Source organism: Myroides albus (assembly GCF_009711045.1).
Taxonomy (GTDB): domain Bacteria; phylum Bacteroidota; class Bacteroidia; order Flavobacteriales; family Flavobacteriaceae; genus Flavobacterium; species Flavobacterium album_A.
In genome coordinates, this window is record NZ_WMJX01000011.1 from 1 (window position 1) to 57,671 (window position 57,671).

Genomic DNA, 57,671 nt, shown 5'->3' on the forward strand with positions numbered 1-57,671 from the left:
TGTTTTTTCTTCATGTTTTTTCTTCATGTTTTTTCTTTACGTTTTTTCCTGCTGGTGTATTCACTTTGTAATTGACTTTCTTTTCAATTTAAATCTGTTTTTCTTTCAGAAATTGGATAGGAGATTTCAGTTGTTTTATATCTTTGTTTTAATAACTTTTAAATAGTTGATAGTAGTGAAGAATGTTTTTCTATCAGTAAAAGATTTTACTGTATCAGGAGAGGAGTTTGATTTAATTGTGGATGAACGTTTAAATATTTTGCGTACTACCCCTGTTCCTTCTAATGAAGTTATTGGTGATTATTATTTGAGTAATGATTATATTTCTCATACGGATAGAAAGCAAACTTTTTTTGAGAAAGTATATCATCTAATTAAACTGTATAGTTTAAATAAAAAAGTTAGTCTTATCAATTCTTATCATCATAAGAAGGGGGTACTTTTAGATATAGGATGTGGTACTGGTGATTTTTTAACTTGTGCAGCAAAGTTAGATTGGAATGTATTAGGATTTGAACCTAATTCTAAAGCGAAGACTTTAGCTGTTAGTAAAGGAGTTGAAATCTGTGATGATCTGGATACTATAGAAAATGGAAGTGTTGATGTATTAACTCTATGGCATGTATTAGAGCATATACCAGATTTGGATGCCCAGGTACAAGAGTTTGTTCGTTTATTGAATAAACAAGGCGTTTTAGTTATTGCTGTTCCTAATTATGAATCTTATGATGCTACATATTATAAAGAGTATTGGGCTGCTTATGATGTTCCACGACATTTATGGCATTTTTCCAAAGAGTCATTAACTAAGCTTTTAGAGAATTATGGTTTTCAGTTAGAATCTATCAAACCTATGTACTTCGATAGTTTTTATGTTTCATTGTTATCAGAAAAGTATAAGAGTGGAAGATTGAATTGGTTGAAAGCTTTTCGCATTGGTTGTCTGTCTAATTTTAAAGCCAGAAAAACAATGAATTTTTCATCTCTTATTTATGTATTCAAATTGAAGGAGTAGTTCTTTTGATTTTGTGTGCTCCATTGCTATTTTGTCATCTTTTATTAGATTTCTAACATTTTTAGAGTGTGATTCTTGTTTTAAAGCTTTTTAAAGCGATTAATTACAGTTATGTATATAAATGTATGGTTTATTTGTAATAATGTCTTAAAACAGCTTTATTAAAGCTTGTTTTTATAGATAGTATTTATGATTTATAAGATAGCTATAAGTATTATCTATATTTATTTTTTTTATTATATAGCAAAAACTTTTGTTACATTTACATCAGTTTAAAAAAATAAGAAATGAAAAAAAGTTTATTAGTCTTAGGCTTAGCAACAATGTTGTTTTCTTGTAATAATTCTACTTCAAATGAATTTAAAACTGGATATGTAGATTCAGCTAAATTGTTTAAAGAATATGAAGAGGTTAAAGATGTAGAGTCTAAATTGAAAATTAAAGCTGACGAAAAAGGTAAAGCTTTTGATGGAGAGGTAGCAAGTTTCCAAAAGGAGGCTGAAGGTTTCCAGAGAACAGCTGCTCAAAAAGGGCAAGCTTGGGCAGAGCAAAAAGCTAAAGAACTTCAAAGAAGAGAACAAGAGTTACAGTTTAAGCAAAATACTTTGATTCAAGAGCTTCAAAAAGAACAAGGAGAACAAATGGATCTTGTTGTTAAGAAAGTTAAGGAGTATATTGCTGAGTACGCAAAGAAGAATAATTTTGAGTATGTTTTTAATACAGATGACGCTTCTACTATTATCTATAGTAAAGACGGTAATGATATTACAGATATTATCTTAAAGGAATTGAATGCGAAGTACAAGGGAGATTCTGCTGTTGCTAAAACAGACATCGCTCCAACTGAAGCTACACCAGAAAAAAAATAATAGAATCATTTTTCTATATATTGTATAAAGAGAGACTTACATAGTCTCTCTTTTTTTATTGTTCGTTTATCGATTTATGTTTTCTAATTATTGTAAATTGAACCAAAATTAAAAAAATGAATACTTTTTCTGAAGAAGCTAACTACGTTTTACAGTTTATAAACGAAACTAATCGCAGTATTTTTTTAACAGGAAAGGCTGGTACTGGTAAAACTACGCTGTTACGTGAAATTATCTCTACAACGCATAAGAATACAGTTGTAGTTGCTCCAACTGGAATAGCTGCTCTGAATGCTGGTGGAGTGACTATTCACTCTTTATTTCACTTACCTTTTGCTACTTTAGTACCAGATACAAAGAATCCTCCAATTTTTACAGATCATATTAAGATTGAGAATAGAGTTTCTTTAAGAAGGCATATGCTTATGAATAATGCAAGACGCTCTATTTTTAAGAATATGGAATTGCTTGTTATTGACGAAGTTAGTATGCTGAGAGCGGACGTTTTGGATGCAATGGACTTTGTTCTACAGTCGGTGCGTAAGAATAGTATGCCTTTTGGTGGAGTTCAGTTACTATTTATAGGCGACTTATTACAATTGCCTCCTGTAGTCAAGAATGAAGAATGGGATATTTTGAAGCGCTATTATGATGGAGTGTACTTTTTTCATGCTGAAGTTATCCGAAACAATCCTCCTTTATACATCGAATTAGAGAAGATATACAGGCAGTCAGATGACCGTTTTATTACCATTCTCAATAATTTGAGAAACAATAGAGTTACGCGTGAGCAGGTCGAGATACTCAATGCTTATTTAGACCCAACTTTTGATGTAATGAAGAATCCTGGTTATATCACGCTGACCACTCACAATGCTACAGCCGATAAGATTAACACTGAAGCTTTGAAAGAAATTGATAATAAGGAGTTCAAGTATGAAGCTGAAATTGTAGGTGATTTTCCAGAGAAGATATTTCCGATTGAATTTAATCTCGGGCTAAAGAAAGGTGCGCAAGTTATCTTCATTAAGAATGATATTTCTCCTGAGAAGAAGTTCTTTAATGGGAAAATGGGCGTTATTGAACGCTTATCTTCTAATGAAGTGTTTGTTCGCTTTCCAGAGGAGAATGTTACAATTGAAGTAGAACGCTATGAATGGCAGAATATCAAGTATACAGTAGATCAGAATACTAAGGAGATTAAAGAGGATGTATTAGGTACATTTACTCATTATCCTTTAAAACTTGCATGGGCAATAACAGTACACAAAAGCCAAGGTTTAACTTTTGATAAAGCCGTGTTAGATGTATCTCGTGTTTTCTTGCCAGGACAAGCTTATGTTGCATTATCTCGTCTGCGATCGTTAGAGGGGCTTGTCTTATCCAGTCCGTTGCGTATGAATGGATTAGAAAATGATACAGATGTGATGTCATATTCTCAGAATAAATCTTCTTTGAACGAGTTAGCATTTCAATTAGCTGAAGAGACACAAGTATTTTTGGGCAAATTTTTAATAAAAACATATTCTTGGTTTGATCTTAATACTTCTTGGCATACTCATTTGTACGGTTATTTGGCCGAAACAGATAGGAGTAAGAAGTCTTCTTATAAGCAATGGGCTGAGAAGATTACTAAAGAATTAGATAGTATACTTATTAATTCAGAGAAGTTCGTGAAGCAGTTGAAAGCATTGTTTCAAGAAAAACCTTTTCGATTTGATTTTACTAAAGAAAGAGTTTTTAAGGCTTATGATTATTTCTTTCCAAAGATGGATCACATTGTTTTTGAACTGCTATTTACGATAGCTCAAGTGAAACGTCAACGCAAGATGAAAGCTTTTTACGAAGAGCTTGTTGTTTTAGAGGATGAGCTATTAACAGTGGTTTTAAATATGAAGAAAGCCAACAAAATGTTAGAAGTACTTCACGAAGGGAAGAAATTATGCAAGGAGAATTTGCGTACTTTAGATAGTAGTGAATATAAAATCAACCATTTAGTTGCTATTGCTGAACTCATTAGAAATACAACTTTAGCAGTTGATGACGAGTATGATTTAGCCGATTTTAGTTCAGATAAAAAAGCAAAAGACAAGAAGGAAAAGAAAAAGCCAACTTATATGATTACGCTTGACCTGTGGAAAGAAGGTAATCGCATCGATGAGATTGCAGAACTTAGAAAACTTACTAAAACTACAATATATTCTCATTTAGGTAAGCTTGTAGAGGATAATTCCTTATCAATAGAAGATATATTACCTTCTGAAAGAATAATTGAATTACAGGCTTTATTTGAAGAATTTCATGGGAAGTCTATCTCAGAAATAAAAGCTGAGATAGAAGATAAATACTCTTGGGAAGAATTGAAGTTGTACCAACGATCTCGTCCTTCTGCTGCAGAAGGTTAGTATTTATTATTTTCTGTGTATTAATCTCGTTAGTTTGATTGATAAATCTGTAAATATCATTTTCGCATTTCCATTGCGTTCAATGTGATAAATAGCATCAGATAACTCATTAAATATATCTTGAATATTTGCTCCATTTACAAATGGGGCAAAATTCTCTAACTTAAATTTATCAACTGTCGTTTGGTAGTAAACTAAGTTAGGTGTTTGATAGTTTAACAATAATGCTTGTCTAAATAATTCAATGCAGTATTCTATAAATTGCTTTTGTTGTTCGCGACCTAATGAAGCTAACTCCTCACTCCATTCTATCAATTCTTGAATAACTCCAGCATTTCCCTTTGCTCTAAAGGCTGCTCTTACCCATTGTACAAACCATTTTTCAAATGGAAGTGCAACATCTATATTCTCAAACAAGTGAAATGCTTTATTAAGGTTCCCCTGAGCTTGTTTAGCTATTATCGCAGCTTGGTTTGTTGGGCAATTGTATTTAACTACTAATGCATTCTCTATTTCCTTGTCATTTAAAGGGTTAAATCTCAATATTTGGCAGCGAGATAAAATAGTCTGTAAAATGCTCTTTTCATTCTCAGTAATCAATAAAAATAGCGTTTTAGCAGGTGGTTCTTCTAATAGTTTTAATAATTTATTAGATGCCTCTGTGTTCATTTTATCAGCCATCCATATAATCATGATTTTGTATCCTCCTTCATAAGACTTTAGGGCCAACTTTTTGATTACTTCGGAAGCTTCGTCTACACCGATTTGCCCTTGTTTGTTTTGAATCTCTATCGCATTATACCAATCGAACAAGTTGGAATAGGGATTCTTCTTTAAAAAAGCTTTCCATTGATCAGCAAATAGATCACTCGTTGCGTGTTTCTTTACTTGATCTGTAGTTGCAACCGGATAAACGAAATGTAAGTCTGGGTGAGAGAGATTTGAAAATTTTAGATTGCAAGATTCGTTTCCTCCTGTATTCTCATTCCCTATGTTTTTACACAATAGGTATTGTGCATATGCGATTGCCATAGGCAAAGTTCCCGAACCTTCAGGACCCACAAATAGTTGAGCATGAGGGATTCGACCTGATTGAGCACTTTGTATTAAGTGATTCTTAATATTATTTTGACCGATTATTTCTGAAAATTGCATAGCACAAAGATAAATAAAATGCTAAGTAAATTAGTTTTATTTATAATTCAAAGACTATTGGATTTTAAGTGATTAATTGCAGTCTTTTGTAAGATGTATTAAAACAAGTTATTTTAATTATTCTGTTTTTTAAATTTAAAAATGTGCTGTATGTGTTTTTATTTAAGAATTACTCTATTATATTTATACTATAATCTCTTTCTGTAATAAATATCAGTCTTTTAGTTTACAAAATGGGTTATATTTGTGAATCAATAAAAAATAACTGGTTCAAATTTTTATATATGAAAACAATTAATGATTTCAATTTTAAAGGTAAAAAGGTTTTAATCCGCGTTGATTTTAATGTGCCTTTAGATGCAGACTTTAACGTTACTGATAGCAACCGTATTGAAGCTGCTAAGCCAACTATAGAAAAAGTTACTAAAGATGGAGGTATCGCAATTCTTGTTTCACACTTAGGGCGACCAAATGGAGAGAAAAATGCGAAGTATTCTTTGAAACATATTGTTTCTAAAACGGAAGAAATTTTGGGAAGCAAAATTACTTTTGTTGAGGATTGTGTTGGGGAACCAGTGAAAAAAGCAGTTGCTAATGCTAAAGCAGGTGATGTGATTTTATTGGAGAATTTGCGTTTTTACAATGAAGAAGAAAAAGGTGATGAGGGATTTGCAAAAGAATTAGGTTCAGTAGCTGATTTTTATATTAACGATGCTTTCGGTACTGCACATAGAGCACATGCTTCTACAACTATCGTTGCTAAGTTTTTCCCTGACAATAAATGCTTTGGTTTCTTATTAGCTAAAGAAATCGAAAGTTTAGATAAAGTACTTCACAGTAAAGATAAGCCTGTAACTGCTGTTTTAGGTGGTTCAAAAGTGTCTTCTAAAATTACTATTATTGAGAATATTTTAGATAAAATTGACCACATGATTATCGGTGGAGGTATGGCTTTTACTTTTATCAAAGCTATGGGTGGAAAGATTGGTAATTCTATTTGCGAGGATGATAAGTTAGATTTAGCACTTGATATCTTAGCTAAGGCAAAAGAGAAAAACGTTACTGTTCATTTGCCAATTGACGTAGTTGCTGCTGACGCTTTTGCAGCTGATGCGAATACTAAAATTGTCAATGTAAAAGAAATTCCTGATGGATGGCAAGGATTAGATGCTGGTCCAAAGACTTTAGAAGGACTAAAATCTGTTGTATTAGAGTCTAAAATCATACTTTGGAACGGGCCTTTAGGGGTATTTGAAATGGATAAATTTGCAAATGGAACTATTGAATTAGGAAACTTCATTGCTGAAGCTACTAAGAAGGGGACTTTCTCTTTAGTTGGAGGGGGAGATTCTGTTGCTGCAGTTAAACAATTTGGTTTAGCAGAGAAGATGAGTTACGTTTCTACTGGTGGAGGCGCTATGTTAGAAATGTTAGAAGGTAAAGTATTACCTGGAGTAAAGGCTATTCAAGATTAAGTTAAATACATTCACAGAAGAAAACTTTTAGTAAGGGTTTTCTTCTGTGATTTTTATAAGAGAAAAGTATGAAATACAGTGGGTTTGTTGTTCTTACTTGCGGCTTGTTTTCTATAGCAAGCTTAGCACAGTCGAAAGAAAGACATATTTTGGTCGAAGAAAATAATGTTGAGAATATTACTAATCAAAAGATTAATGTTGCACAAAGTAAAATTGAAGATCCAAGTGTATATTTAGATTCTATTAAAGCAACTTTTGTCAATCATAAAATCACCAATAAGATAGAGAAACAGTGGTTGAATAAGTTGAATAGTTCTGATATTTACGAAGAGATTCAAGAAGATATAGAAAGTATCGATTTAGCTCAAATAGACGATGAATATGACGGGTTAACTACTGATCTTTTAAAAGAACGTTTGCAATTACTTAATGAGAAAACACCTTTTAATGTGGAGTATAATGAAACATTAGAAAAGGTGATAAAGTCTTTTTTAAAGAAAAGAAAACGCTCTTTTGAACGATTAATGGGGGCTTCTGAATACTATTTTCCTCTGTTTGAAGAGAAGTTGGCTAAGTACAACGTTCCTTTAGAAGTGAAGTATTTGTCTATAGTGGAATCTGCTTTGAATCCCAATGCGCGATCTCGTGTGGGAGCTACTGGACTGTGGCAGTTTATGTATGCGACTGGTAAACAGTATAAGTTAGAAGTGAACTCTTTTGTAGATGAACGCATTGATCCTGTTAAATCTTCAGATGCAGCGGCAAAGTTTATGTCTGATTTGTATAGAATGTTTGGAGATTGGGACTTAGTTTTAGCTTCTTACAATGCTGGACCTGGTAACGTTACTAAGGCTATGCGTCGATCTGGGGAGTTTAAAAATTACTGGAATATTAGACATAATCTTCCACGTGAAACACAAAACTATTTACCAGCATTTTATGCTACAATGTATATGTTCGAATATGCAAAAGAACACGGTATTAATGCAGATAAAACTCCTATCCAGTTAGTTGAAACAGATACTATTGCTGTGAAAAGAGCAATTTCTTTTGATCAGATTTCTAAACTTTTAGATATTACAAACGAAGAAATAGAGTTTTTAAACCCTACTTATAAACTGAAGTTTATTCCTTATGTGAGTGACAAAGTGAATGTTGTCCGTTTGCCAATTGATAGAATAGGAATTTTTGCTTCTAATGAGGATAAGATTTATGCTTATGTGGATTTTGAAGAATCTAAAAAGGAAAAGCCTATCTACAATATGAACGAAATGCTTGCTGAACGCAGTGACTATAGATCAAAGTACCATACAATCCGCAAAGGAGAGAGTGTTGGTATTATCGCTCAGAAGTATGGACTGACTGTTGCACAGTTGAAGAAAATGAACAACATGAAGAGCAATACAATTTACCCTGGTAAAAAGCTAATTGTTGGAAAAACGGTAGTGGCTCAAGCTTCTGCCTCAAAAGGTTTTTATACGGTTCAGAAGGGAGATTCTCTATATTCTATTAGCCGTAAGATACCGGGAGTTACCATTGCGAGATTATGTGAGTTAAATAACATGCAGAATGATTCGCCTATTCACCCTGGAATGAAATTGAAAATAAAGTAATTTCATGCATAGAATACTGTCTGTTTTATTTCTTTTTTTGCTCTTGAGCTGTAAAGATGCTCTAAGAAGGGATTCTTTACCTCATTCATTTGGTGAGCACAATAGTATTTTAGTCGTTATTGATGATAAGCTATGGTACGGAAATATTGGAGATAGTATTCGTTCTTATTTAGCCTCTTTTGTAAAGGATGTAGAGCCTGCAGAATCGGAGTATAGCCTTTTGCAAATTTCTCCGAGGTTGTTTGATCAAGACTATAAGAAGTATAGGAATATTGTTGTCTTTTCTGATAACCACAATGATATAAATTTTTCCTATGAAGGGAATAAGTTTGCATCACCTCAAAACTATTTTGTCGTCACAGCAATGAATCGAGATGAATTAGTAAATACTTTTATTCTTGAGAATGATTCAATTAAGAATTTGATTAAGAAAACGGAGATTCAAGTGTATATAGATAATATTCGCTCTGAAAGATTACATCCTAAGGAGCTTTTATCACATCCTTTTGACATTGAGTTAGACTTACCTGTTACTTTCAAACAAGCTAAGAAAGGGGAGGACTTTATTTGGTTTAAGAAGGATATCGCATCGGGTAGTAGTAATATTCTTGTTTATGCAGTGCCTATCCACAATATTGAAAATGTGAACAATACTGTGATTGACAATATTATAGCTACTAAAGATTCAGTAACAAGAAAGTATATTCAGTCCTCTGAAGTTGGATCTATGATGAAAACCTACATCAAAGAGATATCTTCTCATAAGTCTATTGTCTTAGGAGGTAAAGAAGGTATTGTAATCGAAGGAACCTGGGATATGTTGAATAGTTTTATGACAGGGCCTTATATGACTTATGTTTTTAAGGATGAGGAAATTGACCGTTATGTTTTTATCGAAGGGATGGTTTATAATCCTTCCATGAGCAAGCGAAAGATGTTAGCTGAATTAGAGGGAATTATTAATACAATATATTTTAAATAAAGAGAGAGGTAATCCTTATTACCTCTCTCTTGTTTTTTAATGTGTATTTAAGCTATTATCTTACGTTTTATATGTATTGTGTTTTAACCTTATAATTAAGGTCTTAAATGCTTTTAAAAAGCGTTTATACATTTAAGTATATAGATTGAATTTTCTCTTTATCCACTTTTAATTGTTTAGTCAAGTAATGATCTATTGAAGAATATTCTTTATCAATGATATGGAATATTTCATTTAAATAAGCTTCTTTCACAGTCATCATATCGTTGAATGCTTGTTTCTGATTCTCGTGTTCCAATTGATAGACTGCAGACAATTGATTGATCATTGTTTGTACAGAATGATTTGTTTTTAAGTAATCTTCATAGATAAGTTCTCTCTCTATATCTAAGGCTGAAAGAAATAGTACTGCTGCAAAACCAGTTCTATCCTTTCCTGCTGTACAATTGAATAGAGTAGGAGTTCCTTGGTTGTTTATTAATTGCTCGAAGAATAGACGGTATTCTTTTTGATTCTCCAATACGAGTTGTCTATAGATACTCAAGAGGTATTCGTTTGCACCTTCTACATCTCCGCTTACAACAATTTTCTCAATACTACTTGGTGTTATTTTTCCTGGCGTGATAGGTAGGTGTATTGCATTAGTAGTGCAGTTTGGCAATTTATGGGGTTGTAAGCTTACTTCTTGTTTACTTCTGAAGTCAATAACGGAAGTTAAATTTAATTCACCTAATAACTTTATATCTTGATAGGTTAGGTCGTTAAGTTGCCCAGATCTAAAAATAATACCTTCTTTGATAGGTACGCCTTCTTTATTAGGAATTCCCCCTAAGTCTCTAAAATTTGTTTGGCCTTCTAAGGTTAACTTTGAAGAAGACAGTTGCACCGGGTTTTGTGAAGTGTGAAGTAAATTAGAAGATTTAAGCATTCTTTATTTCATTTTATTTGATCGTGTACTCCCCTAAAATACAAATAAAAATACGAATGTTAAAATCCTCAGTTAACTTTTGACTATTGCTTTTGTTGCAATTGATCTTTGAATTTCTCAAACATCTTAATCATTTTTTCATTCACTTCAGCAAAACTTAATCTGTCTTTGGTTTGATAAAACAACATTATAGCATAAGGCTGATCTATTATTTCTAAGAGTAAATGTTTGTTCAAGCGGTAAGATTCGCGAAGTAGTCTTTTGAAATAATTTCGATCAACCGCTTTTTTAAAGTGTTTCTTTGATACTGAAACTCCAATAGAAAGTGGAATGTTATCTTCTTGTTTATTCTCCAATGGTATATAGACCATACGCAAAGGGTATTTGCTGACAGACTTTCCTGTAGTAAATAATTCACTTATAGTAGTATGACTCTTTAATTTTTCCTCTTTTGGATAGGTAAACATGTTTCATTGGATTAGAATGCAAAGGTAGAAAAAGCTTAGGTATATTTAATAAAAAAAGCCACTTGCGTGGCCTTTTTTACTTTTGATATAAATTATTTTCTTGATTGACATCAGCCATAAATTGGCTTGGATCGATCATGATTGATTTAATACTTCCTTTTGCTTTTGGAATTATAAATTTGTACTCTGGTTGAGCCCATCCCCAGCCATCTAATACTGTTCTTTCGTATTGTACATATTGATTTGGTTTAGTCCAATGCATAGAAGTGTATGGTATGTAGAAAGTTTCCATGGTGTCATCTTCGTATACAACTAAGATATCTAACGGCATTCCACTTCTTCCAATTCTTTCTAAGGTAACTAATGTTTGATTCTTTTGAACTTCTTCTACAAATTGAACTGCATAGTCAATCGTATTGTTTGTTAAAGTCCAATCAATCATATACCAATCTAATACAGCACCAGAAACTCTCTCTGCTGTGCGTTTAAAGTCATTTGGTGTCGGATGACTAAACTTGTAATCGCTATAGAACTTCTTAAGGGATGCCATCATATTATCCCATCCTATGATGTAAGATAACTGTGTTAAGAATATAGCTCCTCTGCTATAGGCAGATGTTGAGTACGCTCTATTTGTTAAGTAGTGATCAGAATGTGTAGAAAGTGGTTCGTGCATATTCTTTTCAACTAATTTATAATAGCTTTTGTAGTTTGACGCAAATGGATTAGAACCTTGTTCTGGTAGTATCTTTACCATAGCCAAATCTGAAATAAAGGTCGTAAATCCTTCATCTATCCATTCGTGTTTAGTCTCATTTGTCGCTAAGGCGTGTTGAAACCAACTATGTGCTAATTCGTGAGCTGTAACTCCTACTAAGCTTTCAAAGTTTCTTTCTCCTGTGATTAGTGTACACATTGAATACTCCATTCCTCCATCACCTCCTTGTATGACAGAGTATTGTTCGTAAGGATATTCTCCTACATTCTCATTGAAAAACTCCATTAATTGAGCTGTTATTGGTTGTAGTTTTTTCCAATTCTCAATAATAGCAGGATTGTTCTTGTACAAGAAATGAAGTTTTACGCCATTTGGCCCTTGATAGGTGTCGTGAATATAATTGTTATCTGCTGCCCATGTAAAATCTAAAACATTTTCAGCTTTAAAATGCCAAGTTAATGTTTTGTCTTTTTTAGATGTAGCTACCTCTGTACCTGCATCTTGATAACCATGTCCAACCTCATTGTTATTCACCAATATTCCAGTACCTCCGACAGTATATTCTTTGTCGATTGTAATTTTAACATCAAAATTTCCCCATACACTGTGAAACTCTCTTCCTAAATACTGTTCTGTGTGCCAACCTTCAAAGTCAAATTCAGCCATTTTTGGAAACCATTGTGCCATGGAAAGTGCTACTCCTTCTTTTGATTGACGACCTGATCTTCTCACCATTTTAGGTGCTTGTCCTTCAAATGTCATAGTCAATTCTGTAGAGGTATTAGGAGCAAGAGGTTCTTTTAACTCTACCTCTAAAATAGTACCTACTGTTTTTGTAACCAATATTTGTCCATTCTGTTTTAAGTCACTCACTTTGACAAAACCTATTTCATCGGGTTTTAGTTTTGTGATTTTGCTTTCAGTAACTTTTCTTCCTCTGATATTTTTTGTATCTACCATTCTTGAATCAGGATCAGGAATGCTATTCAATAATGCATCCATGTCACTGCCTGGTTGAAAAGCATTGTAATACAGGTGGTAATACACGTTTTTCAAAGTATCATTTGAGTTGTTGGTATAGACAAGCTTTTGCGTTCCTTTATAAGTGAACTTCTTCACATCAACTTTCACATCCATTTCGTAGTCAACGTGTTGCTGCCAATATCCTGGGTTCGGATTATTATGCGCATCTACACTGATAAGGCCTGTTAGTGTTAAAGTAAGGGTTAGTATTAGTTTTTTCATAATTGATTATTCAAATTAAAACTCCACAATCATTTGGGTTTATAATTGTGGAGTCTGTAAAAGTGTTAGTAAGTATTAATTTGGTTTATTTTTTTGCTTTTGAAAGTTTCTCAGCCAATAGTAATGCATTGTATGCATTCACAAATTTTCCTGAAGTCGAAATTGAATCAAACTTGCGAACTTCTCTTTTCTCTCCAACAACTACATCAATATTCACAGGAACTCCAGAGTCCATGATGATTTTCTTTACTTCTGCTGCTGTAAATTCTGGATAGTAAGCTCTTACTAAAGCTGCTACACCTGCTACATTAGGAGAAGCCATTGAAGTACCTTGTAAGTATTGGTAAGTGTTGTGTGGTACTGTTGCATATATTTTCACACCAGGAGCAAATACGTCTACATCATAGTGACCGTAGTTAGAAAAACGAGCTACCATATGGTCTCCAAATTCTGGATTAAGAGCTCCTACAACTAAGAAGTTGTTTGAAATCTCTGGTCCCATTGCAACGTTGTCATTTGGGTATCTTTCTACACCACCTTCTATGTTAAGGTCCATAGCATCGTTACCTGCTGCTACAACGATTAATACGTCTTTTTTCTCTGCATATACGATTGCATCGCGTACCCATTGACTATTTTCTTCGTAGTATTTACCGAAACTACCATTGATTACCTTCGCTCCGTTATCTGCTGCATAGCGGATAGCTAACGCGATATCTTTATCGTATTCGTCTCCATCTGGTACGGCTCTAATTGCCATTATTTCAGCTACGTCTGATGCAACACCATCTCCTCCTAAATCATTGTGTCTTGATTGTGCAATAATACCTGAAACGTGCGTACCGTGTTTAGCTTCATCTCGATCTGGTCCTAATACGTTGTTGTTTCCGTAATATTTGTCTTCAATATTAGTTGGATCATCACCTACTAATTTGCGTGAAGTAGACTCCAGGTTTAGGTGATTGTCTAATTTGCTTTGCATTGCATTTTTATATGCTGCAATCCACGATACATCTCTACCACCTTTTAATAATCCAATGATCACATTTTTTGAATGTGTAATTTCAGCTGCTGTTAGATCATCTTCATCATCTTTTACTGGAATAGCTTCTAAATCAGCTAAAGTGTAATCCTCTTTTCCTAAGAATTTAGCAAGGCGTTCGCTTGCTCTTTCATACATTTCAGCCTTAACTTTTCCTTCGTATGCATCATTCTTTTCTTTTTCGTATTGAGCTACCGCTCTCTTATATTGAGCCGATCCATCATCTCCACGGCGAATAACACGCACCATTTCCACAGTTTCATGAACTGATTCTCCTAAGAAATTCCAGCCGTGAATATCATCAACATAACCATTGTTATCGTCATCAATATTGTTGCCTGCTATTTCTTTTGGGTTTGTCCAAATGTGATTTTTTAAATCATCGTGGTCTATTTCAATACCTGAGTCTATTACTCCTACCACTACTTTTTTAGGTAATGGCTTACCTTTTAGTAGTAATTCATAAGCTTTGTCTACTGACATTCCTGGTACTGTATCAGTAAGAATATCTAAGTGACTCCATCTCTTAAGTTGTTCTTCTGGCAATTGTGTAGTTCTCTTTTGTAAGTGATCTACATTCGTAATAGGTGCGTAATTCTGAGTGTTAGTTACTACACTCTTTGTTCCTCCGCAACTTGCTAAAGCTACTGCTAAAGCAGCAGAAAGATAAATAGGCTTAATCAATCGCATTATTGTTATATTTATTGTTTCTTCTGTAAAATTGTTTAAAAATATCAAATACTGGTAATTAGCAGGCTTACTTAACATTAAATTAATATATCAGCTGCTCGGTGTATTTCTTTTAAACGCACTCCTTTTTCAGTATTTTGAACTGTAATTACTTCATTGTGTGCGTCATGACCTAAAAACAAATACCAATTGTTATCAGCTGCCATTTTGAGAAACTTCTCCTTCTCTGCTAATGTCAACAAAGGTCTTGTATCATAACCCATGACATAGGGTAGGGGAATATGTCCTACTGTGGGTAACAAATCTGCAGGATAAGCAATCGTTTTGTCTTTGTACTTGAGGATGGGTATCATTTGTTTTTCAGTATGTCCATCTGCAAAGAATATATCAAAGCCTAAATCAGATTGTTTGAGCAAGTCAGTATCTGGTCTGTCTATAAAGTGTAATGCTCCACTCTCTTGGATAGGAATGATGTTCTCAGTTAGAAACGAAGCTTTTTCCCTTACATTTGGATTTGTAGCCCATTGCCAATGGTTTTCGTTTGTCCAATACTTTGCATTTTTAAAAGCATTTGTATATCCCGTCCTATCTGTGTTCCAATTTACCGCTCCTCCAACGTGATCAAAGTGCAAATGAGTCAAAAATACATCGGTGATATCATCTGGGTGAAATCCGTGTTTCTTGAGTGATTTTTCGATCGAATGGTCCCCCCACAAATAATAATAACCAAAGAATTTTTCAGACTGTTTATTTCCCATTCCTGTATCTACGAGAATCAGTCTGTTTCCATCTTCTATGAGTAGCAAACGGGCGCCAATATCGATAAGGTTATTGCTATCTGCTGGATTTGTTTTATTCCAAATTACCTTTGGTACTACGCCAAACATAGCCCCTCCGTCCAGTTTGAAGTTGCCACTTTCTATACTATATAGATTCATAATTTGATCGTTTTTGAGTTGTTGTGTGCAAATTAAACAAATAATGTAAAAGGGACAATTCTATGAGTAGTTTTGTGATGTTTAGTTTTCTGTATGTCAAATGTAATGTTGTTGAGCATCGTTGTTACGAAGATAAGATGCGTGAATGAAATTTGTTAGTTTCTTTGCGTGCTTTATTGAAAGGTTGTGATATTTTGAACAGTCTATAGTGGGTGCATTTCTTTATTCTGCAGGGATACATAAGGTGGGATACGCGAATTTGTAAGCGTGGATTTTTACCTTTGGCGTTGAATGTACTTAATAAGAGATTTATAGTTGAACCCTTCTTTTGTTTCACTGCTCTTGTCCTTTGGTAAGAGTAGGGGGGATATACTATTTGGTGCTTGGTTTTTACCGTTGCTGTTTTGTTAGTCTGGCAATTGTTGATCGCTTATCTACGCCTGTTTTTTTTTATTTTTTTTATCGCTATTTCACAGGTGTTTTTTAAAGTATTTTCGTTGTGTTCACTGATGAATTTTATATAAAATGTACTGGTTTAGCGTTCTTTTTTGTTCAGAGAGATTTTAACGTTGTATGCAGTAAGTGTAAGATTGCATTTTGGTGCAATAGGCTGTGTGTTATTATTTTGCATTTTGATAGCTGTTTTGCAGTAAAAAAAAGTAGAGGTTCTACCACAAAGAAATTCTGTTTTTTTGTGTTGTTTGTTTTAAAAAGGATAACTTTGTCTTTTGAATTTCAAATTCCTCTTTTTGTTCAATCAAATCTTATTTTTGTGAATTGTTGGATAGGATAAATGGTAAGAAATTTGCTATAAATGATTTTAAAAATCGAATTTATTAGAAATTTAGTCAAAAATGTATTTAAGTTTCTATATGATTTTAGCTAAACTCGTTCATTATCAATAGCTAATATTGCATTGCGGTAATAGATTTTTGTGATATTAGTATTAAAACTTCTAATCGTTATAAATATGTTAGTTATGATCACAAACCATTTTTTTATAATACCTTTGCGATGACAATTTTTTTAGAACTAATCTATTTAAGTAACGTATGATAAAAGTTTCAGATATAGCAAGAAAACACGTCGCTTTAATGATGGAGGACGAGGGTTTTAATCCTACTACTGACTTTGTTAGAGTAGGAGTGACAAGTGGTGGATGTTCAGGTCTTTCTTATCAACTTAAGTTTGACCATGAAGTTTCAGAAGAGGATAAAGTTTTCGAAGACAATGGTGTGAGAATTGCAGTTGATAAAAAGAGTTTTTTATACCTTGTAGGAACTACTTTAGAGTATTCAGGAGGGTTAAATGGAAAAGGTTTTTATTTCAACAATCCAAATGCAAGTAGAACTTGCGGATGTGGAGAAAGTTTTTCATTATAAGTTTATCATAGGAAAAGCAAACTTTAAGACAGTTTGTTTTTCCTTTTAGATATTAAATAGTTTAACGGAAAAGCATATTATGGTACTGCTTTTAAGGATTAAAATATGAGTAAGTATACAGAAGAAGATTTAAAGAAAGAATTAGAAACCAAAGAGTATGAGTATGGATTCTATACGGATATAGAAGCAGATACTTTGCCTATTGGTTTAAATGAGGATATTGTAAGGGCTATTTCTGCGAAGAAAGGTGAGCCAGAATGGATGACTGAATGGAGGCTTGAAGCTTTTCGTATTTGGGAATCTATGGTTGAACCAGAGTGGGCCAATGTGAGATATGAGAAGCCTGATTTCCAGGCTATATCTTATTATTCAGCGCCAAAGACTAAACCGAAGTTGGATAGTTTAGATGAAGTAGATCCTGAACTGTTAGATACATTCAACAAACTTGGTATTTCTATTGAAGAACAAAAGAGATTAAGTGGTGTTGCAATGGATATTGTTATGGACTCTGTGTCTGTAGCAACTACTTTTAAAGCTACATTAGCTGAGAGAGGTATTATATTTTGTTCTATTTCTGAGGCGATTAAGAACCACCCAGAATTAGTTAAGAAGTATTTAGGTAGCGTTGTACCGCAAACTGATAACTTTTATGCTGCATTGAATTCTGCAGTATTCTCTGATGGATCATTTTGTTATATTCCGAAAGGAGTTAGATGTCCAATGGAACTATCAACTTATTTCCGTATTAACCAAGCAGGTACAGGTCAGTTTGAGCGTACTCTTGTTATTGCTGATGAGGGAAGTTATGTTTCTTATTTAGAAGGTTGTACTGCTCCTTCACGTGATGAAAACCAATTACACGCTGCTGTAGTTGAGCTTATTGCTATGGATGATGCTGAGATTAAATACTCGACAGTACAGAACTGGTTCCCTGGTGATAGTAGTGGTAAAGGTGGAGTGTTTAACTTCGTGACTAAACGTGGTCTATGTGAGAAAAATGCTAAGATATCTTGGACACAAGTAGAAACGGGATCTGCTGTGACTTGGAAGTATCCTTCTTGTATTTTGAAAGGGGATAATTCTATCGGTGAGTTCTATTCAATTGCTGTTACTAATAATTTCCAACAAGCAGATACAGGTACTAAAATGATTCACCTTGGAAAGAATACGCGTTCAACTATTATTTCTAAAGGTATTTCTGCAGGTAAATCACAAAATAGTTATAGAGGTCTTGTACAAGTAGGACCACGTGCTGAGAATGCAAGAAACTTCTCTCAATGTGATTCATTGTTAATGGGTAATGAATGTGGAGCACACACTTTCCCTTATATTGAAGCAAAGCATCCTACTGCTCAGATTGAACACGAAGCAACTACGAGTAAGATTGGTGAAGATCAAATCTTCTATTGTAATCAAAGAGGGATCCCAACTGAAAAGGCTATTGCCTTAATCGTTAATGGATTCTCTAAAGAAGTCTTGAACAAATTGCCAATGGAGTTTGCAGTAGAAGCTCAAAAGTTATTAGAGATTTCGCTTGAAGGAAGTGTGGGTTAATCCATAGAAAGACAGCGAAATTTTAAACAAAACCTCAATTAAATACAATTAAACTTATGTTACAGATAAAGAATTTACACGCAAGTGTTGAAGATAAAGAGATTTTAAAAGGAATTAACTTAGAAGTAAAAGCTGGAGAAATTCACGCTATTATGGGACCAAACGGTGCTGGGAAAAGTACTTTGTCTTCTGTAATCGCTGGTAATGAAGCTTTTGAAGTTACTGAAGGTGATATCATCTTAGAAGGTGAGGAGCTTGGTGAATTAGCTCCTGAAGAAAGAGCACATAAAGGTGTGTTTTTATCATTTCAATATCCAGTAGAGATTCCAGGTGTATCCGTGACTAACTTTATGAAAACGGCTATCAATGAGTCGCGTAAAGCTCAGGGAATGGAAGAAATGCCTGCAAGTGAAATGCTTAAAAAGATTAAAGAGAAAGCAGAGTTGTTAGAAATCGATAGAAAGTTTCTTTCTCGTTCTCTTAACGAAGGATTCTCTGGTGGTGAGAAAAAGCGTAATGAGATCTTCCAAATGGCTATGTTAGAGCCTAAATTGGCAATCTTAGACGAAACTGACTCAGGATTGGATATCGATGCTTTGAGAATCGTTGCTAACGGTGTAAACAAGCTGAAAAGTAAAGACAATGCAATCATCGTTATTACGCACTATCAACGTTTATTAGAATATATTGTTCCTGATTTTGTACACGTTTTACACGATGGTAAAATTGTGAAGACGGGTGGTAAAGAATTAGCTTTAGAATTAGAGGAGAAAGGTTATGATTGGATTAAATCTTCTGTTGAAAAATAAGAAGTAAACCAATTAACTGATTTAATCATTTCTAATAGTAAATACATATGGAACTTAAAGATAAATTAATTACGTCTTTTGTTGCTTTCGAACAAGGGTTAACTGGTGAACACGATGTGTTACACAACATCCGCTTGGAAGGACTTAAGACTTTCGAAGAAAAGGGGTTTCCTACTAAAAAAGAGGAAGCTTGGAAGTACACGTCACTAAACTCTATTCTTAAGAAAGAGTTTACGATTCTTCCTAAAAAAGAAGTAGCCTTAGATTATAAAGAAGTTAAGAAATACTTCTTGAGTGATTCAGATACGTACAAATTGGTTTTTATCAATGGTATTTTTAGCTCTCATTTGTCTGAAACTACTCACGACGGTATTGATGTTTGTTTAATGTCTTCGGCAATGAACAAACCTAAGTATAAAATGGTTATCGATAATTACTATAATCAAGCGGTTGACAAATCTGATGTGTTTTCTGCATTGAATAGTGCTTATGCGACTGAAGGTGCTTTTATCAATGTACCTAAGAGCAAAGTAGTGTCGAAACCAATCGAGATTATTTACTTCACGACACTGGAGGATCAAGCTTTATTGACTCAACCTCGTAACTTAGTTGTCGTAGGTGAGAATGCTCACGTTCAGATATTAGAAAGACATCAAAGTTTAACTGACTCAAATGTTTTAACGAACTCAGTGACTGAAATATTTGCTCATAAACGTGCAATCTGTGATTATTATAAGTTACAGAATGATTTGGAAAGCAGTAACTTGATTGACAATACATTCATTAAGCAGAAACAAGAAAGCCGTGTGTCTGTACATACTTTCTCTTTTGGAGGTAAGATTACGCGTAATAACTTGAACTTCTATCAAGATGGTGAACGCATCGATAGTACGCTTAAGGGGATTACATTGATTGGAAACAAACAACACGTAGATCACTACACGCTGGTATCTCACAATCAGCCAAACTGTGAAAGTCACCAGAATTATAAGAGCATCTATGACGATAATTCAGTTGGTGTGTTTAACGGTAAGATTTACGTAGATAAAATCGCTCAGAAAACGGACGGATTCCAACAGAACAACAATATCTTGTTAAGTGAGAAGGCCGCTGTTTACACTAAACCGCAATTAGAGATATTCGCGGATGACGTGAAGTGTTCTCACGGATGTACTATAGGACAATTAGACGATGAGGCTATGTTCTATATGCGCCAAAGAGGTATTCCTCAGAAGGAGGCAAAAGCGTTGTTGATGTACGCTTTTACTGACGAAGTAATGGAAACTGTAAAGATACCTGAGTTGAAAGCGAAGGTTGCAAAATTGATTGCTACTAAGTTGGGAGTATCTATGGGATTTGAAATTTAATTTCTATTTATATTTTAATGGAAAATAAGGTTGTTTCTTTTTTAGAGACAACCTTATTTTTTTTGCTTTAAAATCAATATCTCTTATAAAAAAGAAACCAGACTATGTGGGGATATAGTCTGGTTATCTAAAAGAAAAAAGTTGTTGTTTTTTGTTGTACTTTGAATATATCTAATACTGTACCATTTTTTTTCAGGGTGGCGATTTTGTATTGTTTAAGAAGTATATCTTCTAATGTTTCCTGAAAATTGCTAAATAAGACTTGAATTTCTTTGTGTTGATTGTGATTTTATTGGCACAGATGTTTAGTTATTGGAGTTTTTGTTTGGTGTGATAGGAGGAGAGTATTCAAGAAGGTAAAGAGTAGCTTCATGACTTTGTTTGTTTTTAGCTCTTTTAGGGCCTTTATTTTTCTTAACCAACCTCATCGTTGTTTTATTGTATAAAATCGATTAGCGAGTCGTTTATGTACTAAATCGTTGTTGATTTTGTTTTGATGTAGGTTGTCACTACAGATTATGGTGAATGCAGTAGATGTTTATTGTCTTTTTTTATTGGATATTACTGCAAATCCTTTACATGATTTATCAGCACTGACATTGTGCTACTTTACTATTCACTTTATTATTGAGGTGGTGTTTGAGCACTTTTCTTATTTTGAAAAAAGCGTTAGTGCTTTGAATCATATCCACTTTACTACTTCTTACTCAAAAATTCTATCAGGTAATTGTATTCGAAAGTAATTGACTTAGAGATGGATAACTGTTAGATCGCTGGTACTTTCTTTGGGTATTCTTTGGGGTTTCTGGCAGTTTCCTTGCTGAAACACCCCTTTTTCCGAGCAAAAGTGCAAGAATACCCGAAGAAAGGTGCAAGGAAGTCCTAAGAAAGTAAGTTAATTTGGAGGACAAAATTTTAGCAACCAGGAAGAATAAGTTGATGTGTTATGGGATTAAACGCCATGATCAGACTGGTTAATTTCGCAACATTTAATCTCGGGCATGTTGATTGCCTATTTAGTGATATAGAGATTGACTTCATTTGACTTACTGATTAATTGGTCAATCTTGGTAGGGATAGATAGAAATACTTTAATGATGTTCTAAAGGCTTTCAACCGTCACATGTGTGTACTTTATTAATAGAAGAGCTAACACAACTACAGGAGTTTTTTATGCAATAAAGGAGTGCTTTTACTTGTTTATTTTTGGTATTCGAAATATGCCGAGTTATCTGCTTCGCTTGATTTAGCGATGTATATAGGTTATAAGTTTTTTGATAGATTTGATTTTGACTTTATCCTCTTGAATAAAAAAAAGAGAGAACCTTTACAAAAAGCTCTCTCTTTTTAGAATTTGAATTTATGATAAATATTCTCTATGATTCACAACTACTACATGTCACTAAGTTTGTTACCATTTCCTTAGAAACACTTTGACTGCGTTGGTAGTATAATGTTTTTACACCTAATTTCCACGCTTCAATCATTAATTTATTCACTTCTTTGATTGGTAAAGCAGATGGAATATTTAGGTTTAAACTTTGAGCTTGATCGACATATTTTTGTCTGATTGCCGCTTGTTGGATAATCTCAAGTTGACTGATTTCTTTAAATGTTTTAAATACATCTTTTTCTTCTTGAGTAAGTCCTTCTATTTGTTGAACACTTCCGCCGTTAAGCATGATCGTTCTCCATGTATCTTCATTGTCTAAACCTTTACTGACAAGTAGTTCTGTTAGGTACTTATTCTTACGCATAAAGTTTCCTTTAGATAAACCAGCTTTGTAGTAATTACTACTGAAAGGCTCAATACCTGGTGAAGTTTGTCCTAAGATTGCAGAAGATGAAGTAGTAGGAGCAATAGCCATTGTTGTGGTATTTCTTCTTCCATAACCTTTTAATAATTCAGGTTCTCCATATATTCTCGCTAACTCTTGAGATGCTTTATCAGCTTTATTGCTTATATCTTCAAATATTTTATTCGTTAGCATTTTAGCTTGTAAGCCTTCGAAAGGTATCATGTTCTTTTGTAAATAAGAGTGCCATCCAAGTACTCCTAATCCCAAAGCTCTATGTCTTTTCGCAAAGCGGTTTGCTGGTGCTAAATAGTAGTTACCTTCTGTTTTCTCAATAAATTCTTGTAATACTGCATCAAGGAAATAGATTGCCAATTTAACTGCTTCTGTATCTTTCCACTCATCATATAATTCTAAGTTCATTGACGACAAACAGCAGATGAATGATTCATCATCATTTGACGGAAGCATGATTTCTGAGCAAAGGTTACTTGCGTTGACACGCATATTATTGTCTTTGTAAACTTGCGGTTTATTTGTATTTACATTGTCAGAGAAGAACAAGTAAGGCATCCCCTTTTGTTGTCTGCTTTCTAATACTTTCGCCCAAAGCATTCTCTTATCTTTATCCCCATCAATCATCTCTTGCATCCAATAATCTGGAATACAAATACCGTAAAATAAGTTTTGAATTGGATTACCAATATTGCGGATGTTTAAAAATTCTTCAGCATCTGGGTGATCAATATCTAAATAGGCTGCAAAAGCACCACGGCGAACACCTCCTTGCGATATTGTGTCCATAGCAGTATCGAATAACTTCATAAAGCTAACTGCTCCACTACTTTTTCCATTATCCGTCACTGCACTTCCTCTTTCTCTTAGGTTTCCAAAATATCCTGAGGTACCACCACCAATCTTAGTTTGCATGATTACTTCTCCTAACTTATGAGTGATCCCCTCAATACTGTCAGGTATATTCACATTGAAACACGAAATAGGCAATCCTCTTTCTGTTCCCATGTTGGCCCAAATAGGTGAACTTAAACTCATCCAACCTCTTTCTATCATTTCTTGAAATGATTCCTTTAGCTCCGGCTTATATAGTCTTCTTGCAGCTGCAGATGCAATTCGATCAATAGCACCCTCCACTGTTTCTCCCTTAAGAAGATAGCCTCTATTAAGTATCTGTTCACTTTCAGAATTTTTCCACCAAAGTTTCTCTCTTAAGTTTTTATTGTCCTCTATTTGTAATTGTAATGAGAAGTTATTCATGCTCTTAGTTTTGGTAATTTTTTATAACAATTTTTTCTTTTTTTTTAAAACAAGTCGTCTGCTGTAAAGCTTTTGTCGTGTTTAGTATAATCTACAGGTCTTTTGGCAAAGAAATCATCTAAGGTATTTGCAAATACATCTTCTTCAAACCATTGCATTGGTTTGTACTGCTCTGCAGTGATATTGAATACTTTGTCTAAGCCAATCTTCACCATGCTTTCATCTACTCTAAACTTCATAAAGTTTAGTAAGTCATGTTTGTTCACTGATTCTATATCTCCTGTTTCGAATATCCAATCCAGGATTTTGCTTTCAATTTCTATGGAGTTGTGAATGACATCATTTACATGGGCAATCAATTCTTCATCAAAGAAATCTGGAAACTCTTTTCTTATTATATTGATAATGTAAATACCTGCATTTGCATGTACTTGTTCATCTATCGAAGTCCAAGCAATAATATTGCTTACATTTTTCATTAACCCTTTGAATCTTGTAAAAGATAGGATAATGGCAAATTGACTAAACAGGGAAACATTCTCAATCAAAAGAGAGAATAGGATTAATGATACAACGTATTTTTTGCGATCTGTATTGTTGTTAGAGTTTTCTAATACCTTACCAAGGTATTCTACGCGTTCTCTAATTACGGGAATTGTCAATAAATCTTCGAACTCATCATTATATCCCAATACGTCTAATAGACGTGAATATGCCTCAGAGTGTCTAAATTCACATTCTGCAAAAGTACTACCCAATCCATTGAATTCTGGTTTTGGGAAATGTTGATAAAGGTTACCCCAAAATGTCTTGACTGCAACTTCTATCTGAGCAATAGCCAATAAACTGTGTTTGATAGCTATTTGTTCTTCTTTTGTTAGGTGTGAATGAAAATCTTGCGTGTCAGCAGTGAAGTCTACTTCACTATGAACCCAAAATGACTTATTAATAGCATCTGTGAATTGGTAAATTCCAGGATACTCAAACGGTTTGTAGTTAACTCTTTTATCAAAAATAGACATAGCAAAAAAAATTTATTTTAATAATCCGTTGCTTGTTTCACCCTAATTAGATAGGACATTTTATACCCTCAAAAATATTGATTCTTGCAGTATTAGGTGCTGCCGAGGAATATAAAGTAGGTTGAATTACAAGTTTTTGTAAAAGCTAAGATAGGACATATTGAGAGGTCATTCAACCTTTGGATTTTAAATATTTGAATTAGTTATCAACAAAGTATTAATAACTTAATTATTGTAATTTTTTGTATTTATCATATTTAAATTTCTCGCTTTAGTGTAGTTGTATATTTTTTTATTTCTCTCTGTTTATTGCACGATTATTCTCAACGTTGTTGTAAAGTATGTTGTTTTTTTCTTTTTGATAATAGCATAAATAAAAAGACCTTAAAAATTAATTTAAGGTCTTTTTATGGTTTATTACGACAAGGGTTCTACGATGTCTCTCCATGCTTGAAGTTCTGGTATTCCAGGTTTTCGTTTGCCAAAAAACTGTACTATTATTTCCCCCATTTCATTGAATACTTCAATGGCAGTTACGATACCGTCTTCAGTTGGTTTTCGCACAATCCATGTTTGGGCGATTTTGTCCATATCCAAATGCATATTGAAGTCTGGGTCTAATACATTATACCAGTTTTGGTGCCACATCAGGCGTTTTACTTCACCAGTGTGAATTTGTATATTTCCTCTATTTCCTACAAATACCATTATTGGTGTTTGCATCTCAGCTGCTTTTTCGAGCATGGTGATTATGCTTTCTTTGCTTATCTGTTTGGCGTGAAACTCATCAGGCGCTAAACGCAATGCTTGTGTTCTTGTCAAGTGATGTTTCTTTAAAAGAGAGAAGAAGTTGTGCGTATCTTTTAACTCTTTCCATTCTTGTTGAAAAGTTTTTACGTCTATTTCTTCATCTAATTTCTCATCGAGATTAACCTGATAGGCTTCTGTTGGCTCATGTGAGTCTTGGTTGTCTGATCTGTACTTTTTGACTAAGGCATCAAAAGCTGAATCATCACTTTGAGGGGTTAGGTATATCTTGTGAATTGCCTCTCCATCTTTTCCAAAGAATTGTAAACTCTTTCTCTCTTTGTCACCTGCCATCTCTACTACTGCATACGCCTTAGTCCAATGGCTTAAGAATATGCGCAAATCTATATCGGGATTGACAAATAATCCTGCATGAGGAGACGAAAAATCTGGGTTGCTATACACGCCCTTTCTTTCGTGAACACATTCATTGTTTCTTGTCAATGCCATTACTTTACCTAATTGTTCAATCTCCGATAGAAGTTCAACTAAGTTTGTATTTAATCTTGTTACTGTTTCTCCAATTTGTGTAGCTAATAGTTCAGCTTCGCTTACGTTTAGTTCTGTAGCTGCATTTCGTATTCTCAAGTGAGGATTCTGCTGTTTTAATTCAGCCCAACGTTCCTTTAAAGTAAGTGTTTCTTTGTTCATGTCTTCTAATTTACCCAAAAATGATTAAGGGATTATTGTTAACTGGATTTTTAGTTACCACGCAAGGGAAATTGTAAACACGAGAAATTATTTCTTGTGTAAGTACATTTTCTGGTATATCATAAGATACTTTTTGTCCCTTTTGTAGTAATAAGATTTTATCGGCAAATTGCGCAGCTAAGTTTAAGTCGTGTAAGACTACAATAGCTGTATTGCCTTTAGCCGTAAAATCTTTAATCAATTCTAATATTTTATGCTGATGTAGTACGTCTAAATTATTGAGTGGTTCATCTAAGAATAATAGTTTGTTCTCCACATCGTTGTTGAGTTGTGACAGTACTCTTGCTAAGTGTACTCTTTGTTTTTCACCCCCTGAGAGATGATTGTATTCCCTGCTTTTTAAAGGACATATATCAATGCATTCCATACTGTGTTGAATGGCCTTTTTATCTGCATCAGAGGGAGTGTGATCAAAATAGGGATATCTCCCCATCATGACTACATCTTCTACGTTCAAGGGAATGTCGTTGTTGTGGTGTTGAGAGAACTTCGCTTTGTGCTTAGGTAATTCTTTATCACACCATTTGTCATATTCACATGATTTCAGTAGAATCTTATTTCCCTTTTGGTGTAACTCATTTGCCAAAACACTCAGGAAAGTGGACTTACCTGCACCATTAGGTCCTAATATCGCTATAAACTCACCGTTTTCACAACTGAAGTCTATTTCATTTATGATGTAAGTTTCTCGAGATTTAAAGTTTACTTTTTGTGCTTGTATCATTATAGTGACTTTTTGAATCTTATTAAGATTGCTATGAATACTGGTGCGCCCATGATTGATGTCAATATTCCTATTGGTATCTCTGAAGGCGGTATAATAGATCTACTCAAAGTGTCCGCAACTAATAATAAAATACTTCCACATATTGTCGAAAGTGGGAGTATATAGTAGTAGTTTGATTTGAATATTAAACGCAATATATAGGGTACAATAAGACCAACAAATCCTATAGTACCAGAAAAGGCAACAGAGGTACCTACCATCAATGCAGAAAGCAATACGATGCGTTTCTTGATGCTTTCTACTGGGATACCTAAGTGTGCTGCGTCATTTTCTCCAAGCATCATGGCATTCAGTGATTTGCCTTTGTTTATTAGCAGTATTACGGCAATAAGCATCACGACTGCTAAGATGCTTACTTTTGTCCACGTAGCTCCAGCGAGACTTCCTAAAGTCCAGAAGGTTAAGTTTCTCAATTCTTCTTCTTCTGAGATATAGGTTAGTAGTCCTGTGGCTGCCCCTGTAAGTGCTGTGATAGCAACACCTGACAAAAGTAGGACGCTTACATTAGTCTTTCCTTTTGAGGTTGACATTCTGTACACGAACGTCATCGTTATCATGGCACCTATAAAACTCATTAAACTCAATAAGGAGTAGTGAACTGCCTCTGGTATGTAAGCTTTAATATAATGCCCAAGTACAATTGTTATTGCTGCAAATAGTACTGAACCAGCTGTAACTCCAATTAGATCTGGTGATGCTAAAGGGTTCTTGAACATTCCTTGTAAGGTTGTTCCAGATAGCGATAGCGCGGCACCTACTAAAATAGCCATAATGACACGTGGTAATCGCACGTCTAAAAACACATAGCTATCACTTGGGGTTACTTCTTCTTGGGTAAAGATGATTTTGATTATTGTTTGGATGCTTCCATCTTCAAACTTATAAACTCCAATGAAAATTGATACTAACGCAATTGTAATTAATAGAATGGAAAGGATTATAAGGTAAAAAGAGAGTTTTCTTTGCATTTTGTTTATTGTTGTTTAGCGAATAGGGTGTTAAGCTCTTTTGTTGCTTGGCCAAGTCTCGGTCCATATCCACTTAAAAGTTGCCCGTCCATTGCAATGATATTCTTGTTCTTTCCTGCATTGGTTTTGTCTATTCCCTCAATTTTTAAAACGCCATCAACGCCTCCCATACTCTGGATTCCTGAAGTAAACATTAGAATGTAATCTGGATTTGTATTTAAAAGAGATTCGGGAGTTAATGGTTTGTAACCTTTAAATTCTGTTATCGCATTTTGACCACCAGCTAATTGAATGATGTTATTTACAGGGGTTTCATCTCCTGCTACCATCAACATAGATGCTCCTCTTGCGTATATGAATAGTACTTTTGGAGCTACTTCAAATTGGTGTAGATTTTCCATGTCTTTTTGGATATTAGCACTGATGTGCTCATAATCTGTTATGTTTAAGGATGTTGCTATTTGCTTTACTAAGTCCTTTGTTCCTTGTACAGTGTACTTTTGATCTATTAACTCTAATTTTATTCCTGAATTGGCAATTTGGTTCTTAAGATCTTCGTTTATGTCTTTTGTGATAGCGAATATAGTCGTTGGTTTCAAAGACATTAAGCTTTCTATTGATATTTTACTCGTGTGATTTAAATCTGTAGCTGTTTTCTTTATATCCTCAGGATAAGTACTTGTAACATCGACACCTACGATATTATCTTTTTTACCTAATTCTACTAAGATTTCAGTTATCGTTCCATTCAAAGAGATGATTCTTTCTTCGATTTGCGGTTGTTCTGTTTTCTTTTGGTTACAAGAAATGAACACAAGGGTTAAGAGTGTTAATGCAATAAGTTTTTTCATTTTTATACTAATTTGAATTGAATCTAAATTGAGGCAAAAATATGAGGTTTTTGCTCCGGAACAAAACATATTTAGATTAATTTTAAATTAATATATTGTACTGAAAAGTATAGTATTGATTATCTTTGCTGTGAATTGTGCATTACTTTAAAAGCACAGGAATTATTAAGTAATAAAATTGAATAGTAGTATGTTAGATATAAAATCAATTCGAAAAGACTTTCCAATTCTTACACAACAAGTGAATGGAAAGCCATTAGTGTATTTTGATAATGCGGCTACTGCTCAAAAGCCAAAAGTTGTCGAGGATGCTATAATCAAGTATTACGAGACAATCAATGCAAATATTCATCGCGGAGTACATACGTTAAGCCAATTGGCTACCGATGCATATGAAGAAGCTAGAGCCAAAATACAAAATCATATAAATGCTAAGCACAACCACGAAATTATTTTCACTGCTGGGACTACTTTTAGTATAAACCTTGTAGCTAATGGTTTTGGTAGCTTATTAAAAGCAGGTGATGAGGTAGTCATTTCTGCTTTAGAACACCACTCTAATATTGTGCCTTGGCAGTTCGCTTGTGAGCGTTCAGGTGCTACTTTAAAGGTCATTCCGATGAATGAGCATGGAGAGCTTATCATGGAAGAATACGATAAGCTTTTGAATGAGAACACAAAGGTTGTGGCAGTGTCACATATTTCTAATGCTTTGGGGACTATTAACCCAATTCGCGAGATTATAAAGAAGGCTCATCAGTTCGGTGCGGCAGTTCTAATTGACGGTGCTCAAGCTACTCCACATATACGCCCTGACGTTGTTGAGTTGGACTGTGACTTTTATGTGTTTTCAGGACACAAAGTTTGCGGACCTACTGGTACTGGGATTTTGTACGGAAAAGAGGAGTGGTTGAATAAACTGCCTCCTTACCAAGGTGGAGGAGAGATGATCAAAACAGTTACATTTGAAAAGACAACTTATGCGTGTTTACCACATAAGTTTGAGGCTGGAACTCCTAACATAGCAGGGGGAATTGTCTTAGGTCATGCCATTGATTATTTGAATGGGATTGGCTTTGACAATATTGCTGCTTATGAACACGAACTGTTAGAGTATGGAACAAAGCGCTTGTTGGAAATTGAAGGATTGAAAATTATAGGTACGGCACAAGAGAAAACTTCGGTGATTTCATTTAATATTGAGGGAATTCACCCTTATGATATTGGGGTAATTGTCGATAAATTGGGTGTTGCAGTACGAACAGGTCACCACTGTACGCAGCCGATTATGGACTTTTTCGGTATTCCTGGGACAGTAAGAGCGTCTTTTAGTTTTTACAATACCAAAGAGGAGATTGACATCTTAGTCGAAGCTGTAAAGAAGGCTAAAATGATGCTTTCGTAATAGAGAATAATAATAAGAAAAAACAATATGACAATCAAAGAAGCACAAGAAGAAATCATTGATGAGTTTTCAATGTTTGATGATTGGATGCAACGCTACGAGTATATTATCGAATTAGGTAAGTCATTACCGTTAATCGACGAGAAATATCAAGTAGCTGAAAACTTAATTAAAGGCTGTCAATCGCAAGTTTGGCTGCATGCTGAAGAAAGTGAAGGAAACGTTTTTTTCACTGCAAATAGCGATGCTATTTTAACGAAGGGGATTATAGCTATTCTGATTAGGGTATTTTCTGGACAGAAGGCTGTTGACATTATGGATGCAGACCTTGGGTTTATTGACGATATCGGTTTAAAGGAGCATTTATCGCCAACGCGTGCAAATGGTCTTGTTTCGATGATTAAACAAATTAAAATGTATGCCTTAGCTTATCAAGCTAAAAATTAATCAGAGCAAATTATGGAAGAAATAGATGTACAAAAATTAGGAGAAAATATCGTAGGTATTCTTAAGACTATTTATGACCCTGAGATTCCTGTAGATATTTATGAATTAGGATTGATTTACGACGTATTCGTAAATGAAACAAATGATGTTAAAATTCTGATGACTTTAACTTCACCAAACTGCCCTGTGGCTGAAACACTGCCGATGGAAGTAGAGGAGAAGGTCAAATCTATTGACAACGTCAAAGGAGTTGAAATTGAGCTTACATTTGATCCACCTTGGACAAAAGACTTGATGAGTGAAGAAGCTAAGTTAGAGTTGGGAATGCTGTAATTATGGAAGGAGAAATTGTAAATAAAGTTGCCAATAGTGCTTTGAAAGTTTTCGACTTAGAGGACTATTATCCTACTAATCCTCGATTAGAGATAGACATTGCTCAATGGTTGTATGAGGGATTTGTGTTGCGTGAGAAAGAGTTTAGAGCTGCCTTGAAGGAAGTAGATTGGAATCAATATCAAAATGCGTATGTAGGTTTGTATTGTTCAACAGATGCGATTTTACCTGCTTGGGCGTATATGGTTTTAACCAGCCACCTACAACCTGTTGCAAAACGTGTGTTTTTAGGTGATAAAGCACATTTGGAAAAATCAATTTATCAAGAAATTTTATTTAGTATAAATTACGCTGAATATAGGGATTTACCAGTTATTATTAAAGGGTGCTCAAATAAGGCAATCCCAGAGGAGGCCTACGTTTTGTCTACTCAATTGATGATGGAACACGCTCGCTCAGTTATGTTTGGTGAAGCCTGTTCGGCAGTACCTGTTTATAAGCGAAGTCTTAAAAAATAGATCGCATTATTTGGATTTTATATTTTTGTTTAAAAATTTAACAATATGAAAAAATTCTTATTAAGTTTATTAGCTGTTTCTGCTTTTTATTCATCTCATGCTCAAGAAGCTGAGACTACGGAAGTAACTGGTCCATGGAAATCTAAAGGGAACTTTGCAGTTCTTGTGAGCCAATCGAGTTTCTCAAACTGGCAAGCTGGTGGAGATAATAACTTTTCTGGAAATTTGAATTTGAATTATGATTTGAATTACCAAAAAGAGGATTGGACTTGGGATAACAAGTTAATCGTGAACTATGGTTTTACGAAGCTAAAAGGGGAGGACCAAAAGAAAACTAATGACCGTTTAGAGTTGAATTCAGTTTTAGGTAAGCAAGCGTCTAACAATTGGTACTATTCATTATTCTTAAACTTTAAGACACAAATGGATAGAGGAACAGATAAAGACGGTGGATACAATTCACACTTTATGTCTCCTGCTTACTTACAAATCGGACCTGGTATGTTGTGGAAGAAAAATGATAACTTAAAAGTTAACATTGCTCCTGCAACTTCGAGATTTATCTTCGTTCACAGTCATTTTACTGATTTTGGAGACGCTTTTGGTGTTGAGAAAGGAAAATCAATGGAGTATCAACTGGGGATGTCTATCAACGGATACTACAAATTCGACATTATGGAGAATGTATCTGCTGAGAATATCTTAAACCTTTATTCTAATTATTTAGAAAAACCAGGAAACGTTGTAGTTGACTATCAATTGAACTTAGTGATGAAAATCAACAAGTACTTATCAACTAACTTTACTTTCCAAGCGGTTTACGATGACCAAGCTTACAAAGGATTTCAGTTAAGAGAAGTATTAGGAGTTGGCTTAAGCTATAATTTCTAAGAAAGCTATCTTTTAAAGAATATGAAAAAGGCACAATACGATTTAGCGTATTGTGCCTTTTTTATTATAGAAGGTTGATGCCTTGTTTTATTGCGTCTTCTCTTACTTGGTCTGGCCAAATACTTGCTTGGACTTCTCCAATGTGTTTTTTCTTTAAGAGAAACATACATATTCTCGATTGTCCTAATCCACCACCTATGGATAGTGGTAACTGATCCGTCAACAATAAATTGTGATAGTATAACTTTGATTTGTCTTGTGATCCAGTTAAGGCCAATTGATGTTCCAATGCATCTTTATCTACTCGAACCCCCATGGAAGATAATTCTAATGAGCGACTCAACTCTTCATCCCATACAAGCAAATCCCCATTTAAACCGTGGTACTTGTCTTCTGAGATAGTACTCCAATCGTCATAATCACTTGAGCGACTATCATGGGATTCTCCGTTGCTTAATTTGTAGCCAACTCCTATGATAAATACAGCGCCATATTCTTTCGCTATGGCATGTTCTCTATCTTTTGGAGTTAGTGTAGGGTAAAGTTGTAAAAGTTGCTCAGAATGAATAAAAGATAGCTTTTTAGGCAATACTCTTTCGTATCCATACTGCAAGTGAACTTCTTCTTCCGTGTTTAGCAGGGATTGATAGATCAGTCTCACAATTTTCTTTAAGTAACTCAAACTTCGATCTACTTTGTCAATCTTTAATTCCCAATCCCATTGATCTACGTAGATTGAGTGTATTGGGCTACTGTCTTCATCAGGACGCAAAGCTCTCATATCCGTTAAGATACCTTCATGAACTTCTAGCTCTAATTCTTTCAGGCGAATTCTTTTCCACTTCGCCAAAGAGTGGACTACAACACCGTGATTATTGTTAAGAAATTTTACTGGAAACGACACTGGACGCTCGATACCATTCAAGTCATCATTGATTCCTGTTCCTTCATTCACGATCATTGGAGATGAGATAGGGTACAAGTTCAATGCATTGCATAAGTTTTGAGAAAATGTTTTCTTAACTAGTGCAATGGCTTCTTCGGTTTGTAAAATTTCTTGTTTACTCATGATATTTAATTTTTAAAATGTTTCAGTTTAAAGCAAAAAAAAGCTCCTCGAAAGAGGAGCTTTAAACGGATAATGAAATAATATATAATTAACTTAAATCAAAAACAATAGCATCCCTCTTTGAATCGTACGGCGAATTCAAATTATTATTAGAGATATTATTATTTAATGATTGATACATATAATCTTTGTTTTTTATGTAAGTGTAAATGTAGTAATTTTTTTTTTACTTTTATTTTTTAACAGTAAATATTTATAAACAAATTACTTATTCTTCACCTCCAGGTTCTAATAAATGGTCGTAATCTGGATACAAGAAGTTGTTATATGGAAAACGTGTAATATGTATTTCACGTACTTTTTCATACACTTTCTTTCTAAACTCTTCAAAGTTTTCCTTGTTGGTAGCAGAGATGAAAATAGCGTTATCTTGCCCTACTTTATTCATCCATGTGTTTTTCCACTCGTCAATAGAATAGTGTTTTGAAGTGCGCTCTGTCATCAAATCATCTATTTCGATTGTCTCAGGTACATAAGCGTCTATTTTATTAAAAACCATGATAGTTGGTTTATCATCACTTTTAATATCTTTTAGAATCTCATTAACTGATGCAATGTGATCTTCGAAATCATGGTGAGATATATCAACTACGTGTAATAACAAGTCAGCTTCTCTTACCTCATCCAAAGTACTTTTAAATGACTCTACTAATTGAGTTGGTAATTTGCGTATAAATCCAACTGTATCAGATAGCAAAAATGGTAGATTTCCAATTACAATTTTTCGAACAGTAGTGTCTAACGTTGCAAACAATTTATTCTCAACGAATACTTCACTTTTTCCAATTGCATTCATTAAAGTTGACTTTCCAACATTGGTGTACCCAACTAATGCCACTCTTACCATAGCACCGCGGTTGCTGCGCTGTGAAGCCATTTGTTTGTCAATTACCTTTAGTTTATCTCTCAAAAGTGAGATTCTATCGCGAACTATACGTCTATCGGTTTCAATTTCTGTTTCTCCAGGTCCTCTCATTCCGATTCCACCTCGCTGACGCTCCAAGTGTGTCCACATACCAGATAACCTTGGTAAGAGATATTGAAACTGTGCCAATTCCACTTGTGTTCTCGCATAAGACGTTTGTGCTCTTTGGGCAAAAATGTCTAAGATTAGGTTTGTACGGTCAAGTACTTTGCAATCGAGTATCTTAGATATGTTCTTTTGTTGTGCAGGAGATAATTCGTCATCAAAAATAACGGTGTGTATATCATTTTCAACGATATAATGATGTATTTCCTCCATTTTTCCAGTTCCAACAAATGTTTTTGGATTTGGTTTATCCATTTTTTGTGAAAAACGTTTGTGGACTTCTCCTCCTGCTGTAAATGTCAAAAATTCTAACTCATCTAAGTATTCGTTTAATTTTGACTCATCTTGATCTTGAGTAATAATTCCAACTATTACTGAGCGTTCAAAATTTATTTCTTCTTTTTCAATCATATATCTGAATTATAGAGCAAAATTACTAAAAATGTAAGACTATATGCTACACTTCTCAAAAAATGTATTTACTTCAAAAACATTGTTTTAAGTAGGTTGTTTACATGAGATTATTACACAATGTGCGCTTTGATTTTCCTGTATGTATATTTCTTTCTATCAATTATCTTGTTTTTATGTGATGTTCTATGAATTTGTACTGAACTATTTTTAAATCTAAAGTGGGTATTCTAACTTGTATTGCCTCAGAAAGTTTCCTTTAGTAGTAAGGCGACAATACAATACTCTTGTTGAATTTAAGTTATTATTATAAGTCGTGTATAGTCTTTTTCTGTATCTTGCTTTATATCAATGGTATGTTTATTGCATCTATTGATTGCAATAGATGAGTCTATCTAAAAATGATTGTTATGAGAGAATTGAAATATTTTATAGGTTTAATAGTTGCTTTGTTGAGTATGTCACTCTATGCCCAAAAGACGACAGTTCAAGCTGTAAGCTATGGGATAAGTGATAATTTAGATATTCAAGCAGTTGCCTCTATTTTTGGTCAATCTTCTGATTTGGCTGATTTTGAATACCGATTAAACGATCCTGAACTTAGGATATCTAACTTAGATTTAAACAATGACGGGTATGTAGATTATCTACGTGTTGTGGAAGTTGTTGAGAATTATACCCATGTTATTATTGTTCAAGCTGTTTTGGGAGCTGACCGCTACCAAGATGTTCTTACTATTGAAGTGGAAAAAGATAATCGCAGAGGGACAACGTACGTACAGTTTGTAGGTAATCCATATTTTTATGGACCGAATTATATCTATGAGCCAGTGTATTATAGTACACCTCCTTTATTTTCTCTGTTTTGGGTAAGCTCATATAGACCTTATCATTCAAGTTGGTATTGGAATTATTATCCAAGTTATTACTATGGATATTCGCCATATGCTACACATCGTTATGTTACGCATATCCACGCTCATATTGATTACAACAACAACTATTTTTATCACCCATATAGATATAGTCGAACTGCTGAACAAGTCTATAGCAGTAATCGTACAACTTATTACGAAAAACAAAACCCTGAAAAATCATTTAGAACAACCTATAAAGACGCAGGATATACAAATTACCAAGATTTGAATGCCGGTAGAAAAGAGTCTATAGGTGATTATAGTAGAACTACGTATAGCCGAAATAGCTATAGCAATAATAACGCTAATAGTAATAATAGTAGCTATAGCCGTACGTCTTATAGCGGAAGTAAGTCAGCTAATTCAAGTAATTATAACCGTTCAACTTACAGCAGTCCGAGTAGCTCAAGTAGTAACTATAGTCGTTCAACTTACAGTAGTCCGAGCAGTAGCTCAAGTAGTAACTATAGTCGTTCAACTTACAGCAGTCCAAGTAGCTCAAGCAGCGGTTATAGTCGTTCAACTTACAGTAGTCCGAGCAGTAGCTCAAGTAGTAACTATAGTCGTTCGTCTTACAGTAGTCCGAGCAGTAGCTCAAGTAGTAACTATAGTCGTCCTTCAAGTAGGAGCTATAGTCGTTCGTCTTACAGTAGTCCGAGTAGCTCAAGCAGTAGTTATAGTCGTCCTTCAAGTAGTAGCTCAAGTAGCAGTTATAGTNGTCTTACAGTAGTCCGAGCAGTAGCTCAAGTAGTAACTATAGTCGTTCGTCTTACAGTAGTCCGAGCAGTAGCTCAAGTAGTAACTATAGTCGTCCTTCAAGTAGGAGCTATAGTCGTTCGTCTTACAGTAGTCCGAGTAGCTCAAGCAGTAGTTATAGTCGTCCTTCAAGTAGTAGCTCAAGTAGCAGTTATAGTCGTTCGTCTTACAGCAGCCCGAGTAGCTCAAGTAGCAGTTATAGTCGTCCTTCAAGTAGTAGCTCAAGTTCAAGTAGTCGAAGTACTTATTCGAGATAATAATAGACTAAAAATAAATTATAAAGCAAAAAGGCAGAACATATTGTTCTGCCTTTTCTTATTTGAAGATTTCGTTTAAAACTTGTGCTAATCTCAGCCCTCCTTTTAAAAGTTGTATTTCTACATCATCTTTGTGATCAAAGTGGTATCTATAGCTTAATGATTCACTTTCTTCTACGCTATCATAAAGTTTGTTAGCCATCGAATAAGAATCAAATAACCAATCTTCTAAAGATCCTTTTGTAAGGTTATTGTTGTATTCTTTTGAGTGAACATCTAAGACAGTAGCATATTCTGTATAGCTGTATTTGTCAAAATCAACTAAAGCCGAATCCCAAAGACTGTGAAGGTTTGTCGGTTTTCTAAACCATTCTACTTTTACTCTATTTCCCCCTAAATCCTCTAATCTACCAATGTGTAGTGGTTGATGAGCATCACCGATAATGTGAATAAGGAAGTATAGCTTTTGTTGTCTTTCGACTAAGCTTAGTTTATCACTTTTCAGTTCTTCTATTAAGAGTAAGGTTCTTTTGTATAAGTTTTCGTCAGTAGATTTAGCCAGTTCTTCATCAAATGCAGCTCTGTCTAAGTTGCCTGGTAAATTAACGTAATGCCATGAATCAGAAAACTTCCATGAAGGGTCTGACTTCAAAAAGTCTGGCCAATTTGACCAATAAGCTAATTTCTGTTTGCCTATAATTTTGCTAATTTCTTTTTTAGCCTTTTTAGTTAAGTTTCTTTCTGCAATTTCTGATACAACTCGGTGACCTGTTGTACCCCAAGCAAACACTTCAGTAGTTTGCATTGTAAATAGTATTGCAATTAAAAAGTAAAGAAGTTTTTTCATACGTCTAATTATTCTTGAAATAAAGCAATTAGTTCAGTTGCTTCATTTGGTTTCATCTTTCCTGCTAAAACAAGGCTTAACTGCTTGCGTCTTAATGCTCCAATGTATCTTTCTTTTTCCAAATCTGATTCTGGAATGATTTCTGGAATCTGAACCGGATGTCCTGTATCATCTACTGCTACAAAAGTATAGATAGCTTCATTAGCTTTCTTTTTTGAGCCAGATTCTCTGTCTTCAATCCATACATCAAGATATACTTCCATTGAGCTATTAAATGCTCTTGATATTTTAGCTTCTACGGTTACAACACTACCTAATGGAATAGGTCTATTAAAAGCTACGTGATTTACTGATGCTGTTACACATACTCTACGCGAATGTCTTCTTGCTGCGATTCCTGCAGCTCTATCCATTCTTGCTAATAATTCACCGCCAAACATATTATTTAAAGGATTTGTTTCACCAGGTAAAACTAAATCAGTCATATAGGTAGCTGATGCAGATACGAATTTTGCGTCCATTTGTTTTATTTTCGGCAAATATAGTACAAATAAAAAATCCCGAAAACATTTCGTTTTCAGGATTTCGTTATATTGTTTATTGTACTAATATCCACGCATCTTTATTTAGTTTACTGTGGATTCTTCTCAATTCTTTTTGTGCTTCTGCTTGAGTAGTATATCCTCCGTAAGTTACTGGATACATGCCGTATTTTGTACGCTCCAATGCTTGTGCTGTTGGATATCCGTTTGTTTTTAATTTTAAAGCCTCCTGTTGTGCTGTTTCTCCATTTCTGAAGGCACAAGCGATAATGTAATAAGGCGTGTCATTTTTTTGCTCAATTTCCTCTTTTACGGGTAAGGTAATTGTTGTAGCAGATGGCTCAATTACAAATGTAGCTTGTTGTATTTTGTTTTGTACTTGTGATTGTACCGTTTTTTCCATTTGTAATATTTCTTTCTCTACATGAGAGTCATATTCATTGACAACTATTGCTCCACCTCCTGCAATAACAGCAAGCATAGCAGCATACTTAAAGAAGTTGAATACAGGTCTTCTTCGATTAGTTTCACTTTCTTCTATAGCTGTAATAAGTGGTGTACGAACAATTGGCGTTACATTAACTGCTGATAAGCCAAATGACGTTTTTAATAAGATATCATTTTCAATCGGTTCAAATACAAGTTTGTTTTCTTGATTTGTGTGGAAACTACCGATTCCCTCGATTGTTAAACTATCTTCTTTCAATAAGGTATTTTCCCACTGAGAAACTACTTCTTTTACAGCCTTTGTTGCTTGTTCAAAAGCAATGTTTTCCACTCTTGCAATATGGTTAGCTAATAAACCGTCGTTGTTGGTGATGTTTGCATTGAAAGATAGCTTCTTAGTAGGAGGAAAAAACGAATTTGTCTTTTCGTCAAAGTAAGAAGATTGCATCTCTGATAAGAATGCACCAAAACCTGGAACGATTACACATTGGTAACGATATAGTAATGTCGATATGTAAGCCTGTATATTCATAAACGCAAAATTACATTAAACCAAACTTAAACCAAATGTTTTTATCAAATATTTTCGGGATTCTCATAAAGGAATAAGTGTTTGATTTCCTTTTAATTAATTACTTGTGTTTCCCTTTATATTACGCTTTTTTGGAGTGGTTTTTGTTGATTAAATAAAGATACAAATTGTCTTAATATTTAGCAAATTATGAATGCAGATATCTCTCAAGAGGAATTGTTTTACGCAATAGCACTGACTAAAGTTAATGGTATTGGGCCTATATTAGCCAAGCGTTTGATTGAATTTGCTGGTAGTGCAAAGCAAGTGTTTTTCTTATCTTCAAAAGAGTTAATGCTCGTACCTAAGATTAGTGACCTCTTGTTAAGGAAGTTGAGTGATAAGCGTGTTTTAGAGCGAGCAGATGCTGAAATTGAGGCGATTATAAAGCACAATATTACGGTGTATTATTTCCTAAGTGATAAGTATCCTTTTTTATTGAAACAGTGTATTGATTGCCCTATCTTACTTTATTCATCTTCTGCCTTGTTTGATTGGTCAGATAGGAAAGTGATTAGCATTATTGGGACAAGACAACCGAGTAGTAGAGGTATGGATTTCTGTCAGAAAATTATCAGTGACTTAGCAGAGTTTAATCCTATCATCGTAAGTGGTTTGGCTTATGGTATTGATATTTGTGCCCACAAAGCTGCCTTGGATTGTAATTTACAAACTGTAGCTATACTCGGACATGGTCTTGAGCGTATTTATCCAGAACAGCATAAGTTTGTCGCTCAACAAATTGAAAAGTCGGGTAGTATTTTAACCGAATTTCCTCTTTATAGCAAAGTCGATCGAGAAAATTTCATTCAGCGCAATCGCATCGTTGCCGGTCTTAGTCAAACGACGATTGTTATCGAAAGTGCCTTAAGAGGGGGGGCAATGAGTACTATATCTTTTGCTAATGATTATAATCGAGAAGTGTTTGCCGTTCCTGGTCGAATTAATGATATTACAAGCCAAGGTTGTAATGAAGTGATACGCACTCAACGCGCTCAACTCCTCACCAGTTCAAAGGAAATAGTAGAGGGATTAAATTGGAATCAGGAAAGTAGAAAAGTCAAGTCAATTCAACCAGAATTATTTGTTGATTTGTCAGCGGATGAGAAAGCGGTGTACGATTACCTCGTAGTAGAACAAAGGGAGCTGTTGGATCTCATTGCTTTAGGGACAGAGCTGCCTATTTACAAAGTCAGTAATGCTTTGCTAAATTTGGAGCTAAAGGGTTTGATCCGTCCATTGCCAGGTCGATATTTTGAAATAGTATAAAAAAAGTCGATAACCTTAGTTATCGACTTCACTGTTTATTTCTTCACATTATATCCAAGTCTTTCTCTTACTTTATTCAATGTGTTTGTAGCGATTACAGATGCTTTTTCTGCACCAATACCTAATAGGCGGTCAACTTCTTCTCGGTTGTTGATATAGTATTCATATTTTTCGCGAACCTCTTTGAATTTATCCACGATTAGTTCGTATAGCTCTTGTTTAGCATGTCCATAGCCATAGTTACCACCTAAGTATTTAGCTCTCATAGCTTCAACTTGCTCAGGTGTAGCTAATAGTTTATAAATGGTAAACACATTACAAGTATCTGGGTTTTTTGGTTCTTCAAGTGGTGTACTATCAGTCTCAATGCTCATTACTTCTTTTCGCAATACTTTATCCGTTTGGAAGATATTAATTGTATTGTGTCTTGATTTACTCATTTTGTTTCCGTCAGTACCAGGTACCACCATTACTTCTTCTTGAATCTTAGCCTCTGGCAATACAAAAGTTTCACCCATTTGGTGGTTGAATCGAGAGGCTACATCACGAGTGATTTCTAAGTGCTGTAACTGATCTTTTCCAACAGGGACAAACTCTGCGTCATACAACAAGATATCTGCAGCCATTAGCATAGGATAGGTAAACAAACCAGCATTAACATCTGATAAAACATCTGCTTTATCTTTAAACGAATGGGCTAATGTTAAACGTTGAAATGGAAAGAAGCAACTTAAGTACCATGTAAGTTCAGTTGTTTGCGGTACATCTGACTGGCGGTAAAAAGTTACATGATTAACGTCTACACCACAAGCAAGCCAAGTAGCCGCAACACTATAGGTATTGTCTTGTAACGTTTTTGCGTCTTTTATTTGCGTTGCTGAATGCAAGTTCGCAATAAAAATAAAAGACTCATTATCTTTTCTGTTTGCCATTTCTACTGCAGGTAGAATAGCTCCTAAAAGATTCCCTAAGTGTGGAGTTCCTGTGCTTTGAACTCCTGTTAGAATTTTAGCCATTGCGTGATATTAATTATTTTAAAGTAGCAAAGATAAGTGAAATGAATTTTATAGACTGTGTTTTTACTGCTAATGTGCTTTCACGGAAGTAGAATTGTTTATTTTTGAGTTTAGTTTATAAACATTATTCAAATACATACGATGAACAGTTTAGCTGTATTTTTCAGTTCGCTTTGGAGATTGTGGTTTTATATCTGGATGGTCATTGTGATCTTGATTCTATCCCCTTTTTTGTTGTTGACCATTTGGTCAGACAAGACCTACTCTTATTTCTTTAAATTGGCGAGGTTATGGGCCATACTTACTTTTTATGGAATAGGGATGAGGTTCCATATTGAAGAAAATCACCCGATTGAGAAAGGCAAGAGTTATATGTTGATTGCCAACCATACTTCTATGTTAGATATAATGATGATGCTTATCTTGGTCAAAGACAATCCTTTTGTATTTGTTGGAAAAGCTGAATTATCCAAGTTGCCTATTTTTGGTTTCTTCTATAAACGCACTTGTATTCTCGTTGACCGAAAGGACGCGAGAAGTAAGAAGAAAGTTTTTGATAGTGCACAAGATCGCATCAATAAGGGACTTAGTATTTGTATTTTTCCCGAAGGTGGCGTCAACGACGATAGAACGATAATCTTAGATAGTTTTAAAGATGGAGCCTTTCGCTTGGCTATAGATCATCAAATTCCGATTGTGCCCTTTGCCTTTGGGCATTTAAGACACTTTTTTCCTTTTGTTTGGGGAATTGGTCATCCTGGCGTAGTCCCTGTTAAGGTGTTTCCGTGTATCGAAACAAAGGGCCTTACTTTAGAACACAAGAAAGAACTTAAAGAGACAGCTTTTGATTTGCTCTATAAGCCGGTATTGAACTGGGAGAATCAATATGCTAAGAAATAGGAAAGCGATGAGATCTACAGGATCTCATCGCTTTTTAATTATAGTTTGGTTTATGGTTTACAGTTGTATTATTCCAGCTCCAGAAATTCTTCCACTGGCATGAACAAAGTCATTCATAGATTGGTTTTGTTCGGTTGACAGATTCCTGTAGTTAATGTCAAGCTTAGTACGATTCATAGAGAGATCAAATAGCTCTTTTTGAATTTCTTTCTGACGTTCAGTGTCTGTAGAAATTTTGAATTCTTCGACTAACTGCATTTCTTTTTTATACGAGGCAACTAAATCTGCATAAGGATTGTCTTCTTGAGAATCTATTTCCTGTGAATCTGCTTTATTTAAAAGATCTTCATTCAAAGAACTGTTATTAGGATCTGATGCTTGTGTAAGAATTGGCAGCTTTAATTCTAAAACGCTTGGTTCTGTTATGGTACATACACCACCAGCAACCTTATTTTGTTGGTGAAAACCTTTGTTCTCAGCAGGTAAATCTTCATCGTAGAAAGCGATGAACTCAGCCTTAGTAAAGAATTTATTGAAAAAATTACCAACTGCATTTTTATTATGTGTAATCTGTTCAGTAGGGTATTCTTCACCTAAGAAGTACGTACATCTGTATAGGTTATTATCTATAAAAAGAGCATTTGTCGATTTAATATTATCTTGATAAAGTACATCATCAATAACTACTTCTCTCGCAGTCGAACGAAATTTGTCAAAGTTGCCTTCTGTAGCGTATACCATCGAGAAGATATAGTGTGGTTCTAAAGTTGGGTTGATAATTCCTCCTGAGTTTTGTTTGAATACATTGAACTTATTTTTTTGTCCATTGTATTCTAATTGGTGTATTCCACTGTCTAACTTTAGTACCTCAAAAGTATTGGGTGCTAAGGTGTATTTTTTATCATCTATAGATACTGTAATTTCTTTGTCAGTTGGATTGGATAGATAAAAATCTTGTCTTTTGAAGGGATCATCACAACTTAGAAAGGTTGTAATTGTTAGCAATAGTGCTAATAGTCTTGATTTCATAGTGAATTTTTGAGTTTTTAAAAGTGCAAAACTAATGTTTTCAATACAGGCTGCATAGTTAAAAATACTTTTTTAATACATGTGTTTAAGGTGTGATTACTCAGTATTTATGACTATTTTTAATTAAATTTATAATAAAAACTTAGAATGAGTTTGTTGCGTGTGGATGTTAGGATATGTATGCGTTGTATTCGAGTTAATTTATTGTGTGTTTTTTAATGTTATTGAAGAATTTGGATCTTTACCGAAAAGACTCTCTGTTTTGGAGAGGTAAAAAGTTTTGAGTCATTCCTTTCTATTTGTGGAGTATTTGAGTTCTTTATCGATAGCTATTGTAATTTCTTCTTGTATTTTAATAGTAATATATGCTTTCTGAATATCAGTTGTTTCGAAAAGAGTTGCGTGAGCGTTTGACAATATTTGCGGTTATCTTCATTGTTGTATCTGGCATTTGTATTTTCACGTCTCCCAGCCGTATTGATTTACAGTGGAGGTTTTACTATGCTTTGCTGTTTTTGTGTTGCCTTGTGTTTTTGTACGTATTGGTGATTGTTATTCGATTGTTTACTAAATACTCAAAATCACAGCGATATATAGATTGGCTTACGTTGTTTTGGTTATTTGTTTATCTGTTTGTTTTCTTAGTTGTCAGTGTTTTGTTAACGTATTGAGTGCTGACTTACAGTTTTTAAGTGTTACTAATAATTATTGTGTGTATGAATATTTTGCGTCTGATTGGTAGAGTAGCTTTGCGTACTATTTGTGGTAGTATTCCCTTCTTATTAGCATATTTGGTTATTGAGCGATCACATGGTTTACTGAGTAAGTTTATTTCAGCTTGGTTCATGAGTTTTTTGATTTTTATATCAGTTATCTGTTATGTAAGATTCGTTGTTCGCAACGCTTCTTCACCCGAAGCAGATAAAGAAGAAAAATATGTTGATATACTTGGTCTGATTGCTTATCTAGTCATGTGGTGTTTTGCATATAGTGTTTTTTTAGGACCAGAGATGCGATAAATAGATTGGGGAGTAAATCTCTTATTTCTACCAATAATTCTGTGCTTTAATCAGTAGAAGGGTACTTTGGGAATACATATGATTAAATGGCTACTCAAGCCTTTTTAGGTTTAGCTATCGTACTTGTTGTTGTTACGACTGCATAGTGTGAGATTACAATATTAAAAAAAAGCCCCTAACAACTTGCGTTATTAGAGGGCTTATGTATATGGATAGAATATATTTTAAGCTTCTTTATTCTTGATTTCTTCTTTAATTCTTTCTTCAAGTTCTTCCATTAATTCAGGATTATCCTTGATGATTGCTTTTACTGCATCGCGACCTTGTCCTAATTTAGTATCTCCATAGCTAAACCAAGAACCGCTTTTCTTTACAATTTCATAGTCAACTGCTAAGTCAAGTACTTCACCTACTTTAGAAACTCCTTCCCCATACATGATGTCAAATTCCGCTGTTCTAAATGGAGGAGCCACTTTATTCTTAACGATTTTTACTTTAGTTCTGTTTCCGATTACGTTATCTCCATCTTTTATTTGAGTAGACTTACGGATATCAACACGAACCGATGCGTAGAATTTTAAGGCATTACCACCTGTTGTCGTCTCTGGGTTACCGAACATCACACCAATTTTATCACGCAACTGGTTAATGAAGAATACAGTACAATTCGTTTTGTTAATCGTAGAAGTAAGCTTTCTTAATGCTTGAGACATCAAACGAGCATGTAATCCCATTTTAGAATCTCCCATTTCTCCTTCAATCTCACTTTTTGGAGTTAAGGCAGCTACAGAGTCAATAACAACGATGTCAATAGCACCTGAACGAATTAGATTTTCTGCAATTTCAAGTGCTTGTTCCCCATTGTCAGGTTGAGAAATGATAAGGTTGTCAATATCGATACCTAATTTTTGTGCATAAAAACGATCAAATGCGTGCTCCGCATCAATGAAAGCTGCTATACCTCCTGCTTTTTGAGCTTCTGCAATTGCATGTAGCGTTAAGGTCGTTTTACCTGATGATTCGGGTCCATATATCTCTATAATTCTTCCTTTTGGATATCCTCCTACACCTAAAGCTAAGTCTACCCCTAGAGAACCTGACGAAATCACTTCAACTTCTTCAACAGCTGTATCTCCTAATTTCATTACAGTACCTTTACCGTAAGTTTTATCTAGTTTGTCTAGCGTTAGCTGTAACGCTTTTAGTTTTGCTTCTTTATCTGCACTCATTTTATTACAAAAATAGGTTCTTACTGATGTAAAAGTAATATAATTTATTTACTTGCCAAGAGTGTATAATCATTATGCTATAAATTATAGCAGTTTTATGGAAGTAAACTGCTACATTATTCAGTATTGTGATAGCTTTTGTTTTTAATTCTTTTTTTTGTGTAAGCTTTAGCCATGTACCTTAAGGGAATAGCTGGCTATTTAAGTACTTCGCGTAGGGGGGAATTTGCCTGGAGTACGCATAGGGGTTTGTCAATCTCAGAGGTAGATTTTGTTCTTTTTCGCTCACTGCTAATTTGTGTTACTTGGCTTTTTCAGAATTGACTTGTAAGTAATTTTAGGTGATATGATCGTGATTTTTAAACAAAAAAGAACACCCCAATGAGCACTTTGTTCGTTGGGGTGATATAAAATTGAAAACTTGTTAGTTATCTTGCTTTTTGAATGTTTTATAGCAGATTAATGCGATGACAAGCCCTACGATGATTATTACTCCCCATAGTATAATAGATTGTATGGCGTTATTTGCTTTTTTTATTTCCTCCGGACTTGCTTTTTGAAATTGATTGAATTGAAAATCATGAGTCTCTACTATAGGAAGTGATGACGGTATATCATTTTTAAAGTGTTGTATATCATATTCTGGGGTATCATACTCGTCTCCTATTATATTTACAGTATACGACGTATTGGCATTTAGGTAAGCTGTAGCGAAGCGTGTTAATGAATATGTATTAACTGCTTTGACTACTAAGGGGGTATTATCTCCATTGTAGATTTCGATATACGGATTCTGTACTAATATATCATCTAGTATAAACTCATTTCGATTTTTAGATGAGAGTATAAATGAGATATTAGTTTTAGTTAGAGAGTCTCTTAAAATCGCTTTTCGATAATAATCTTTTGGAGAGTCTATTTCTATTAATAGCTTATTTAGCCTATATTGATATTGTTGTTTTGCAAAGTATAGTATAGACGTTTTGTTTTTATTGTTGACTTTACTATCTGCATACTTTAGTAAAGTAGGGCTAAACTGTCCATAGGTTTTTGTATCTACAGCAGTGCTTACTTTATTGAGTTTTAAAGGAGCGGATTGATTATTGATCAATTCCATCTCATAGTATTTATAGCGACCTTCTGGTATAGTGATAAACAAAGTTACTTCACTATCATTTGACGATGTATAAGTATAAATAGGAGTTTTTTGTTTTACTATAAACCAGCTTTGATTGTCATTACTTCCACGTACAGATGCGTGTATAGATACGTCCGCTTTATTGATATTGATGTAAAAGTCTGAGACCTTTTTTGCTTCAGGATTGTGTATAACAAATCGATTAATACTATCTCGTTCTACTAAGGTAGATGTTTGGTATTCAATGATTTTTGTTTCTTTAGAAGTCGGTTGTACATTTCTGATAAAGTATGGTACTTCTGTTGTTGCAAAACTTAAACTATCTCGTTGCATTATACGCAGGTTAGAGAAGTTGCTACTAGCTTCACCTGCTATTCTATTGTCTAGTTTAATATTGTAATAACCACTCTCTGTTATAGGAGCAATAGTAGTTGTATATGTTTTGGATTGAGCATGTCCTACTTGAGTACTTAAAAAGTAGGTACTCAGTATGACAAGCGCTATTGTATATATTTTTTTCATTAGAGATTCTTTAATTATTACTCCTTTGTGATAGATGAGGTATCATTATTTTGATCTTGGTCTTTGACAAGAAGCTTTATGCGTTCCATCATAAATGAAACAACTAATAAGATTATACCTAAGATGACAAATGAGATTATCTTTCCACCTTGAGTCATGTTCCAGACATCGTACAAGTAAAATTTAGCAATGATTAATGCAAAACTTCCTAAGGATAACTTTCTCAAGTCAACATCGTTTTGTTTTATTCCTACAATCATCGGAACCATAGCTAATAATCCCCATAAAATTGGGTAACCATACGAATGTACATTACTTAAAATAGAAGTATATCTTTCGACATCATTAATTATCCAAATGCTGAGGTTGTCAAGTTCTACAGACAAGGTACTTACTATGCTGACAAACAAGATGATTAGGTAAATGATTCTATTTTTTTTATCTGCTTGTTTCTGCCTTTTGTATAACCAAATTAGCAAGGACATACCTACCACAATAGCTATAAAATGGATTAGAAAATAGGCTTTAGGATATACATCTCGCATGAAGATCTCACTGCGAAGATGGCTTATCCTTATGTTGTATATCAACAGGAGTATGACCGTTACTGCGAAGATAATTTGATAGTATGCTTTACTAAAAGACTGTTTGTATCTGAGTACAAAAATGAAGGTGTAGAAAAGAGTAAAGGTGATTATAGCTACGTTTTTAAACGTTTGCATATAAGCTGTCGGGCTTAAGTTTTCAATTCTAACCGTTATTTGATATCTTAATTCTAAAATAGGAACAATATATAGCAGTGCTAAGAAGGATACTGACATGATTTGATGAATGTTAGTATTTGATAGCATTGCTATGTTTTTCAATCCCTTAGTTTCACTTTCGTCTATTTCGCTTTTTGCTGCTAATCTTTTAATCACATAAACAGACAGTATAAAAAAGATACCAGTCATTGTAAATTTATTTATTATAATTGGCAAAATTGGAGTAGGATCCAAATCCTCGTATATTTCCACAGGATTGAATAGTGTTGCAGAATAAATATAGGAAATCAAGGTAAGTATGGATAGGATAAAGAATCCCATGCGGAACAAATTAACCTTGGTTTTATTCCAAATGAAATATAGTACAGCCATCTCCACTGCCCAGGCTACTGTGATATAGTTTCCATCTAATTGCATGGGAATACTCAAGGAAACAAATCCTACTATTAATCCCAATAGTGTGTAGCCTAAATTTGAATGAACTTCAAATTTTGTTGTTTTCTTTATGATAACCAAAAAGGCTACATTTATCAGTGCTAATAATATAAGATATACCCCCAGGTAGTTAACCTCCGTTTTGTTGTGGAAAATTTTGATAGCATTTATTAAAATAATGATATTTAATAGCGAAAAGAATATAAGTTGTCTTATTTGAATCTTTTCGATATTGGTTTTGAGGTAGCGCAGAACCATAAAACCACCCAATTGTATAAAAAACAAGATATTGAATATGGCAGCAGACAAGATGTAATCTACTTTATATTTGGATACTACCCATGTATAGAAGTATAAGATAGTTAAGACGTAACTAAATTTGTTTACAATAAACCATTCCTTTTTGTAGGCAACAATTAGAACACCACTGTTTAGTAGTAAAATGTAAGAGAAAAGGACTAAATGATTGCCTGAGCCACTACTCACTAAAAGCGGAGCTAACATCCCCCCAATCAACCCAAATATAGTCAGTTCTTGTCGCTTATATCCAATTGAAAGTAGTACACAGAGTACGGTGATGATGATTAAAATAACAAAAGCTGTAATCTGATTAAATACTTCATATTCTCTAAAAGCAATGGTAATCGTAACATAAAATGTTGCAAAACCACCTCCCATGAGTATGGAGGAGAAGGCGTGATATTTCTGACTAAGTTTATGGGCGATTCCTATTAAAATTCCCCCTGTTAGTATTCCGATGGCAACACGGCCAATTTCATTTATCCAATTTTGATCAATTGCATATTTAACAAAGAAACCTATCCCTAATACGAGTGTGAAAATTCCAATAGTGTTAAGCCAATTGATATTCTTTAACTGTTGTAATAGTTTATTTTGAAAATGATCAGTAGATGTTGCAGTTGTGATCTTTGTCGGTTTTGTGTCCTCTTTCTTAATTTCAGGAGCACTTATTTTCAAAATATTTTCTGAAATCTTCGGTTCTATTTTTTCCTCAGTAGGAGGTACAGCTTCTTGTTTTATTGGCTCATCGACCTTTTTGTAATTTTCTTTTTGTGCCGTATCAGTGGAGCGAACTTCTGGTATTGGAGCACGCTCTATAGGATTAGATATTGGTGCAACAGGTCTTTTTGTTTCTTCCTTTTTTGCAGGTTCAGGTGTTTGTATAGGTTTTTTTGCTATCTGATCTGCTGTTCCTAATGTCTGCTCGAGGCGCTGCATCTTTTCATATAAACCATTTAACATACTCAAAGCTGTATTGACTTTTTTGTTTGTACTGTCTATATTATTATTTAGTCCTTTTACCTTACTGTTTATAACGAGTAATAGTACAATGATTGCTATAAAGCAAAGTGTTAAAAAACCATCCATACATGCGTAGTTTAAATGAATAATAGTTCTTGAAGTTCCTATCTCGCAAATTCAAGTAGTGTTATTTTGTAAAATTAGTTAAATAATAATTATAAATATAAGTATGTGTTAATTATGATAGGATATTATATTTTGTTTAAACAAAAGAGTATTTGAAATAAAAAAAAGAAGTTAACTATAAAATTAACTTCTTTCGTATACGTTGAGTGTTTGGTTTTACTTAATGAATGTAAATGTTTTATTTGACCATTCTCCGATAAGTGGCAATGGTTTTGATTCCCCTTTCAGAGCATTGAGGATGCCAATGATCCAAAGCACTAATATGACTAATCCAACTAAACCTAAGAACGATAGAGCAGGTACAATTTTTACCACAATATTTAAAACTACGTTTAATACTACTGATGCAATCATTACTCCAAATGATTGTCTGAGGTGATACTTTAAAAAATTATCTGCTTTTTCTTTTCCCATAAAATAGGCTATTAACCATCCGATAATTGTAATGTATGATACAATTGCAAGTGTTTTATTATTCATTTTTCGATTTTTTACTGGAGCAAATATCTATAGAAATCTTACAATTATCGTCAATTATAGGTGTAAATGGGGCGAAAATGGCTGATTATAGGGAGTTTTTAGGCTACTTTTGACAGTTCTTTTTTTTGATCGATCATGGTATGTGATGTTGTCGGTTTTGTTTGGTAGGCAGTTTTTCGTTGTTAATCTTAGTAGGTTTAGGATAACTGCTTTTTTAAAGAATGGATTGATAATTAGTGTTTTAAGTATTTTTTTTGATGTTCAATTCTCATTTGTCAATCAAAATAGTATCTTTGCACCGAAATTCTTCCATTTAGAATTTCAAACATATATAATCTACACTTAAAAGTATATAGCATGCAACTGTATAACACATTAAGCGCAGAGGAAAGAGCAGAACTTATCGAACAAGCGGGAGAGAACCGTTTGACTTTATCTTTCTATGCGTACGCCAAAATAGAAAACCCACAACAATTTAGAGATGACTTATTCCTGGCTTGGGATGCATTAGACGCTTTAGGACGTACTTATGTAGCTCATGAGGGGATCAATGCTCAGATGTCTGTACCTGCATCTAAGTTTGATGCATTTAGAGAGACTTTAGAGCAATACGACTTTATGAAAGGTATTCGCCTGAATGTAGCTGTAGAGCAAGATGACTTATCATTCTTAAAGCTAACAGTAAAGGTTAGACACAAGATCGTAGCAGACGGATTGAACGATGATACATTCGATGTGACGAATAAGGGAATTCACTTAAAGGCAAAAGAATTCAACGAGTTATTAGAAGACCCGAATACGGTAGTAGTGGACTTTAGAAACCACTATGAGAGTGAAGTAGGGCACTTCGTAGGAGCGATTACTCCAGACGTGGACACATTCCGTGAATCACTGCCAATCATTAAAGACCAGTTAGAAGACATCAAAGAGGAGAAAAACCTACTGATGTACTGTACAGGAGGTATCCGCTGTGAGAAAGCATCCGCTTACTTTAAACACAACGGGTTTAAGAATGTTTACCAATTAGAAGGAGGTATTATCGAATACACTCGTCAGGTAAAGGCGGAAGGATTAGAGAGTAAGTTCATCGGAAAGAACTTCGTGTTTGACCACCGTTTAGGAGAGCGTATCACAGACGATATTATCTCTAACTGCCACCAGTGTGGTAAACCATGTGATACTCACGTAAACTGTGCAAATGAAGGATGTCATTTGTTATTCATTCAGTGTTACGAATGTGCTGAGCAGATGCACGGATGTTGTTCTGATGAGTGTTTGGATATTATCCAAATGCCTATAGAAGAGCAAAAGCGCCTGCGCCAAGGAGTACAAAAAGGAAACTTAGTATTCAAGAAAGGGCGTTCGGAGGCATTAAAGTTCCAGAAAGAACGCAAAGCTACGGATGAAGTGAAGGCAGTGAAAGTAAGTGCAGTAACACAAATCCGCAAGAAACAAGCAGAGCGAAAAGTACTTATTGGTACAGCACAGCATTACTTTACTAAAGCAAGTGTAGGGCAGTTTATTGTTGACAAGGAGTTAAATGTTGGAGATAAAGTAGCTATCGTAGGGCCTACTACAGGTGATGAGAGACTAACAATAGAGAAGATGATGGTAAATGGAGCGGAAGTTAGTACAGCTAATAATGGAGATAAGATGACTATGGAATTAGGTTTCCGTATTCGTAAAAACGACCAATTGTATAAAATAATAGATTAAGCATTAAGAATATGACAGTTTCAGGAAGAGTAGAGCTTATGGCTCCTGCAGGTAACTTCGAGTCTTTACAGGCCGCGTTAGATAACGGTGCAGACTCAGTGTATTTCGGAGTAGACCAGTTAAATATGCGTGCGCGTTCTACGGTAAACTTTTCTATTGATGATTTAGAAGAGATTGCGAGAAGATGTAAAGAGAAGAATGTACGTACTTATTTGACGTTAAACACTATCGTTTATGACCACGACTTATCAGTGGTTAAGACTTTATTGAATAAGGCAAAAGAGGCAGGGCTTACAGCAGTGATCGCGTCTGACCAGGCAGTGATCGCATCTGCAAGAGCGATCGGGTTAGAAGTACATATCTCTACTCAACTAAATGTCACAAACATTGAGACTGTTAAGTTTTATAGCTTATTCGCTGATACGATCGTGCTATCTCGCGAGCTGAGTTTGCGACAAGTAAAAAAGATCACTGAAGCTATCGAAAGAGAACAGGTGAAAGGGCCTTCTGGTAATTTGGTAGAGATAGAGATCTTCGGTCATGGAGCTTTGTGTATGGCTGTATCAGGGAAGTGCTATTTAAGCCTTCACTCACATAACTCTTCTGCAAACAGAGGAGCGTGTAAACAAAACTGTCGTAAGAAATACACGGTAATAGACCAAGAGAGTGGTTTTGAGATCGAGATAGACAATGAGTATATGATGTCACCTAAGGACTTATGTACCTTAGATTTCTTAGATCAAGTGATCGATGCAGGAACCAAAGTACTGAAGATAGAGGGTAGAGGTAGAGCTCCTGAGTATGTAGCAACTGTGATTCGTACCTATCGTGAGGCTATCGATGCTATCGCTGATGGTACTTACTCTCAAGAGAAAGTAGCAGAGTGGATGAAAGCTTTAGAAACGGTATATAACCGTGGATTCTGGAGTGGATATTACTTAGGACAGAAATTAGGAGAGTGGAGTGACAACCCAGGTAGTAATGCCACTCAGAAAAAAGTGTATGTAGGTAAAGCGGCTCACTATTTCCAAAAAGCGTCTATCGGAGAGTTTAAAATTGAAGCTTATGATATCAAGATTGGTGATAAGATCTTGATTACTGGACCGAGTACAGGAGCACAAGAGTTGATCGTAGAAGAACTATTCGTCAATGAGCAGAAGGTAGAGAAAGCGACTAAAGGAGATGACTGTACAATCAAAATTCCGTTTAGAATTCGCTTATCTGATAAGCTGTATAAAATAGTAGAGGCATAATGGTCATAGTTACGCTACAACGCGATAAGTGTATCGGATGTAATTATTGTGTTGAGGTTGCTCCTCAGCAGTTTCAGATGTCTAAGAAAGACGGAAAGACTGTCTTATTGAAATCTGTGAATAATAAGGGATTTCATACACTTAAGTCGCCAGATTATACTATTTTAGAGGCATGTGAACAAGCAGAGAAAGTTTGTCCAGTACATATCATTACCGTAAAAGATGTATAAGATGAGAAAGATATATTATTTAAGTACTTGTACGACATGTAAGCGTATCATGGCTGAAATGCCTGAATTAGATACGTTTGAACTACAAGAGATTAAGAAGAATCCTGTGACAGCAGCACAGTTAGAAGAAATGTATAAGCAAGTGGGTAGTTATGAAAAACTATTCAATAAGCGTGCTCAACTGTACAAAAGCGAAGGATTAAAAGACAAGAATCTTCAAGAAGATGATTTTAAAAAGCTTATTCTGGAGCAATACACTTTTCTAAATCGCCCAGTAATGTTTATCGATGGTAACATTTATGTCGGGAATAGTAAGAAAGTAGTAGAGGCTGCTATCGAACAAGTAAAGAATAAATAGTAGGCATAAACCTGCTAATAACTAATGGCCAACAGCAATGTTGGCCATTTTTTGTTTGGTTATGTAGTGGTAGGACAACATTTGAAGTCTCGTAAAGACAAAATTATTTCTTCTTGTAAGGCAACTAATCTTCTTATTGCTATTTTATGTCAATGTTTTTTATTCAATAATTATTTGGGATAAATATTGGTATAAGTATAGACGGTATGTCGTTTTTATTTGATTTCTTTCATTTAAGGGATTGTATTATAAATGTTAATTTTTAATATTTATTTAAGAAACTGATTGTTTTTATTTTTTTAATTATTAATATTGGAAATCAAAATATTTGATATTAATATATTTTTGAACTATTATTTTTAATAGTATGTGTTTTTTGTGAAGTTAGGACTGTTAATAAAAACATAAAAAATAAACGAACTAATCTTAATTACCTTAATAATGAAAAAAAGAAAACTTACCTGGTACACAAAGGGACTTTGTGCTGTTGTTTTATGCAGTTTTATAAGTTGTTCAAGTGATGACAATAGCACTGCTCCAAATGTAACTCCTCCAACAGAGGAACCTAATCCTGAAGGGCCAAAAGTGAAAGAAGCCGAAATTTCACTTGCTGTAATAGCATATACTCAAAATACAGCTACAGTTCAAATTAACTCTAAAGAGGCTAAGAGTGTTTACTATTATGTCGTTAAAGGAGATGATGTAAGTACAATTACTGTTGAGGAGATAGTTTCGAAAGGTGTAAAAGTGAAAGCAAATACTGAGGAAGAAGTTGTAGTAGATGCTTTGGAGGCAAATACCAAGTATACTGTGACAGCTATTGCTATTAATGCAGAAGACAAAGCGACAATTTTGAAATATCCTCAAACGATTAAGACTATGCAAAGTGCAACAATGCAAATCATAGCTGTTGAGGCTGATATCACAACGATGGAGTTTAAGTTTACAACTCAGTATGCTGAGAAAGTTGGCTATATTGTACAAGAGGCAACTGAAAAAGCTCCAACTGCTGAGGATGTTTTAGCCAAAGGTGTATCTATTGATAGACTTGATGGGGAGTCTACTTTAAAGGTTGACGGCTTGAGTGAAAACACAAAGTATAACTTGTATGTGGCGGCTATAGAAGCTTCTGGCAAGACATTACTGCAATCATCGGAGTTTTCTACAAAAGAAGATGTACAAGAAGAGGATGGAGTGATCAAGTTTACAGAGATAAAAGTAAATTCTGAAAGCCAAGGCTGGCTTAATGTTTATATTCTTAATCTAAAAGGTAAAGATTGGGAAGCAGGATTTGAAATAGGATCTATATCAGCAGAGTTGCATGAGCTTCCTACAGGAAAGTTCTATTATGCTTCTTGGTCAGAGGAGGTGTCGTCAGATGGTGTAGGTGAATACTTTATTAAGAAGAGAGATGGCTCAGAATCAATAAGAGATTTGGATAGTGGATCAATTGTTATTACTAAAGGAGCTAATAATACTTTCGATATAGAGATTAATATAGCACGAGATAGTGGTACTCCTTTTAAAGCAATTTATAATGGGCCAGTTCAAGTAATACCATATTAAATAAATAATTAGCATAGAGAGATGAGAAATAAATTTTTAATATTATTTGTGGCATTTGTAGGAGGATTATTTGCAGCTTGTTCAAGTGATGACAATAGTGTTCGCAATGTACCGGGTGAAGGAGAAAGTGAAACGCCCAAAGCAGAAGTAACACTTACTTTAGGTGAAGTAGGTGTAGATAAAGTTGATTTTACTGTGATCAGTAAAAATGCAGTACAAATCGCTTACTTGCTCACACCAAAATCGGATGAAAGTATAACTACAGAAGTTATCTTTCAAAAAGGTATCACTGTGGAGGTTAACAAAACCGTTGAAGTTACTGTAAATGATCTGCATCAAGATTCGGAGTATGACCTATACTTGGTAGCTAAAGGAGAGGATAAAGAAGTCAGTTTAATTAAGCATAGTTTTAAAACTCTTTTACCTAAAGGATTGGAGTTAGTAGATGGTTTTATGATGTATGACGATTTGGATGAAGCAACTGGCTTGTATCGCACAAACTTGATGATGTCAACAAAAAAGATGAGTCAAGATGGAAATGGGATAGAATACAAAGATGTTTTGATTTGGTTGTTGACTCAAGAGCCACTTGTTAAATTAACAGAGCAAAGTTACCAACTACCTTTTGGAAAAGTCGCTCCATTAGAGGGGAGTTATGATACTTGGAAACCTTTGATGTATTATGTTGGAAAACACGTTAAAGGTAGTGATGGCAAGCCAAATTTTCAAGGAACAGCTTGGATTAATTTTGACAAGAATAATAATGAGGATTACTTCGTTGCGGATGATACCAAAGCAACTTCTATTGAAATAGTAGATAATAAAGATGGATCATATACGATTTCTGGTAAATTGGTTGATAAAACTCGTGGTGAGGAACTGACATTTACATATACGGATAGTAAACCTGTTTTTGGCTGGTAGGAAAGTTAGAAATATTGATAAAGTTATTAAACGGAAAGAGAGGAACTATATGTTCCTCTTTTTTTTTAGGTGTATATAGCTTTTTATTTTCTGTTTAAATAATGAATGTCAAATTTTTAATCGTATAATTTGCTTGAAGGGATTAATTAGTTGAATGCTGTATTGAATTGCCCGTTATGCTTGATTTTGCGCTAATGGTAATCCTGTTTTTTAAGTCATTTGAAAGAGGGTGGTCGGCTTGTGGTCGGCATGTGATCGCATAGTGGTCGCATACTTTATAGGCAAATTCATGCGACCACTATGCGATTATTATGCTAACAGACGACTATCACTTAGAAGTTAAACTAATTTTAACGACAGTATTTTACCTTCGCAAATCAAATCTTTTTTTAATGGTGTGTTTATCTGGTTAGAAGGTGAATATGACGTTTTAAAACAAAAACAGCAATAGTTTCACTTCAATATTTTTTTGGTTATGATACTCAATCTTGTAGTATATAAGGCATTGAGGGCTGTTTTATTTTTTTAAGAAAAAGCTTGCATAATCCGATTTAAATTAGAAAACTTTGTCCATGCTTCTTTAAGCACAAATACGATATGAAGAAAACCGATTTAAATATGACTTTTATTTCTGACAACATTGCTCTTGCATTTGTTGCGGTTTCTTCTGTTTCTACATCGCGGGTATCTCGCGTCCGGGCTTAATCTTTTTTAGCCTTTTTTAATATAATGCCTTCTTTGGCATTATATCTGTACATATATCATTGATTTTTAATGCTTTTCAGACAGTTTGTATATTGTTGTACCTATTCGGTATCAATATTTAAGCGCGTTTGATTCCTAATCACTTGTTTTGAAATGAATTCAAATCAGTTTATCGTTATTCCTGCGAATGAAACACACGTAGGATATGCGGAACAAATTTGTGAAGAGATGGCTCAGTCGGCTCTTGCCAGAGGGACGGGTATCGCAAGAAGAAAACCAGAGTACGTAGCTACTAAA

48 protein-coding genes (1 of these 48 running past the window's edge) are annotated in these 57,671 nt (G+C 34.4%); 25 read left to right on the plus strand and 23 right to left on the minus strand.

Annotation, left to right across the window (positions count from 1 at the left end; all coding sequences use genetic code 11):
- Positions 1–175 precede the first annotated feature (175 nt).
- From GJV76_RS06870 to GJV76_RS06880, 3 genes are all read left to right on the plus strand, one after another.
- Positions 176–1,015: a class I SAM-dependent methyltransferase gene (locus tag GJV76_RS06870; RefSeq protein WP_258204681.1), complete on the plus strand. Its 840-nt coding sequence runs from the start codon at positions 176–178 to the stop codon at positions 1,013–1,015.
- A gap of 287 nt (positions 1,016–1,302) precedes the next feature.
- Positions 1,303–1,884 carry an OmpH family outer membrane protein gene (locus GJV76_RS06875; protein WP_155091906.1) on the plus strand — a complete coding sequence of 194 codons (582 nt, stop codon included), beginning with the start codon at positions 1,303–1,305 and terminating at the stop codon, positions 1,882–1,884.
- 116 nt (positions 1,885–2,000) lie between these two features.
- Entirely contained in the window at positions 2,001–4,289 is a 2,289-nt protein-coding gene (locus tag GJV76_RS06880; protein ID WP_155091907.1) for a helix-turn-helix domain-containing protein, read from the plus strand.
- Between the two features lie 6 nt (positions 4,290–4,295).
- Here the strand turns inward: GJV76_RS06880 and GJV76_RS06885 are convergent, their stop codons facing one another.
- Positions 4,296–5,444, minus strand: coding sequence for a DNA polymerase III subunit (locus GJV76_RS06885; protein WP_155091908.1), 1,149 nt, complete (start codon positions 5,442–5,444; stop codon positions 4,296–4,298).
- 284 nt (positions 5,445–5,728) lie between these two features.
- Between GJV76_RS06885 and GJV76_RS06890 the strand changes: the two genes are divergently transcribed.
- The 3 genes from GJV76_RS06890 (at position 5,729) to GJV76_RS06900 (ending at position 9,514) form a co-directional block, all read left to right on the plus strand.
- Positions 5,729–6,919 (plus strand): phosphoglycerate kinase, encoded by a 1,191-nt coding sequence (locus GJV76_RS06890; RefSeq protein WP_155091909.1) that lies wholly within the window; start codon positions 5,729–5,731, stop codon positions 6,917–6,919.
- 68 nt (positions 6,920–6,987) lie between these two features.
- Positions 6,988–8,532 (plus strand): lytic transglycosylase domain-containing protein, encoded by a 1,545-nt coding sequence (locus GJV76_RS06895; RefSeq protein ID WP_155091910.1) that lies wholly within the window; start codon positions 6,988–6,990, stop codon positions 8,530–8,532.
- A 4-nt stretch (positions 8,533–8,536) separates the two neighbouring features.
- Positions 8,537–9,514, plus strand: a complete 978-nt coding sequence (locus GJV76_RS06900; RefSeq protein ID WP_155091911.1) for a DUF4837 family protein — start codon at positions 8,537–8,539, stop codon at positions 9,512–9,514.
- Positions 9,515–9,638: 124 nt separating this feature from the next.
- Here GJV76_RS06900 and GJV76_RS06905 read toward each other — a convergent pair whose 3' ends face one another.
- The 5 genes from GJV76_RS06905 to GJV76_RS06925 form a co-directional block, all read right to left on the minus strand.
- A complete protein-coding gene (locus GJV76_RS06905) occupies positions 9,639–10,442 on the minus strand; it encodes a tyrosine-protein phosphatase (protein ID WP_155091912.1) in 804 nt (267 codons plus the stop codon).
- Between the two features lie 83 nt (positions 10,443–10,525).
- Positions 10,526–10,909 (minus strand): ribonuclease P protein component, encoded by a 384-nt coding sequence (rnpA, locus tag GJV76_RS06910; RefSeq protein WP_155091913.1) that lies wholly within the window; start codon positions 10,907–10,909, stop codon positions 10,526–10,528.
- Between the two features lie 76 nt (positions 10,910–10,985).
- Positions 10,986–12,872, minus strand: coding sequence for a M1 family metallopeptidase (locus GJV76_RS06915; protein ID WP_155091914.1), 1,887 nt, complete (start codon positions 12,870–12,872; stop codon positions 10,986–10,988).
- Between the two features lie 85 nt (positions 12,873–12,957).
- Positions 12,958–14,604, minus strand: a complete 1,647-nt coding sequence (locus GJV76_RS06920; RefSeq protein ID WP_155091915.1) for a S8 family peptidase — start codon at positions 14,602–14,604, stop codon at positions 12,958–12,960.
- A 77-nt stretch (positions 14,605–14,681) separates the two neighbouring features.
- Positions 14,682–15,542, minus strand: a complete 861-nt coding sequence (locus tag GJV76_RS06925) for an MBL fold metallo-hydrolase (protein ID WP_155091916.1) — start codon at positions 15,540–15,542, stop codon at positions 14,682–14,684.
- A 1,052-nt stretch (positions 15,543–16,594) separates the two neighbouring features.
- Between GJV76_RS06925 and GJV76_RS06930 the strand changes: the two genes are divergently transcribed.
- The 4 genes from GJV76_RS06930 (at position 16,595) to sufD (ending at position 20,654) form a co-directional block, all read left to right on the plus strand.
- Complete coding sequence (locus tag GJV76_RS06930; protein ID WP_155091917.1) at positions 16,595–16,924, plus strand: HesB/IscA family protein; 330 nt, start codon at positions 16,595–16,597, stop codon at positions 16,922–16,924.
- A 105-nt stretch (positions 16,925–17,029) separates the two neighbouring features.
- Positions 17,030–18,478, plus strand: a complete 1,449-nt coding sequence (gene sufB, locus GJV76_RS06935; protein ID WP_155091918.1) for a Fe-S cluster assembly protein SufB — start codon at positions 17,030–17,032, stop codon at positions 18,476–18,478.
- Positions 18,479–18,534: 56 nt separating this feature from the next.
- The gene (gene sufC, locus GJV76_RS06940) at positions 18,535–19,287 is read left to right on the plus strand and encodes a Fe-S cluster assembly ATPase SufC (protein WP_155091919.1); all 753 of its coding nucleotides are present in this window, start codon (positions 18,535–18,537) and stop codon (positions 19,285–19,287) included.
- A 47-nt stretch (positions 19,288–19,334) separates the two neighbouring features.
- Positions 19,335–20,654, plus strand: coding sequence for a Fe-S cluster assembly protein SufD (gene sufD / locus GJV76_RS06945; protein ID WP_155091920.1), 1,320 nt, complete (start codon positions 19,335–19,337; stop codon positions 20,652–20,654).
- 1,376 nt (positions 20,655–22,030) lie between these two features.
- Here sufD and GJV76_RS06950 read toward each other — a convergent pair.
- The 6 genes from GJV76_RS06950 to GJV76_RS06975 all read right to left on the minus strand — a co-directional run bounded on the left by GJV76_RS06950 (position 22,031) and on the right by GJV76_RS06975 (position 28,871).
- Positions 22,031–23,725, minus strand: a complete 1,695-nt coding sequence (locus tag GJV76_RS06950; protein WP_155091921.1) for a ribonucleoside-diphosphate reductase subunit alpha — start codon at positions 23,723–23,725, stop codon at positions 22,031–22,033.
- Between the two features lie 44 nt (positions 23,726–23,769).
- Entirely contained in the window at positions 23,770–24,747 is a 978-nt protein-coding gene (locus tag GJV76_RS06955; RefSeq protein WP_155091922.1) for a ribonucleotide-diphosphate reductase subunit beta, read from the minus strand.
- Between the two features lie 417 nt (positions 24,748–25,164).
- Positions 25,165–26,205: a hemin-degrading factor gene (locus GJV76_RS06960; protein ID WP_155091923.1), complete on the minus strand. Its 1,041-nt coding sequence runs from the start codon at positions 26,203–26,205 to the stop codon at positions 25,165–25,167.
- 10 nt (positions 26,206–26,215) lie between these two features.
- The gene (locus GJV76_RS06965; protein WP_155091924.1) at positions 26,216–26,989 is read right to left on the minus strand and encodes a heme ABC transporter ATP-binding protein; all 774 of its coding nucleotides are present in this window, start codon (positions 26,987–26,989) and stop codon (positions 26,216–26,218) included.
- A complete protein-coding gene (locus tag GJV76_RS06970) occupies positions 26,989–28,020 on the minus strand; it encodes a FecCD family ABC transporter permease (RefSeq protein WP_155091925.1) in 1,032 nt (343 codons plus the stop codon). The genes GJV76_RS06965 and GJV76_RS06970 overlap by 1 nt, the downstream gene beginning before the upstream one ends.
- A gap of 5 nt (positions 28,021–28,025) precedes the next feature.
- Entirely contained in the window at positions 28,026–28,871 is an 846-nt protein-coding gene (locus GJV76_RS06975; protein ID WP_155091926.1) for a heme/hemin ABC transporter substrate-binding protein, read from the minus strand.
- Positions 28,872–29,061: 190 nt separating this feature from the next.
- On the opposite strand from GJV76_RS06975, the gene GJV76_RS06980 reads away from it, so the two are divergent.
- From GJV76_RS06980 to GJV76_RS07000, 5 genes are read left to right on the plus strand one after another with little or no spacing between them, the layout of a single operon-like run.
- The gene (locus GJV76_RS06980) at positions 29,062–30,276 is read left to right on the plus strand and encodes an aminotransferase class V-fold PLP-dependent enzyme (protein ID WP_155091927.1); all 1,215 of its coding nucleotides are present in this window, start codon (positions 29,062–29,064) and stop codon (positions 30,274–30,276) included.
- 27 nt (positions 30,277–30,303) lie between these two features.
- Positions 30,304–30,723: a SufE family protein gene (locus GJV76_RS06985; RefSeq protein WP_155091928.1), complete on the plus strand. Its 420-nt coding sequence runs from the start codon at positions 30,304–30,306 to the stop codon at positions 30,721–30,723.
- 12 nt (positions 30,724–30,735) lie between these two features.
- Positions 30,736–31,056 carry an SUF system Fe-S cluster assembly protein gene (locus tag GJV76_RS06990; RefSeq protein WP_155091929.1) on the plus strand — a complete coding sequence of 107 codons (321 nt, stop codon included), beginning with the start codon at positions 30,736–30,738 and terminating at the stop codon, positions 31,054–31,056.
- 2 nt (positions 31,057–31,058) lie between these two features.
- On the plus strand, positions 31,059–31,574 hold the full coding sequence (locus GJV76_RS06995; protein ID WP_155091930.1) for a DUF2480 family protein: 516 nt from the start codon (positions 31,059–31,061) through the stop codon (positions 31,572–31,574).
- A 45-nt stretch (positions 31,575–31,619) separates the two neighbouring features.
- The gene (locus GJV76_RS07000; RefSeq protein WP_155091931.1) at positions 31,620–32,465 is read left to right on the plus strand and encodes a DUF3078 domain-containing protein; all 846 of its coding nucleotides are present in this window, start codon (positions 31,620–31,622) and stop codon (positions 32,463–32,465) included.
- 64 nt (positions 32,466–32,529) lie between these two features.
- Here the strand turns inward: GJV76_RS07000 and asnA are convergent, their stop codons facing one another.
- The 5 genes from asnA to GJV76_RS07035 all read right to left on the minus strand — a co-directional run bounded on the left by asnA (position 32,530) and on the right by GJV76_RS07035 (position 39,333).
- On the minus strand, positions 32,530–33,534 hold the full coding sequence (gene asnA / locus GJV76_RS07005; RefSeq protein WP_155091932.1) for an aspartate--ammonia ligase: 1,005 nt from the start codon (positions 33,532–33,534) through the stop codon (positions 32,530–32,532).
- A gap of 268 nt (positions 33,535–33,802) precedes the next feature.
- The gene (gene hflX, locus GJV76_RS07010) at positions 33,803–35,035 is read right to left on the minus strand and encodes a GTPase HflX (RefSeq protein WP_155091933.1); all 1,233 of its coding nucleotides are present in this window, start codon (positions 35,033–35,035) and stop codon (positions 33,803–33,805) included.
- Between the two features lie 1,988 nt (positions 35,036–37,023).
- Positions 37,024–37,812, minus strand: a complete 789-nt coding sequence (locus GJV76_RS07025; RefSeq protein ID WP_155091934.1) for a S1/P1 nuclease — start codon at positions 37,810–37,812, stop codon at positions 37,024–37,026.
- Positions 37,813–37,820: 8 nt separating this feature from the next.
- On the minus strand, positions 37,821–38,333 hold the full coding sequence (locus GJV76_RS07030; RefSeq protein WP_155091935.1) for an acyl-CoA thioesterase: 513 nt from the start codon (positions 38,331–38,333) through the stop codon (positions 37,821–37,823).
- 76 nt (positions 38,334–38,409) lie between these two features.
- Entirely contained in the window at positions 38,410–39,333 is a 924-nt protein-coding gene (locus GJV76_RS07035; protein ID WP_155091936.1) for an HU domain-containing protein, read from the minus strand.
- A 189-nt stretch (positions 39,334–39,522) separates the two neighbouring features.
- On the opposite strand from GJV76_RS07035, the gene dprA reads away from it, so the two are divergent.
- The gene (gene dprA, locus GJV76_RS07040; RefSeq protein WP_155091937.1) at positions 39,523–40,641 is read left to right on the plus strand and encodes a DNA-processing protein DprA; all 1,119 of its coding nucleotides are present in this window, start codon (positions 39,523–39,525) and stop codon (positions 40,639–40,641) included.
- A 35-nt stretch (positions 40,642–40,676) separates the two neighbouring features.
- Here the strand turns inward: dprA and trpS are convergent, their stop codons facing one another.
- Complete coding sequence (gene trpS / locus GJV76_RS07045; RefSeq protein WP_155091938.1) at positions 40,677–41,657, minus strand: tryptophan--tRNA ligase; 981 nt, start codon at positions 41,655–41,657, stop codon at positions 40,677–40,679.
- A gap of 141 nt (positions 41,658–41,798) precedes the next feature.
- Here trpS and GJV76_RS07050 point away from each other — a divergent pair, with 141 nt between their 5' ends.
- Positions 41,799–42,557, plus strand: coding sequence for a lysophospholipid acyltransferase family protein (locus GJV76_RS07050; protein ID WP_155091939.1), 759 nt, complete (start codon positions 41,799–41,801; stop codon positions 42,555–42,557).
- Between the two features lie 57 nt (positions 42,558–42,614).
- Here the strand turns inward: GJV76_RS07050 and GJV76_RS07055 are convergent, their stop codons facing one another.
- Positions 42,615–43,586 (minus strand): hypothetical protein, encoded by a 972-nt coding sequence (locus GJV76_RS07055; RefSeq protein ID WP_155091940.1) that lies wholly within the window; start codon positions 43,584–43,586, stop codon positions 42,615–42,617.
- Positions 43,587–44,302: 716 nt separating this feature from the next.
- On the opposite strand from GJV76_RS07055, the gene GJV76_RS07060 reads away from it, so the two are divergent.
- Positions 44,303–44,605 (plus strand): hypothetical protein, encoded by a 303-nt coding sequence (locus GJV76_RS07060; protein WP_155091941.1) that lies wholly within the window; start codon positions 44,303–44,305, stop codon positions 44,603–44,605.
- Positions 44,606–44,829: 224 nt separating this feature from the next.
- Here the strand turns inward: GJV76_RS07060 and recA are convergent, their stop codons facing one another.
- The 4 genes from recA to GJV76_RS07080 form a co-directional block, all read right to left on the minus strand.
- Positions 44,830–45,834: a recombinase RecA gene (gene recA, locus GJV76_RS07065; protein ID WP_155091942.1), complete on the minus strand. Its 1,005-nt coding sequence runs from the start codon at positions 45,832–45,834 to the stop codon at positions 44,830–44,832.
- A 424-nt stretch (positions 45,835–46,258) separates the two neighbouring features.
- On the minus strand, positions 46,259–47,494 hold the full coding sequence (locus tag GJV76_RS07070; protein ID WP_155091943.1) for a hypothetical protein: 1,236 nt from the start codon (positions 47,492–47,494) through the stop codon (positions 46,259–46,261).
- Positions 47,495–47,511: 17 nt separating this feature from the next.
- Positions 47,512–50,082 carry a DUF2339 domain-containing protein gene (locus GJV76_RS07075; RefSeq protein WP_155091944.1) on the minus strand — a complete coding sequence of 857 codons (2,571 nt, stop codon included), beginning with the start codon at positions 50,080–50,082 and terminating at the stop codon, positions 47,512–47,514.
- Between the two features lie 216 nt (positions 50,083–50,298).
- Positions 50,299–50,622, minus strand: coding sequence for a DUF4870 domain-containing protein (locus tag GJV76_RS07080; RefSeq protein ID WP_155091945.1), 324 nt, complete (start codon positions 50,620–50,622; stop codon positions 50,299–50,301).
- 357 nt (positions 50,623–50,979) lie between these two features.
- Between GJV76_RS07080 and trhO the strand changes: the two genes are divergently transcribed.
- The 7 genes from trhO to GJV76_RS07115 form a co-directional block, all read left to right on the plus strand.
- On the plus strand, positions 50,980–52,338 hold the full coding sequence (trhO, locus tag GJV76_RS07085) for an oxygen-dependent tRNA uridine(34) hydroxylase TrhO (protein WP_155091946.1): 1,359 nt from the start codon (positions 50,980–50,982) through the stop codon (positions 52,336–52,338).
- A gap of 11 nt (positions 52,339–52,349) precedes the next feature.
- Positions 52,350–53,591, plus strand: coding sequence for a peptidase U32 family protein (locus GJV76_RS07090; RefSeq protein WP_155091947.1), 1,242 nt, complete (start codon positions 52,350–52,352; stop codon positions 53,589–53,591).
- A complete protein-coding gene (locus tag GJV76_RS07095) occupies positions 53,591–53,821 on the plus strand; it encodes a ferredoxin (RefSeq protein WP_006257855.1) in 231 nt (76 codons plus the stop codon). The genes GJV76_RS07090 and GJV76_RS07095 overlap by 1 nt, the downstream gene beginning before the upstream one ends.
- Position 53,822: 1 nt before the next feature.
- Positions 53,823–54,179, plus strand: coding sequence for an arsenate reductase family protein (locus GJV76_RS07100; RefSeq protein WP_155091948.1), 357 nt, complete (start codon positions 53,823–53,825; stop codon positions 54,177–54,179).
- 441 nt (positions 54,180–54,620) lie between these two features.
- Positions 54,621–55,745, plus strand: a complete 1,125-nt coding sequence (locus GJV76_RS07105; protein WP_155091949.1) for a hypothetical protein — start codon at positions 54,621–54,623, stop codon at positions 55,743–55,745.
- Positions 55,746–55,766: 21 nt separating this feature from the next.
- Positions 55,767–56,669 (plus strand): hypothetical protein, encoded by a 903-nt coding sequence (locus tag GJV76_RS07110; protein WP_155091950.1) that lies wholly within the window; start codon positions 55,767–55,769, stop codon positions 56,667–56,669.
- A gap of 858 nt (positions 56,670–57,527) precedes the next feature.
- Positions 57,528–57,671 carry the beginning of a GNAT family N-acetyltransferase gene (locus tag GJV76_RS07115; protein WP_155091951.1) on the plus strand. 537 nt of this gene lie beyond the right edge of the window, so only the first 144 of its 681 coding nucleotides appear in the window; it begins with the start codon at positions 57,528–57,530; the stop codon falls past the right edge of the window.

Excerpts from the sequence above, each read along its gene's own strand:
- GJV76_RS06875 (WP_155091906.1), top strand. The coding sequence starts at position 1,303 with ATGAAAAAAAGTTTATTAGTCTTAGGCTTAGCAACAATGTTGTTTTCT.
- GJV76_RS06880 (WP_155091907.1), top strand. The coding sequence starts at position 2,001 with ATGAATACTTTTTCTGAAGAAGCTAACTACGTTTTACAGTTTATAAAC.
- GJV76_RS06885 (WP_155091908.1), bottom strand. The coding sequence starts at position 5,444 with ATGCAATTTTCAGAAATAATCGGTCAAAATAATATTAAGAATCACTTA.
- GJV76_RS06890 (WP_155091909.1), top strand. The coding sequence starts at position 5,729 with ATGAAAACAATTAATGATTTCAATTTTAAAGGTAAAAAGGTTTTAATC.
- GJV76_RS06895 (WP_155091910.1), top strand. The coding sequence starts at position 6,988 with ATGAAATACAGTGGGTTTGTTGTTCTTACTTGCGGCTTGTTTTCTATA.
- GJV76_RS06900 (WP_155091911.1), top strand. The coding sequence starts at position 8,537 with ATGCATAGAATACTGTCTGTTTTATTTCTTTTTTTGCTCTTGAGCTGT.
- GJV76_RS06905 (WP_155091912.1), bottom strand. The coding sequence starts at position 10,442 with ATGCTTAAATCTTCTAATTTACTTCACACTTCACAAAACCCGGTGCAA.
- rnpA (WP_155091913.1), bottom strand. The coding sequence starts at position 10,909 with ATGTTTACCTATCCAAAAGAGGAAAAATTAAAGAGTCATACTACTATA.
- GJV76_RS06915 (WP_155091914.1), bottom strand. The coding sequence starts at position 12,872 with ATGAAAAAACTAATACTAACCCTTACTTTAACACTAACAGGCCTTATC.
- GJV76_RS06920 (WP_155091915.1), bottom strand. The coding sequence starts at position 14,604 with ATGCGATTGATTAAGCCTATTTATCTTTCTGCTGCTTTAGCAGTAGCT.
- GJV76_RS06925 (WP_155091916.1), bottom strand. The coding sequence starts at position 15,542 with ATGAATCTATATAGTATAGAAAGTGGCAACTTCAAACTGGACGGAGGG.
- GJV76_RS06930 (WP_155091917.1), top strand. The coding sequence starts at position 16,595 with ATGATAAAAGTTTCAGATATAGCAAGAAAACACGTCGCTTTAATGATG.
- sufB (WP_155091918.1), top strand. The coding sequence starts at position 17,030 with ATGAGTAAGTATACAGAAGAAGATTTAAAGAAAGAATTAGAAACCAAA.
- sufC (WP_155091919.1), top strand. The coding sequence starts at position 18,535 with ATGTTACAGATAAAGAATTTACACGCAAGTGTTGAAGATAAAGAGATT.
- sufD (WP_155091920.1), top strand. The coding sequence starts at position 19,335 with ATGGAACTTAAAGATAAATTAATTACGTCTTTTGTTGCTTTCGAACAA.
- GJV76_RS06950 (WP_155091921.1), bottom strand. The coding sequence starts at position 23,725 with ATGAATAACTTCTCATTACAATTACAAATAGAGGACAATAAAAACTTA.
- GJV76_RS06955 (WP_155091922.1), bottom strand. The coding sequence starts at position 24,747 with ATGTCTATTTTTGATAAAAGAGTTAACTACAAACCGTTTGAGTATCCT.
- GJV76_RS06960 (WP_155091923.1), bottom strand. The coding sequence starts at position 26,205 with ATGAACAAAGAAACACTTACTTTAAAGGAACGTTGGGCTGAATTAAAA.
- GJV76_RS06965 (WP_155091924.1), bottom strand. The coding sequence starts at position 26,989 with ATGATACAAGCACAAAAAGTAAACTTTAAATCTCGAGAAACTTACATC.
- GJV76_RS06970 (WP_155091925.1), bottom strand. The coding sequence starts at position 28,020 with ATGCAAAGAAAACTCTCTTTTTACCTTATAATCCTTTCCATTCTATTA.
- GJV76_RS06975 (WP_155091926.1), bottom strand. The coding sequence starts at position 28,871 with ATGAAAAAACTTATTGCATTAACACTCTTAACCCTTGTGTTCATTTCT.
- GJV76_RS06980 (WP_155091927.1), top strand. The coding sequence starts at position 29,062 with ATGTTAGATATAAAATCAATTCGAAAAGACTTTCCAATTCTTACACAA.
- GJV76_RS06985 (WP_155091928.1), top strand. The coding sequence starts at position 30,304 with ATGACAATCAAAGAAGCACAAGAAGAAATCATTGATGAGTTTTCAATG.
- GJV76_RS06990 (WP_155091929.1), top strand. The coding sequence starts at position 30,736 with ATGGAAGAAATAGATGTACAAAAATTAGGAGAAAATATCGTAGGTATT.
- GJV76_RS06995 (WP_155091930.1), top strand. The coding sequence starts at position 31,059 with ATGGAAGGAGAAATTGTAAATAAAGTTGCCAATAGTGCTTTGAAAGTT.
- GJV76_RS07000 (WP_155091931.1), top strand. The coding sequence starts at position 31,620 with ATGAAAAAATTCTTATTAAGTTTATTAGCTGTTTCTGCTTTTTATTCA.
- asnA (WP_155091932.1), bottom strand. The coding sequence starts at position 33,534 with ATGAGTAAACAAGAAATTTTACAAACCGAAGAAGCCATTGCACTAGTT.
- hflX (WP_155091933.1), bottom strand. The coding sequence starts at position 35,035 with ATGATTGAAAAAGAAGAAATAAATTTTGAACGCTCAGTAATAGTTGGA.
- GJV76_RS07025 (WP_155091934.1), bottom strand. The coding sequence starts at position 37,812 with ATGAAAAAACTTCTTTACTTTTTAATTGCAATACTATTTACAATGCAA.
- GJV76_RS07030 (WP_155091935.1), bottom strand. The coding sequence starts at position 38,333 with ATGGACGCAAAATTCGTATCTGCATCAGCTACCTATATGACTGATTTA.
- GJV76_RS07035 (WP_155091936.1), bottom strand. The coding sequence starts at position 39,333 with ATGAATATACAGGCTTACATATCGACATTACTATATCGTTACCAATGT.
- dprA (WP_155091937.1), top strand. The coding sequence starts at position 39,523 with ATGAATGCAGATATCTCTCAAGAGGAATTGTTTTACGCAATAGCACTG.
- trpS (WP_155091938.1), bottom strand. The coding sequence starts at position 41,657 with ATGGCTAAAATTCTAACAGGAGTTCAAAGCACAGGAACTCCACACTTA.
- GJV76_RS07050 (WP_155091939.1), top strand. The coding sequence starts at position 41,799 with ATGAACAGTTTAGCTGTATTTTTCAGTTCGCTTTGGAGATTGTGGTTT.
- GJV76_RS07055 (WP_155091940.1), bottom strand. The coding sequence starts at position 43,586 with ATGAAATCAAGACTATTAGCACTATTGCTAACAATTACAACCTTTCTA.
- GJV76_RS07060 (WP_155091941.1), top strand. The coding sequence starts at position 44,303 with ATGAATATTTTGCGTCTGATTGGTAGAGTAGCTTTGCGTACTATTTGT.
- recA (WP_155091942.1), bottom strand. The coding sequence starts at position 45,834 with ATGAGTGCAGATAAAGAAGCAAAACTAAAAGCGTTACAGCTAACGCTA.
- GJV76_RS07070 (WP_155091943.1), bottom strand. The coding sequence starts at position 47,494 with ATGAAAAAAATATATACAATAGCGCTTGTCATACTGAGTACCTACTTT.
- GJV76_RS07075 (WP_155091944.1), bottom strand. The coding sequence starts at position 50,082 with ATGGATGGTTTTTTAACACTTTGCTTTATAGCAATCATTGTACTATTA.
- GJV76_RS07080 (WP_155091945.1), bottom strand. The coding sequence starts at position 50,622 with ATGAATAATAAAACACTTGCAATTGTATCATACATTACAATTATCGGA.
- trhO (WP_155091946.1), top strand. The coding sequence starts at position 50,980 with ATGCAACTGTATAACACATTAAGCGCAGAGGAAAGAGCAGAACTTATC.
- GJV76_RS07090 (WP_155091947.1), top strand. The coding sequence starts at position 52,350 with ATGACAGTTTCAGGAAGAGTAGAGCTTATGGCTCCTGCAGGTAACTTC.
- GJV76_RS07095 (WP_006257855.1), top strand. The coding sequence starts at position 53,591 with ATGGTCATAGTTACGCTACAACGCGATAAGTGTATCGGATGTAATTAT.
- GJV76_RS07100 (WP_155091948.1), top strand. The coding sequence starts at position 53,823 with ATGAGAAAGATATATTATTTAAGTACTTGTACGACATGTAAGCGTATC.
- GJV76_RS07105 (WP_155091949.1), top strand. The coding sequence starts at position 54,621 with ATGAAAAAAAGAAAACTTACCTGGTACACAAAGGGACTTTGTGCTGTT.
- GJV76_RS07110 (WP_155091950.1), top strand. The coding sequence starts at position 55,767 with ATGAGAAATAAATTTTTAATATTATTTGTGGCATTTGTAGGAGGATTA.